The sequence below is a fragment of the Glaciimonas sp. OK215 genome (assembly GCF_057787885.1).
On sequence record NZ_CM173544.1, the window covers coordinates 1,784,097 to 1,841,767 of the forward strand.

Genomic DNA, 57,671 nt, shown 5'->3' on the forward strand with positions numbered 1-57,671 from the left:
CACCGCTTATGAGCTGCACAAGAAGGTCAACCGTACCAGTGACCTTGGAACATTTGACCCGAACGACATAGCGAACGAGAGCGCCGCAAAGATCGGCATCCAATACGCATTCCCGACCGGGACAACGATCAGCGCCATTTATGAAAGCATGAAACGGAATGTGCCCGGCTACCTGGATTTTCAAAACGAGCGCACTCGGAAGGGTACCTGGCTTGCAGTAAGCCAGGCACTGTCGGACAAAGACAGTCTGCATTTCGGCTGGGCCCATGCGTATAAATCGCCTGGCGATCCTGGCACGCATAACACCGACGGCGGCGCCAATCCCAATAATGCCGCCAACATGTACACGCTGGCCTGGAAACACCAGGTGGACAAGCAGTTCAGCATCTATGCAGATTATGCGATGACAGTTAACGGCGCCGATGCACACTACGATTTGGGTGCCGGCGGCCGGGGCGTCACTACCGATTGCCACGATGCGTCGAATCCCGACACTACCGGTTTCGATCCGAACGGGAATGGACCGCATTGCTGGGCCGGCGGCAGATTGCAAGGCGTCAGCGTGGGTATGAAGTACATATTCTGATTGTTTCCTGTCCCGCGTGGCCCGGACAGCAACGCTATCCGGGCCATATTTCATTGTGTGCCTTCTCATCATTCGATTAACAGGAAGTTCAATATGCGACGCCAACGTAACGCCAAAATAATCGCCACCCTCGGTCCGGCAAGTTCCAGCGCCGAGACGATCCAGGCCTTGTTTGAAGCCGGAGCCGATGTGTTCCGTTTTAATTTCAGTCACGGTTCGCACGCGGACCACCAGGCCCGTCATGAAATCGTGCGTGCGGTGGAGCGCAAACTTGGCCGCCCGATCGCAATCCTGGCGGACCTGCAGGGACCCAAGTTGCGCATCGGTGCCTTTGCCGTCAGTAAAATCATGCTGACGGCGGGGGACGAATTCGTGCTCGACCGCGATCCGTCGCCCGGCACGGTGCGGCGCGTGTGCCTGCCGCATCCGGAGCTGTTCGACGCCATCGCGCCCGGGCAGTCGCTGTTGCTGGACGACGGCAAGCTGCGCCTGCAAGTGCTGGCCAGCGACGGACAGCGGATTCGCACCCGCGTGATCACCGGCGGAGCGCTGTCCGATCGCAAGGGTGTCAACGTGCCCGACGCGGTGTTGCCGATTCCGGTGCTGACGGAGAAAGACCGGCGCGATCTGGCCTTCGCCTTGTCCTTGGGAGTCGAGTGGGTGGCCTTGTCGTTCGTGCAGCGTCCCGAAGATTTGCTGGAGGCGCGTGAACTGGTCGGCGGCCGCGCCAGCCTGATGACCAAGCTGGAAAAGCCGCAGGCACTCGATCAACTGGAAGAAATTGTACGTCTGTCGGATGCGGTCATGGTGGCGCGCGGCGATCTTGGCGTCGAGCTGCCGCCGGAGCGCGTGCCGGGCGCGCAAAGGCGCATCCTGCGGGCTTGCCGTCAGCACGGCAAACCGAGTATCGTCGCCACCCAAATGCTCGAATCGATGATAACCGCCCCGACGCCGACACGGGCCGAGGCATCCGACGTGGCCGGTGCGATCTACGACGGCGCCGACGCCGTCATGTTGTCGGCTGAATCCGCCAGCGGCAGCTATCCGGTAGCGGCGGTCTCGATGATGGATCGCATCATTATCGAAGTAGAGCAGGATCCGCTGTATCGCAACCTGATCGATGCGCAGCACGAATTGCCGATGCCGACGCGCGGCGATGCGATCTGCTCAGCCTTGCGCAATGTCACCAACATCATCGGCGCAGCGGCAACCGTGACGTACACCACTTCCGGACATACCAGCCTGCGCGCAGCCCGCGAGAGGCCTACGGCGCCGATTCTGAGCATCACGCCGAACCTGGCCACGGCACGGCGTCTGGCCCTGGTATGGGGCGTCCATTCCACGGTCAGTGCCAATGTACGCAACGTGGATGACATGGTGGAAACCGCCTCCCGTGTGGCGCGTGAAGAGGGATTTGCGCGCGTCGGCGACCAGATCGCCATCACCGCCGGCATGCCGTTCGGCCAACCGGGCAGCACCAACCTGTTACGGATTGCGGAAATCGCGGCCTGAGCCTTACTAATTCGTTAATAAATAGGGCAAAAATCGCCCGACAATAAGGATAAGGCGTCACAAATGCGCGCAAGGCTGCAGCCTTGCTGTGCTATGTTCCTTGTCTCGCGTCGATTTCGACCTATTTAATTCTTGAACGAATTAACAACTCAAGACACTAGCTTATGAAAATCATCGTATTGGGAGCCGGCATAGTCGGCACCGCTTCGGCCTGGTTCTTGCGCAAGGCCGGGCATGATGTCAGTGTCATCGAACGCCAGCCCGGTGCGGCGCAGGAAACCAGCTTTGCCAACGGTTGCCAGATTTCCGTCTCGCATGCGGTGCCGTGGGCCAATCCTTCCGCACCGATGAAGATATTCAAATGGCTGGGCCAGGAAGATGCACCTTTGCTGTACCGCTTCCGTCCCGAATGGCTGCAGTGGAAGTGGGGGCTGAATTTTCTGCGCGAATGCACGCCCGCACGTACCGCAAGCAATATTCGCCAGATCGTCGCCATCGCGGAATACAGCCGGCAAACGCTGCAAGCGCTACGGGCCGAAACCGGTATCGAATACGATTGCCTGACGCGCGGCATTCTGCATTTTTATACCGATCAGAAGGATTTCGACGCGTCCCTGCCGGCCGCCAGATTCATGCGCGATCTCGGCTGTCAGCGCGAATCGATCAGCGCCGATGAAGTCGTCAAAATCGAACCGGCGCTAGCCGATAGCCGCGCCAGAATTGTCGGCGGCGATTTCACTGCCACCGACGAATCCGGCGACATCTACAAATTCACGACGGGATTGGCTGCCAAGGCCGCGGAAGCGGGCGTCGATTTCCGCTTCAACACTACCATCACACGCTTGCTGAGCGCCGGTGCATCGGCGAAGATCAGCGGCGTCGAAATCATTGACGCGGAAGGACGCCACCAGGTGCTGCGCGCCGATGCGTTCGTGGTGGCGCTGGGGAGTTTTTCGGTGGCGCTGCTCAAGCCCTTGGGCATCGACCTGATGATCTATCCAGGCAAAGGCTATTCGGCCACTTTCCGCGTTACAGATCGGGACGCCGCACCATCGGTATCCCTGACCGACGACGCCTACAAGCTGGTGATGTCGCGCCTGGGCGATCGCCTGCGCGTGGCGGGAACCTGTGAGTTCAACGGCTATACGCGCGAACTGAACGCCACGCGCTGCGACATCATCACCCGCCGCACGCGCGAACTGTTTCCGCAGGCGTGCGACTACGGCAATCCGGTTTTCTGGGCCGGCCTGCGGCCATTGACCCCGTCCAACGTGCCTTACATCGGTGCGACCAGGTTCAGCAATCTGTTTCTGAACACCGGCCATGGCACGCTGGGCTGGACCATGGGTTGCGGCTCGGGCCGGGCGATTGCCGATATCGTCTCGGGCCGGACGCCGGAGGTCGACTTTGCATTTACCCGAATGCCGCATCGGGCGGATCGGTTGGTTGACGTTTCCGTGCAAAATTAAGAAAAATTTCAACTATCCGTTCGGACTGAGTAGCCGCGTAGCGGCGTATCGAAGGCGCACCGACGTATGTGTGCTTGCTTGGCTACGCCCTGAAGGGCTACTCAGCACGAACGGTTTTCCTTGTGCATTAACGGAACAGCATTGGGCTTTTACACCAGGTTTCAACGCAAAACAGTTGGTTCGAAAATGATCCAACCGTCCTTCCGATTTTCCGGTATCCCGCAGCCTGCATTTTTTTGCAGTCGATTTCAGCAAGAGAATATTCGAACGACACGCAATCGTCGTCACAGCGAAGTACGACCTCAATATCTACACCGGACAGCACCAGTACGGAGCCCTGGTGCGACGTATGCGTGCGGTGAAATTGCGTCATGATCCCTTGGTGGTGCGGATAAATGGAGTAAGAAAAAACTCAGCGCACAAAACTGCCGGCTTTGCCAAGCATCGTGATTTCCACGAACTGGCTGCCGCTATGGTTGCGCGGCCCATAGTTGACCGTCAATCCGCCCAGATCGGCGTGCTTCATCGATTCCAGCGCATGCACGAAATTTTCGCGGGTCAGATGGCGGCCGGCACGGCGCAGGCCTTCCACCAGCACCTTGGCGGACACGAAGCCCTCCATCGCCGCATACGACACGGTGGCAGCGTTTCCTTGTGCCGCGGCCTTGAACTCCCGGCCCAGGACACTGGACACCAGTTGGGGGGCGGGCGTGACCTGTGTCACGAGGATGCCAGTCGCTGCCGGACCCAGATCCCTGACGAATTCTTGCGACGAATTATTCGACAGCGTCATGATCTGCATGCTGCCGCCTTGCGCCCGCAGCTCCTTGATTATTTCAACCGTGTTCTGGCCGGAACTGACGATGATCAGTGCCGCGGGCCTGGCTGCGATCAGCCTGGCGGCAGTGGCTTTCATGTCCGGCTTCAGCCGTGGAAACAGCGCGACGATGGCCGGCGTCAATTGACGCGCCGCCATGCCTTTGTTAAATCCGGCCAGTCCGTCCTGGCCCAGGGGATCCTCTTTGTCATACGTCAGCAAGCCGATCTTCGTGATGCCGACGGTAGTGAAGTGCTCGATGGCCTTGAACACTTCATCCTGATATTTGGCGCGTACATTGAACAGCCAGGGGTTGACGGGCGTATGGAATATTTCTGCACCTGTGCTCGGTGCGACGAGTGGTATCTGGTGCTTTTCCAGTAGCGGCAGGATGGCCTCGGTTTGCGGTGTGCCCCGGCTCTGGAATAACGCGAACACATGGTCTTGCGAAATGAGTTTTTCCGCATTGGCTGCAGCCAGGGCAGGCAGGAACTTGTCGTCGACAATGCGCAATACAATCTTGCGGCCATTGACCCCGCCCTGCCGGTTGACGCCGGCAATATAGGCACGTGCGCCTTCGTTCATTTCTTTGACGGCGCTGGCAACCGTCCCGCTCAGCCCCACGGTCTGACCGATCAGAATACTATCCTCGGTGATGCCATCTTCGGCAAAGGCCGTCATCGCAATACTTGCCGCCAGGCCTGCGGTTATCCGTCTTTTCCAGCGCATATTCATCGATTTTTTCCGCAAAGGAGACTGATTGAAGTGCAATTTGAGCGTCGCTCACTGCGCACGGAATGAGGAGCGGAATGAGATGCAGACAGGCGCGGCAATCGCGACGTTCAGAAGCCCGTGCAGGCCCCCGAACGCCGCCGATACAAGACCGGTGTCTTAAACCGCCTGTGCCAAATGCAAAGCGGCCACCTGCTCCGGATTGTAGCCCAGGCTCGCCAGCACTTCGTCGGTATGCTCGCCCAGCAATGGCGAGCCGGTGATTTCGACCGTGGTATCCGAGAACTTGATCGGGCTGCCGACGGTCAGGTATTTGCCGCGGGCCTTGTGATCGACCTCGGTAATGGTCCCGCTGGCGCGCAGCGACGGATCGGCGGCGATTTCCTTCATCGACATCACCGGCGAGCAGGGAATGTCGAATTTGCGCAAGATATCCACCGCTTCGAACTTGGTTTTATCCTTGAGCCAGCGTTCGATCACCGCAAAGATATCGAAGATCTTGTCCTGCCGCGCCGCCGCCGTGTTGTAGGCCTTGTCCTCGATCCATTCTTCCTTTCCCAGCGCCTTGCAGATCGGCGCCCAGGCATGGCCCTGGATGGTGAAATAGATATACGCGTTCGGATCGGTTTCCCAGCCCTTGCACTTGAGCACCCAGCCCGGCTGGCCGCCGCCGCCGGCATTCCCGCCGCGCGGCACGACGTCGGTGAATTTGCCATGCGGATATTGCGGATACTCCTCCAGGTAACCGATCCGGTCCAGCCGTTGCTGGTCGCGCAACTTGACGCGGCACAGGTTCAGGACGCTGTCCTGCATCGAGACCGCCACCTTCTGGCCCTTGCCGGTTTTTTCCCGGCCGATCAAGGCCGTCAGAATGCCGATCGCCAGGTGCATGCCGGTATTGGTGTCGCCGAGCGCGGCGGCACTTACCGTCGGCGGACCATCCCAGAAACCGGTGGTGGACGCCGCGCCGCCGGCGCATTGCGCGACGTTTTCGTAGACCTTCAGGTCTTCGTAATGGTGGCCGTCGCTAAAACCCTTGACCGAGGCGACGATCATCTTCGGATTGAGTGCGTTGATGCGTTCCCAGGTGAAGCCCATGCGGTCCAATGCGCCCGGCCCGAAGTTCTCGACCAGGACGTCGGATTCCTTGATCAGCTTTTCCAGGACTTCCTTGCCCTCGGGCTTCTTGGTGTCCAGCGTCAGCGATTTTTTATTGCTGTTCAACATCGTGAAATACAGCGCATCGACATCCGGAATGTCACGCAACTGACTGCGCGTGACGTCGCCCGAGCCGGGGCGTTCGACCTTGATGACGTCGGCGCCGAACCAGGCCAGCAGCTGGGTGCAGGCGGGGCCGGCTTGCACGTGGGTGAAATCGATAATCTTGATTCCGTCTAGTGGCTTGCTCATGATGGATAATTTCCTTTATGACGTTAAATGGCTTATTTCTTGGTCGCGCTGCTTTGCGGATTCAGATTGGTCAGGCGGCCGCTCTCGGTGCCCGCTGCTTCGTCGATGACGGCGTTGATGAGCGCCGGTTTGCCTGCCGCGATCGCTGCGGTCAAGGCCTGCGTCATTTCAGCCGGCGTGGTGACGTGGTAACCGATGCCGCCGAAGGCTTCGATCATCTTGTCGTAGCGCGCGCCCTTGACGAACACGGTCGGGGCGACGTCTTTGCCGCCGGTCGGGTTGACGTCGGTGCCGCGGTAGACGCCGTTGTTGTTGAAGATCACGGAGACGATCGGCAGCTCGTAGCGGCAGATGGTCTCGAGTTCCATGCCGGAAAAGCCGAAGGCGCTGTCGCCTTCGATGGCCACCACCGGCAGGCCGCTGGTGACCGCCGCGCCGATGGCATAGCCCATGCCGATGCCCATGATGCCCCAGGTGCCGGAGTCGAAGCGTTTGCGCGGCTGGTACATGTCGATGATGCTGCGGGCGTAATCGAGGGTGTTGGCGCCTTCGTTGACGACGTTGATGTCCGGGCGGGTCTTGAGCACGTCGCGGATCGCGCGCAGGGCGCTGTGGAAGTTCATCGGCGACGGATTCTGGTCGAGGGTGGCCGCCATCTTCGCCAGGTTTTTCTGTTTGCGTTGGGCGATCGCGCCGGTCCATTCGACGCCGGGCTTGCTGAAACCGGCATCGATGCCGGCCAGCAGCGCCGCTACGCAGGAGCCGATGTCGCCGATCACGGGTGCTGCGATCGCCACGTTGCTGTCGATTTCGGTGGGCGAGATGTCGATCTGGATGAATTGTTTCGGTGCACCCCAGGTTTTACCCTTGCCGTGGGCCAGCAGCCAGTTCAGGCGGGCGCCGATCAGCACCACGACGTCGGCTTCGGCCAACACGAAGGAGCGGGCGGCGGCGGCCGATTGCGCATGCGTGTCGGGCAGCAGGCCTTTGGCCATCGACATCGGCAGATACGGGATGCCGGTTTGTTCGATCAACGCACGGATGTCGGCGTCGGCCTGGGCGTAGGCCGCGCCTTTGCCGAGCAGGATCAGCGGACGCTTGGCGCCTTTCAGCAGGTCGAGCGCACGCTGGACCGATTCCGGCGCCGGGAGTTGACGCGGTACCGGGTCGACCACGCGCACCAGCGATTGTTTGCCGCGTGCGGCGTCGAGCGACTGCGCCAGCAATTGCGCCGGCAGGTCCAGATAGACGCCGCCGGGACGGCCGGACACGGCCGCACGAATCGCGCGCGCAATGCCGATGCCGATATCTTCGGCCTTGTTGATGCGGTAGGCGGCTTTGGCGTACGGCTTGGCCGCATTCAGTTGATCCATTTCTTCGTAATCGCCTTGTTGCAGGTCGACGATTTCGCGTTCGCTGGAGCCGCTGATGAGGATCATCGGGAAGCAGTTGACGGTGGCATTGGCCAGCGCTGTCAGGCCGTTCAGGAAGCCGGGGGCGGACACGGTCAGGCAAATCCCCGGCTTTTGCGTCATGTAGCCGGCGATGGCCGCCGCATTGCCGGCGTGTTGTTCGTGCCGGAAGCCGATGAAGCGCATTCCTTCGGCCTGGGCCAGGCGCGCCAGGTCCGTGATCGGAATGCCGACCAGGCCGAAGATGGTGTCGATGTCGTTGTGTTTCAGGGCGTCGATGACCAGGTGGAAGCCGTCGGTCAGGGCGCCTGTGGGGGTCTGGAATTCTTCTGGTTGCAGGTCGTTTTTCATGATGAAATCTTTTTCTCCGTTTCAAGTGGAGCCATCATAGCGAGCCGCCCCTGCAGCGCTCATTGACCGCGGTCAATTTTCGACGCATTATGTTTGCCATCTTTCATCCAGCCGTTTTCCTCCCGGCGTTCTCTTCCCATGTCGTCAGTCGATCATCATCCCGAACGCAATGTCATCCGCGTCCAGCTCAAGCAGAATGTGGTTTTGAAAGGCTTGAACGAACGTGAAATCATGGAGTTGGAGCCGCACCTGACGGTGGTGGAGTGCCAGAAAGGCGACTTCCTGCTGCATCAGGGAGTGCACGAGATGGAGCAGTATTTCGTCCTCGATGGCATTTTGAAGCGGGTGGTGGCCAATCAGCAGGCCAAGGAGATGATCCTGCGTTTTTCGCATAGCCGCGACATGGAGACCAGTTATGCGGCCTGGCGCCTGAAGACGCCGACGCCGTACAGCATCGTGTGCGTGACCAAGGCGCGCGTGGTGAAACTGCCTCTGCCGCAGTGGGTGGCTTTCATCGAGACCCATACGCCGGTCAAACAGGCGTTCGAGTATGAGGTGATGCGCCTGATGAGTGAAATCATGGCGCATACGATTACGCTTCACTTGCTCGATGCGCCGGGGCGTGTGCATCGCTTCCAGAGGAAACATGCGGATCTGTTTGATCTCATTCCTAAAAAGGAACTCGCTTCTTATCTGAATATCTCGCCGGAGACGCTTTCCAGGTTGAAGCATCAAGGGAAAATTTGAGGGGCACAGTGTTCCGACCTATTAAAGTCGAAAACATGATCGTACATCTTCTATGTCGACGCTTCGCCAGCATGAGGGCGCTCGGTACATTTGTAGGCGTATAAAACAAGTCCGTTTTTCACGGTGCTTCCTTGTCGGCATCTTCACGAATGGCAGGTAGACGCTCCAACAACTGCGGCAAGGCCGTCTGCACGGTCTCCCACACCATATCGAGATTGATATCGAAGTACCCATGCGCGACGCGATTGCGCATTCCCTTCATGCTCCGCCACGGCAAGTCTGGGTGTTGTTCGAGGAAGTCACCGTAGTTCTGTAGCAGCTTCGTTGCAGCTTCGCCAATGATGACGATATTCAGGATCACGGCTTGCTGAGTACGCTTGTCCATAAGGAAATCATCCTTGCCAATACCCTCGATGTAGCTGCACGCCTGCCGTGCCGCTTCCAGCATGTGTTCGAGATAGTCGGGTAGGCGGTTCTCACTCATACAGGGAGGGCCTCTGCAAGCACCTGAGCACGGAACTTCGACGGCAAGTCGCCGGGTGTTAGCAAATCGACCGGTACGCCGAGGAGTTCTTCCAATTCGACTTGCAGGCCTCCAAGGTCAAATAGGGTTGCACCGGGCAAGGCGTCCACCAGCAAATCAAGGTCGCTGCCGTCTCGGTCATCGCCATGCAGGGCGGAGCCGAACACGCGAGGGTTGGCCGTGCGGAAGCGAGCGGCTGCTTCGCGCACCATGACACGCTTTGATTCAAGTGCCACAGATGGTTTCATTTCGGATTTCCTTGTGGAGCGATGACGTATGTATAGACCATATCTCAATTGTCCATAAACTTAAACTCTATGGAGTATTTCTTCAGAGTTAACGTCGGCACGACGCGGGCCGCAGCTTTCGCACGGCGATCAAAATCGTGGGCAACTAAGATGCCGCGCACTATTTTGCCACGGGCCTATCAATGCTTTCGACTTTCATGACCTGTTTTTGACTTTAATTGCGAGGAATATACAGCGAAAGTCATGCCTGTCTATTAATAATGCAAAATACCCTGCACCGGCAATCTCCCGGTCGTCCCTGCAACACTTTGCGCAAGGGTACACGGCGTAATCCAGTAGCCAGCCCGGATTACCTCGTCGACCATCTTTGCGACTGGCTGATTCGACTCTTTCTGAATGCCGAATCGGCCCGACTGTAAAAACTTCCCCCAGGTCCGTCATGGTATTCATATCGCCCATATCAGATATGGGAACTCCTGATTGGAAATGCACATCCTTTGCAGGTATATTGCGCTGCAACAAAGGAATTCTAATTGACTAGGAGTGCGTTTATGTTTGCAGCGACGAGAGCCATACTAACCGGAAACAAGGGCGGCCAAAATGCCCCGCAGCGCAAGCGTATTACGCTTGACTCGATCCTGGCTGTGTTGTTCGCAGTCAAGTTGCGCGAATCGCTTGACGCGAAGATCGCGGGCGACAAGTCAGACGCTGCCTGGACCTGGGGCCTGTAAGACAAGCAATGAGTAAGATTACGCCATAGATTTACAGGTAACGGATGAAGGGCGTAATCCTCTGTCTCAATGACTCAGCAGCACCACCTTTGGTGCAAACAGCAATATTTTGACGGGCCACGCAACGCCGCATCAGTTCAGGCTGAGAACACGGCATTCCAGATGGCTGGAGCAGGCTACGCTCCCATCAACGCCCGCATATGCGCAGCCGTCCCGCTCGCCAGGCCATCCAGACTATATCCGCCCTCAAGAATCGAGACAATGCGCCCGTCGCACGACGCATCGGCGATACGCATTAACCGTTCGGTAATCCAGTAAAAATCCTCATCCTCAAGATTCAATCCAGCCAGCGGGTCCAGGCGGTGGGCATCGAAGCCGGCCGAGATGATCAGGAGCTCGGGATTGAAGCGGCGTAGCGCCGGCAGCATTTCAGCTTCAATCCGGGATCGGAACAGTGCCGAATCGCAGCCGCGGGGCAATGGCAGGTTGACGATATTCCGGTTCACGCCGGTTTCCGATTCGGCACCGGTACCGGGATAAAAAGGCGCCTGGTGGCTGGATGCATAAAACAGTTCGGGCCGATTGTAAAAAGCCGCCTGGGTGCCGTTTCCATGATGCACGTCGAAGTCGACCACCGCCACGCGTTCCAGCCGGTAGGCATCGACCGCATAGGCTGCGGCGATCGCGGCCTGATTGAAAATGCAGAATCCCATCGCCCTGGCCGCTTCCGCATGATGACCACAGGGACGGGTGGCGCAGAAGACCTTGCGGATGTCCGCGTCGGCCGCGCTGTCCATCACCGCATCAACGCCCGCGCACGCTGCGCCGACACAGCGCAGCACGGCTTGCCACGAGCCCGGCGACATGACCGTATCGCCGCCGTCGAGCGCCACGTAGCCGTGTTGCGGAGCAAGCTGCGCGACCTCTTCGATATATGCCGGAGCGTGGATCAATTGCAGCTGGTCGCGGGTGCCCATCGGCGCATCGCGCCATTCCAGGGCCGCGAATTCGGGCGCATGCAGCGCGCGCAATACTGCCTTCAGACGGTCCGGCGATTCCGGATGACCTGGGCCGGGGCGATGTTCCAGGCATGCCGCATGAGAGTAGACCAGGGTCGTCATGGCGTTCAGTCCGCCCACCGTTTGCCGGTGTTCGCCCAATCCTCGCATCCGGCATCCTGGAAAGCGATGCCCGCCGATTCGGCGCCACAGGCCGGGGCCGCACAGTTCGCCTCGGTCATGGCCGTGACGAAGGCGCGCTTTGGTTCGAACCTGCGGCCGTCAAATAACTCTTCAAATAATTGCACATCGGTGCTGGACATGGGTTTCCTTTACGGTTGCTTTGCGTTTAATCCGGGGCTGCTCCATATGGACGCCAAGGAAATGCCGGCGCTATCCGGTATTCCGCAAGCCGGCCGCGATCCCATTGATGGTCAAATGGATGGCGCGATGTACGCGCTCATCGGTTCCGGCCAGCCGATGCCGCTTCAGCAATTCGACCTGCAAATGATTCAGCGGATCAAGATAAGCAAAGCGGCATTCTATCGATCGCGCCAGTCGCGGGTTGCCGGCCAAAGGCTGTTTGGCGCCGGTGACGAGTGCCAGGCATGCAAGGGTTGCCGCATGCTCGTCCGCGATGCGCTGGAATATGCGGCGGCGCAGCGGCCGGCTGGCGACCAGTTCCGCGTAGCGCGATGCGACCGCGAGATCGGTTTTGACCAGCACCATTTCCATATTTGAAATCAGCGTTGCAAAAAACGGCCATGCAGCAAGCATCGCACGCAAGGTCGCGATCTTTTCCTTTTTTTCTTTGGCGCCGCCCTCCTGCAACCAGGACGACAGCGCGCTGCCGAAGCCATACCAGCCAGGCAGCAGCAGACGGCACTGGCCCCATGAAAACCCCCATGGGATCGCGCGCAGGTCTTCGATGCGGCGCAGCGATTTGCGCGAAGCGGGACGTGAGCCGATATTCAGTTCGGCGATTTCCGCAATCGGTGTGGAGGAAAAAAAATAATCGGTGAAGCCCGGCGTTTCATAGACCAGTTCGCGGTATGCGCTGTAGGCACGTTCGGATAATTCTTCCATCACCTGTTCAAACATCGCCAGCTTTTTCGTGTGATGATCGCCGCCGGCTTGCGGAATCAGGCTTGCCTCCAATGTGGCGGCGACCAGCAGTTCCAGGTTGCGGCGGCCGATTTCCGGATTGGAAAATTTCGACGCGATGATCTCGCCTTGTTCGGTCAATCGAATCTGGCCGTTGACGGTGCCCGGCGGTTGCGCCAGGATCGCTTCATAGCTGGGGCCGCCGCCGCGTCCGACGGTGCCGCCGCGCCCGTGAAACAGGCGCAGCTTGACCCCGGCGCGGTCGAATACGTCGACCAGGCACGTTTCGGCTTTATACAATTCCCAGTTCGACGTGAGAAAACCGCCGTCCTTGTTGGAGTCCGAGTAACCCAGCATCACTTCCTGCACGTAGCCTTGCCGGCCGATCAGGCGGCGCACTTGCGGGATTGCCATCAGGCTTTCCATGATGCCTGCGGCACAGCGCAGATCCGGAATAGTCTCGAATAGCGGCACCACCATCAAGCTCATTTCCGCGTCCGTCGACTGTTCGGTCTGGTCATTCCACTGGATGCGCAGCAGGCCGGTTTCCCGTTGCAGCAACAGCACTTCCAGCAAATCGGACACGCTCTCGGTGTGCGAAATAATGTAGTTGCGGATGGCGCGCTCGCCGTAGCGCAGGCGGATTTCACTGGCGGCATGCAGGATCGCCAGTTCCGAATCGGTCTCATCCGAGTAGCTGAGATAAGGCGAATACAGCAGGCGCGGCTTACACAGTTCGTCCAGCAGCAATGCGACTTTTCCGCGCTCCGGCAAAGCGTCGTAGCGTTGCTCCACCCTGGCGCGGGCAAATAATTCGGTCAGCACCCGCTCGTGCACGTCGGAACTCTGACGCATGTCCAGCGTGGCGAGATGGAAACCGAAAATCTCGGAGGCGCGCTTGAGCATCGCCAGACGCGGTTTGATCAGCGCCGTCCCGTGATGCAGCTTGAGCGAGCTCACCAATATCTGCAGATCGCCGTTGAAATCCGCCGCACTGGCATACGGCGGCGCGGGACCGACTTCCCGGCGCAGGACGATGCTGCTACCCAAAGCGCGCGTCGTCGCCGCCAGCCGTGCATAGATGCCGATCAGCGCGCGCCGGTAAGGTTCCTCGGCGCGATGGACCGACAGGTCGGGCGAGATGTTGGCCAGGGCCTGCAGCTCCGGACTGACATTCACCAGCAAGCTCGATACCGATAATTCGGCGCCGAGCGCGTGCACTTCTTCCAGGTAGAAATCGAGGATGGTGCTCGATTGGCGCGCCAGCGCATGCCGCATCGTTGCCGCGTTGACGTTCGGATTGCCGTCGCGGTCGCCGCCTATCCAGCTCGACATCTGCAAGAACGGCGGCAGTTCGGCATGCACGACCGCTTGTTTCGGCTGCTGCGGAAAGCGCGCACTGATTTCCTCTTCAATATCATCGTAGAGCGCCGGCAGCTCACGCAGGAAGGTCTGGCGGTAATAGGATAGTGCGTTATCGATTTCGTCTTCGACCGCCAGCCTCGACGAGCGCAGCAGCCGGGTCTGCCACAAGCTGGCGACGCGGGCTTGCAGCAGCGCGCTATTGCGCTTGCGTTCGTTCGGTGTCAACGCCAAGTCGCGCTCGGCCAGCAGACGCGCGATGTCATGTTCGGCATCCAGGATGCTTTTGCGCTGGACCTCGGTCGGATGGGCGGTCAATACCGGAGAGATCAAGGCATTCTTGAGAAAACTCCGGACCGCAGCGCCTGCTATGCCGGCAGCGTCGAGTTGCGCCAACGCATGGCCGATGCTCCCCGGTTGCGCCACGGCGCCGGCCAGCAAGGCCGCGCGCCGCAGCCGGTTATGGTGCTGGTCTTCTGCAATATTCGACAATTGTGAGAAATACGAAAACGCGCGGACGACCGCAATGGTTTGTGCACGCGTCAATTTTTTCAGCAATTTGTTGAGCTCGCCGCCGGCCTGAACGTTCGACTCGCGCCGAAAGCGCACGGCAGTCTGCCGAATGGTTTCGACCACATCGAAAACCAGCTCGCCTTCCTGCTCGCGCAACACGTCGCCGAGGAGACGGCCCAGCATGCGGATATCTTCTTTCAACGGGGCGTCCTGGTCAGCGGCGTTGGCCGCTGCAACGCATTTACTCTTGCCCGCAGGCGCCACGGAAAGCCGGTTTTCCAACAGATCGAGGTTTTTCATGATGAGGACAATTCAATGTGATGAGCGATCTGTCGGGAAATTGCCGGCAGCTCAGATCACACGTTCTTCGCGCAACCCCGCAATCTGATCCTGGCTATAGCCAAGTTGCGCCATCACCTCGTCGGTGTGCTCGCCCAGCAGCGGCGAGCGCGTCACGTCGGTGCTGCTGTCGGACAGTTTGATCGGATTACCCACCGTCAGGTACTTGCCGCGCGTCGGATGATCGACCTCGACGATGGTGCCGGTTGCGCGCAGCGACGGCTCCTCGGCGATTTCCTTCATCGATAGAATCGGGCCGCACGGGATGTCGTACTTGTTGAGAATATCCATCGCCTCGAACTTGTCCTTGGTCATGGTCCATTGCTCAATGCGCGCGAAGATCGGCTTGAGGTGCAGCAGGCGCGCCGCCGGCGTGGCGTAAGCCTCGTCGGCGATCCAGCTTTCCTCTCCGATCACCTTGCACACCGCGGGCCAGACGGCGCCCTGCGTGATGAAATAAATGTAGGCGTTCGGGTCCGTCTCCCAGCCCTTGCACTTCAGGATCGAGCCGGGCTGGCCGCCACCGGAGGCATTCCCGGCGCGTGGCACGGCGTCGCCAAAATGCTGGTCGGGATACTGCGGATACTCCTTCATCACGCCGGTCTGTTCCAGCCGTTGCTGGTCGCGCAGCTTGACGCGGCACAGGTTGAGCACGCTGTCCTGCATCGCCGCCAGCACCTTCTGTCCGCGTCCGGTGCTGTTGCGCTGGTAGAGCGCCGCAATAATCCCCAGCGCAAGATGCAGGCCGGTGCCGCTGTCGCCGATCTGCGCGCCGGTCACCATCGGCGGACCATCGTCGAAGCCGGTGGTCGAGGCCGAACCCCCGGCGCATTGCGCGACGTTTTCGTACACCTTGCAGTCCTCGTAGGGTCCCGGACCGAAGCCTTTGACCGAGGCGACGATCATGCGCGGATTGAGTTCCTGAATCCGCTCCCAGGTGAAGCCCATGCGATCCAGCGCGCCGGGCGCAAAGTTCTCGACCAACACATCGCAGGTCTTGATCAGCTTTTCGAGCACCTCCTTCCCTTTCGGTTTCTTGGTGTCCAAAGTGACCGAACGCTTGTTGTGGTTAAGCATCGTGAAGTACAGGCTGTCCACGCCGGGGATGTCACGCAACTGGCCGCGTGTAGCGTCCCCTTCTCCGGCACGCTCGACCTTGATCACATCGGCCCCGAACCAGGCCAGCAACTGGGTACAGGTCGGTCCCGACTGCACATGCGTGAAATCGAGAATGCGGACACCGTCTAATGCTTTGCTCATACTTGTCTCCTGGAGTTCGTTATCTCTCTATGGCTTGGGAACGTGCGCTTGGGCGCAGCGTCGCCTCAGATGTCGCCATCATAGCGACCGGGTCGACCGGCCGGCATTGACCGCAGTCAATTTTCGTCGAATTTTGTGAAGTAATCGTCATTTTTGTATACCTTGACACCGTTGCATGTTAATCAATCAATCCTTTGATTTTTCTGGCTTTTTCAGCGCAGCCTTAAGTTCCGCATAGCATGCCTAAACAGCATGCCTAGATCGCAAGCATGATTTTTCCGATATGCGTGCTGGTTTCCATCAGCGCATGGGCCTGGGCCGCCTGCTCGAGCGGAAAGGTCCGGTAGATCACCGGGCTAATTTTTCGGGATGCGAGCAAAGGCCAGATACGCGCATGCAGTTGCGCCGCGATGGCGGCCTTGAACGCGACCGGACGCGGGCGCAAGGTCGAACCGGTAATCGTCAGACGCCGCAGCAGAATCTGCCCCAGATTGACGGTCGCCTTCCCGCCGCCGAGCAACGCGATGAATACCAGCCGTCCGTCATCGGCCAGGCAGTTGATCTCGCGCGCCACGTAATCGCCGCCGACCATATCAAGGATCACGTCGACACCTTTACCGGCGGTGGCCGACTTGACGATCTCGACAAAATCCTCGGTCCGGTAATTGATAGCGCGTTGCGCGCCAAGCTTTTCGCAGGCACGGCATTTCTCATCCGAACCGGCGGTGGCGAACACCCGGTGGCCGAGCGCAGTCGCGATCTGGATGGCAGTGACGCCAATGCCGGAGGTACCGCCTTGCACCAGCAAGGTCTCGCTGCCCGACAGTTTTACCCGATCGAATACATTGCTCCATACGGTAAAAAATGTTTCCGGCAACGACGCGGCCTCGACCATACTGAATCCCTGCGGCGACGGCAGACATTGCCCTATCGGTGCGACGCAATATTCAGCATAACCACCGCCTTGCACCAGCGCACAGATCGCATCGCCTTGCTTGAATCCGCTGCCGGTCAGATCACCGCCCACAATTTCCCCTGCCACTTCCAGCCCCGGAAGATCGGATGCGCCAGGAGGAACAGGATAATTTCCGCTGCGCTGCAAGACATCTGGCCGATTTACTCCGGCTGCATGAACTTTTATCAAGAGTTGGCCCGGTTCGGGCGTGGGGATGGGACGCTCGCAGAGTTGCAATACGTCTGGTGGGCCTGGCTGGGTGATTTCAATGGCACGCATGGGTTTCCCTTTTGATAAAAAATTGCCGTGGTTTCTGAGTTTAAGAGGGAATCCCTGATGCCGCATTGACTGCGGTCAATCTTGCTGAACAAGCCACGTCTTCCGTCGTGGCATTTTCGGCATTCGCGATCGAACACGTGCTGCCGGTTCCAATCGCGAACTGTAAACATCATTCAACCGCCTTCACCATATCCTCGATCACCTTCTTCGCATCCCCGAACACCATCATGGTCTTGTCCATGTAGAACAACTCATTGTCCAGCCCGGCATAGCCGGACGCCATCGAACGCTTGTTGACGATCACGGTCTTGGCTTTGTAGGCTTCCAGGATAGGCATGCCGGCAATCGACGACTTCGGATCCTTGGCGGCCGGATTCACCACGTCGTTCGCGCCCAGCACCAGCACCACATCGGCCTGGCCGAATTCGCTGTTGATGTCTTCCATCTCGAACACCTGGTCGTACGGCACTTCAGCCTCGGCCAGCAGGACGTTCATGTGGCCCGGCATGCGCCCCGCCACCGGGTGGATCGCAAACTTGACGGTAACGCCTTTGTGCGACAGCTTTTCGGCCAGTTCCATCAGCGCGTGCTGCGCCCGCGCCACGGCCAGGCCGTAGCCGGGCACGATGATGACGGTTTCGGCATTCCCCATCAGGAACGCGGCATCGTCGGCGGAGCCGGCTTTCACCGGGCGTTGGCCTTGCGCCGCGCCCGGTGTCGCGTCAGCGGGAGCGCCGCCGAAGCCGCCCAGGATCACGTTGAAGAACGAACGGTTCATCGCACGGCACATGATGTAGGACAGGATCGCACCGCTTGATCCGACCAGCGAACCGGCAATGATCAGCATCGCATTGTTCAGTGAAAACCCGATCCCGGCCGCGGCCCAGCCCGAATAGCTGTTCAGCATCGAGACCACCACCGGCATGTCCGCGCCGCCGATCGGGATGATGATCAGCACGCCCAAGACGAAGGCGATGATGGTCATCAGGATGAACGGCAGCCAGGATTGGGTCAGCACAAAGATAATGCCCAGACCGAGCATCGCCACCGCCAGCAGCAGGTTGATGAAATGCTGGCCCCGGAAGCTGACCGGCGCGCCCTGGAACAGGCGGAATTTATACTTGCCCGACAGCTTGCCGAACGCAATCACCGAACCGGAGAAGGTGATCGCACCGACGAAGGTGCCGATGAACAACTCGATGCGGTTGCCGACCGGCAACGCGTCGCCATGCGCCGCGATGCCGAAGGCCCACGGCTCGGAGACTGCTGCGACCGCGATACAGACGGCGGCCAGACCGATCAGCGAGTGCATCGCCGCGACCAGTTCCGGCATCTTGGTCATTTCGACTCTTTTAGCCAGGAAGGCACCGATGCCGCCGCCGACCACCAAGCCGATCAGCACCAGTCCGAAACCCAGGCCGGTACTGCCGGCTTGCGTCTTGAGTTTGATGATCAGCGCGATGGTGGTGATCGCGGCGATCGCCATGCCGCTCATGCCGAACACATTCCCGCGCCGTGCCGAGGATGGATGCGACAGACCCTTCAAGGCCTGGATGAAACACACCGAGGCGATCAGGTAGAACATCGTCACCAGGTTCATGCTTACGAATGCCATGCTCATGATTTGGCTCCCGCTAAGTCGGTTTTAGGGAGCGCCACTGCTTTCGGTTCTTTCTTCTTGAACATTTCCAGCATCCGCTGGGTGACCAGGAAACCGCCGAAGACATTCACGGCGGCCAAGGCCACCGCAAGTGTCCCGGCAACCTGGCCGACGATGCCTTCGGTCAGTCCGGCGGCCAGCATCGCGCCGATGATGATGATCGCGGAAATCGCGTTGGTGACCGCCATCAGCGGCGTATGCAAGGCCGGTGTGACGGTCCAGACCACGTGGTAACCGACGTAGATCGCCAGTACGAAGATGATCAGGTTGGTGATGGTGTGGGTGACTTCCATGATGGGTTTTCCTTTGTCCTTGTTTATGGTTTGCGCAGCACTTCGCTGCCGTGGCACAGCAAGGTGGCGGCAACGATATCGTCTTCAAGATTCATCATCAATCCGCCTTCCGGATTGACGATCAGCTTCAGGAAATCCAGCACATTGCGGGCATACAGCGCCGAGGCGTCGGCCGCCACCAATGCGGCCAGATTGCCTTCGCCGATGATGTGCACGCCATGTTTGATGACGGTCTTGCCCGCTTCGGACAACGGGCAATTGCCGCCCTGATCGACCGCCATGTCGAGGATCACCGAACCCGGCTTCATGGCCTTGACGGTCTCTTCGCTGATCAGGACCGGCGCCCTGCGGCCCGGAATCAGCGCCGTGGTGATGATGATGTCGGCCTGCCTGGCACGCTCATGCACCAGTTCGGCCTGACGCCGCATCCAGTCGGCCGGCATCTGGCGCGCGTAGCCGCCGACGCCTTGCGCGATTTCACGCTCTTCGTCGGTAATGAACGGCACGTCGAGGAATTTGGCGCCCAGCGATTCGATCTGCTCCTTGACCGCCGGCCGCACATCCGAGGCTTCGATCACCGCTCCCAGCCGCTTGGCCGTGGCGATCGCCTGCAACCCGGCAACACCGGCACCCATGATCAGCATCCGTGCCGCCTTGACGGTCCCGGCGGCGGTCATCAGCATCGGCATGAAGCGCTGGTAGGTATTCGCCGCCATCAGCACCGCCTTGTAACCGGCGATATTCGCTTGCGACGACAGCACGTCCATCGATTGCGCGCGCGAGGTGCGGGGCGCGGCTTCGAGGGCGAACGCGGTCAGCCCGTGACTTGCCATCAATGCAATATTCTCGGCATCGAAAGGATTCAGCATGCCGACCACGACCGTGCCGCTGCTGAGCAGCGCGTATTCTTCCGCGCCCGGTGCGCGCACTTTCAGGACCGTCGCCGCAGCGAAGGCGTCGGCGGCGGAACCGATCGTGGCACCTGCTGCCGCGTAGGCGTCGTCGGGAATACTCGATAAGATGCCGGCGCCAGCCTGCACCACGACCTGATGCTTTGCCGCCACCAGCTTTTTGACCGTTTCCGGAGTCGCCGCGACCCGGGTTTCTCCCGGCCGCGTTTCCAGCGTAATACCGATTCGCATTATATTTTTCCCGGATATTCATTTTTCTGAGTGCTACGGGCATGGTCGCTGCCATCCCGTATCTGCACCAGGAGCCTGTCGGACTTAGGGAATCGAAGCGAAAAAGTGGCTGAGCGCGGACAGATTTTGCGGAAGTGTGGACCGCTCAGGCGCTTTTGCAGCCGATTCTCCCTAAGTCCGACAGGCTCCTAGCTGAGGCACATCGTAGATTCAAAGAACTATCAGTGATAGTTAAAGTTTTTAATTATAATGATTACTCATTGCTTATACATACAACGACCCCCAACATGAAAAACGCCACGCTGCGCCAGTTAAAAGTGTTTGAAACGGTAGCCCGCCTGCTAAGCTTTTCACGCGCCGCAGAGGAATTGCATCTGACGCAGCCTGCGGTATCGACCCAAGTCAAGAAACTTGAAGACCATGCCGGGCTATCCTTGTTTGAGCAGCTAGGTAAAAAGATTTATCTGACACCGGCCGGCGCTGAACTGCTGGGCTACAGTCGCGTGATCATCCAGCAGTTCCAGTCGGCCGAGGAAGCGATGGCACAGTTCAAGGGTGTCTCGGGAGGCAAGTTGAACGTCGCCGTGATTAGCGCCGGCGATTATTTTTTCCCGCGGCTTCTGGTGCAATTTGCCAGCTGCCATGAAGGCGTCACGCTCAACTTTACGGTCCATAATCGCGAGGAACTGCTGCACCAGCTCGCGGAAAATATGACCGATCTGGCGATCATGGTACGTCCGCCGACCGACATGGATACGATCAATGAGGCATTCGCTCCTCACCCGTATGTCATCGTGGCTGCGCCCAGCCATCCTCTCGCGCAGAAAAAGCGCATCCCGATGAGCGTTCTGATGCGCGAACAATTTGTGGTGCGGGAAAAGGGCTCGGACACCTGGCATTCGATGGAAGACGGCTTTGGCGCCAATCTCGATCACCTCAACATCGCGATGGAAATCAAGAGCACGGAAACCATCAAACAGGCGGTTATTGCAGGCATGGGAATCAGCTTCCTGTCAGCCCACACCATCGGTCTGGAAGTGAAGGCGGGAAGCCTGGCGGTTCTCGACGTGCAGGATTTTCCGCTGATGCTGAGCTGGTATGTCGTCCATCGCAAAAACAAGCGCCTGCCGCCGGTAGCGGAGGCCTTCAAGAAATTCCTGATGAGCGACGGCGCGGCGTTGATTCAACAGATCGTCGGAATTGATCCGCAGCCGGAAAAGCGCGCGAAAGCCAGGAAATAATCCGGTGTATGGATCATCCTGAGCATTACATCTGCACGCTCAGGATAAGACTGGGCGGATGCCATTTCGCAACAAAGTAGCCTGCAAGCAACTCAGCGTGTTTACATGCCCCAGGTAAAGGCCGCGTCCGATTTATCGCCAGCGGTTGCCGCATCGAGCGATTCACGTAGATTGACGGCAAACAACACAGCAATGAGTGAAGCTACACGCAAAGTCAAAGGCGCTTTATCCGTATTCGTTTTGATTGAAGCATTTGTGGTCAATGTAGACATGGCGTGCACTCCTGATTAAATTAAATTGAATTTTTCCCTGAAAAAAGTATAGAAGTGCTGAGACAGCGACGTCTAATCATGATGTCTGATACGTGATATAGCGTTTGTGAATGGCGTCTGGCACTGACATTACGCTTGCACTGCCTGCCGCTCCATCTCCTGCACGCCCTGATACAGCAGAAATACACCCTTCCGGCGCCCGCCAACTTCAGATGCGGCGGTGATTTCACGCGCGTTCACCTTTCAAAATCACACAAAGATGACGTTACCTAAAACGTCGAAAATTGACCGCGGTCAATGAGCGCCGCAGGGGCGGCTCGCTATGATGGGTCCACTTGAATAGGAATGCATAAAAGCACATGCAGCAGATGTTGAAGGGGCGCTAAAAATCTACCGTAGGCCGCCGCCGGCGTCCGGTCCGATTCTGCCAGCCGCGTTGTACAACCTTTACCGAAATCAAACGGAGAAAAAGATTTCATCATGAAAAACGACCTGCAACCAGAAGAATTCCAGACCCCCACAGGCGCCCTGACCGACGGCTTCCACCTGGTCATCGACGCCCTGAAACACAACGACATCGACACCATCTTCGGCCTGGTCGGCATTCCGATCACGGACCTGGCGCGCCTGGCCCAGGCCGAAGGAATGCGCTTCATCGGCTTCCGGCACGAACAACACGCCGGCAATGCGGCGGCCATCGCCGGCTACATGACGCAAAAGCCGGGGATTTGCCTGACCGTGTCCGCCCCCGGCTTCCTGAACGGCCTGACAGCGCTGGCCAATGCCACCGTCAACTGCTTCCCGATGATCCTCATCAGCGGCTCCAGCGAACGCGAAATCGTCGACCTGCAACAAGGCGATTACGAAGAAATGGATCAACTGAATGCGGCCAAGCCGTACGCCAAAGCCGCCTACCGCATCAACAAGGCCGAAGATATCGGCATCGGCATTGCGCGCGCGATTCGTGCGGCCGTGTCCGGCCGTCCCGGCGGCGTCTATCTGGACCTGCCGGCGCAATTGCTGGCGCAGTCGCTCGACGCCGCACGCGGCAAACAATCGCTGGTGCGCGTGGTCGACCCGGTACCGCGTCAACTCCCGGCGCCGGAATCGGTCCAGCGTGCGCTCGACCTGCTGAAAGGCGCCAAGCGTCCGCTGATCCTGCTCGGCAAAGGCGCGGCCTACGCCCAGGCCGACGCCGACATCCGTGCGTTGATCGAACAAACCGGCATCCCGTATCTGCCGATGTCGATGGCCAAAGGCCTGCTGCCCGACACGCATGCGCAATCGGCCGCCGCCGCCCGCTCCTTCGTGTTGGCCGAAGCCGACGTCGTGGTGCTGATCGGCGCCCGCCTGAACTGGCTGCTGGCCCACGGCAAGGGTAAAACCTGGGGTGCACCGAAACAATTCATCCAGATCGACATCTCGCCCACCGAAATCGACAGCAACGTGGCGATCGCAGCACCCGTGATCGGCGACATCGGCTCCTGCGTAGCGGCGCTGCTGGCCGGCATCGATGCCGGTTTCAGCAAGCCCGGCGTCGAATGGACCGGCGCGATCGCCCAACGCAAACAGAAAAACCTGGCGAAGATGGCGGCCACCCTCGACCAGAATCCGTCGCCGATGAACTTCCACAGCGCCCTGCGCGCGATCCGCGACGTGCTCAAGACCCGCCCGGACATCAACGTCGTCAACGAAGGCGCCAACACCCTCGATTACGCCCGCAGCATCATCGACATGTACCAGCCGCGCAAACGCTTCGACTCCGGCACCTGGGGCATCATGGGCATCGGCATGGGCTATGCCATCGGCGCGGCGGTCACCAGCGGCCTGCCGGTGGTGGCCATCGAAGGCGACAGCGCCTTCGGCTTTTCCGGCATGGAACTCGAGACCATCTGCCGCTACGAGCTGCCGATCGTCTCCGTGATCTTCAACAACAACGGCGTCTACCGCGGCACCGACGTCAACCCGACCGGCGGCAAAGACGTCGCCCCGACCGTGTTCGTCAAGGGCGCGCGCTACGACAAGATGATCGAAGCCTTCGGCGGCATCGGTTACCACGTCACCACGCCGGCTGAAATGACGCAGGCCTTGACCGCAGCGATCGCGGCAGGCAAACCGGCGCTCATCAACGCCGTCATCGACGAAGCAGCGGGCACCGAGAGCGGCCGCCTGACCAATCTGAATCCGCAAAGCAGCGCGACCAAGAAATAAGCCATTTAACGTCATAAAGGAAATTATCCATCATGAGCAAGCCACTAGACGGAATCAAGATTATCGATTTCACCCACGTGCAAGCCGGCCCCGCCTGCACCCAGCTGCTGGCCTGGTTCGGCGCCGACGTCATCAAGGTCGAACGCCCCGGCTCGGGCGACGTCACGCGCAGTCAGTTGCGTGACATTCCGGATGTCGATGCGCTGTATTTCACGATGTTGAACAGCAATAAAAAATCGCTGACGCTGGACACCAAGAAGCCCGAGGGCAAGGAAGTCCTGGAAAAGCTGATCAAGGAATCCGACGTCCTGGTCGAGAACTTCGGGCCGGGCGCATTGGACCGCATGGGCTTCACCTGGGAACGCATCAACGCACTCAATCCGAAGATGATCGTCGCCTCGGTCAAGGGTTTTAGCGACGGCCACCATTACGAAGACCTGAAGGTCTACGAAAACGTCGCGCAATGCGCCGGCGGCGCGGCGTCCACCACCGGTTTCTGGGATGGTCCGCCGACGGTAAGTGCCGCCGCGCTCGGCGACACCAATACCGGCATGCACCTGGCGATCGGCATTCTGACGGCCTTGATCGGCCGGGAAAAAACCGGCAAGGGCCAGAAGGTGGCGGTCTCGATGCAGGACAGCGTCCTGAACCTGTGCCGCGTCAAGTTGCGCGACCAGCAACGGCTGGACCGGATCGGTTACCTGGAGGAGTATCCGCAATATCCGCATGGCAAATTCACCGACGTCGTGCCGCGCGGCGGGAATGCCGGCGGCGGCGGCCAGCCGGGCTGGGTGCTCAAGTGCAAGGGCTGGGAAACCGATCCGAACGCGTATATCTATTTCACCATCCAGGGCCATGCCTGGGCGCCGATCTGCAAGGCGCTGGGAAAGGAAGAATGGATCGAGGACAAGGCCTACAACACGGCGGCGGCGCGGCAGGACAAGATCTTCGATATCTTTGCGGTGATCGAACGCTGGCTCAAGGATAAAACCAAGTTCGAAGCGGTGGATATCTTGCGCAAATTCGACATTCCCTGCTCGCCGGTGATGTCGATGAAGGAAATCGCCGCCGATCCGTCGCTGCGCGCCAGCGGGACCATTACCGAGGTCGATCACAAGGCCCGCGGCAAATACCTGACCGTCGGCAGCCCGATCAAGTTCTCGGATACCACGGTCGAAATCACCGGCTCGCCATTGCTGGGCGAGCATACCGACGAAGTGCTGGCGAGCCTGGGCTACAATCCGGAGCAGGTGGCCGCTTTGCATTTGGCACAGGCGGTTTAAGACACCGGTCTTGTATCGGCGGCGTTCGGGGGCCTGCACGGGCTTCTGAACGTCGCTCCCCAGTCTTCAAGGATAAGGAGTAGGCCACATGCGCTCGGAAACTGATTTCAAGCAACTCGTAGAGGCAGTCGGCGATGCGATCGTCGTCTGTGACGCCGGCGGCGCCATCACGCTGTGGAACCCGGCGGCCGAGCGCATGTTCGGCTTTGCAGCAAGCGAGGCGCTGGGCCAGTCGCTCGATCTGATTATTCCGCAGCGCCAGCGTCAGCGCCACTGGGATGGCTATCACAAGACCATGCAGACCGGGCAGACCCGTTACGGTCACGATGTGTTGCGGGTGCCGGCGCTGCATAAGGAAGGGCACGCCTTGTCCATCGCGTTTACGGTGGCCATCCTGTATTCGGCAGAGCAAACGGTGACGGCGATTGTCGCGATTATTCGCGATGAAACCGCGCGTTTCTCCGAAGAACGCAACTTGCGCAAACGCCTGGCAGAACTGGAAGCCAGGGTTGTTTAAACAAGATTGCGCATTCGGTAATACCGGGGCTTCGGACGATTGCCGTTCTGCCAAGAATTTTCGGGGGAGGGTGGTCGCTGCCGTAAACGTTAGCGCGCGCACGATGGAAAAAATTCAATTCTCTTTAGTTAAGCATATGTAAATTTTCCCAATCTCCCTGGAACTTCGGTTACTTGCGTCTTTCAAAGAAATAGACTGCGAAAAAATCTTGTCAACCAGTATTTGTCGAGACCAATTTTGTGGTCTGAAAGAGCATGTTTTTCACAGAGTTAACAGCTGAAAAAGGAGACATATCATGCTACAACACAGTGAAATCAAGCGGCGCTTCGGCCTTATCGAACGCGATATCGAAGACGCCGCAACTGCCTGCCAGGCGGCCGACGCGCAACTGCCGCAAAATTTGAAAGATTGCGTCATGCTGTGGGAACAACACACGACCAAGGCCAAGCGGATTTTCAATTCGCGCGATGACAAGAGCATCCTTCGTTGCGTGGACGATCTTGAAAAAATCGGCGGGCGCGCCGAACTGGCGCTGCAAGGCGCCGTTGGGCTGAGCGCCAAGGTGAAAACCGCTGTAGAACATGCGCACAGCGAACTTGCCGACCTCAAAAGGCAATTGCATTAAAGCCGCTTATATGTTGATGTGAATGCCGGCATGGTTTTCATGCGGATATTAAGGCATCGATACAGAAAAACGCTCCCGTAAAAAGGAGCGCTTTTTTTGCTTCCGGGGGATTTTTTGCCACGCATGCCGATTTTTTTCCTCCCGGTTTTTCCAACTGCAACGACGTGCGCCGGTCAGGCGCGGCCGGCCCGTTCGACCAACTCCACGGCGCGGGTTGCGGCGATGCGGCCGGGTTCGATCAGCGCCTGATAGTGCTTGCAAGCATCATGAACGGTCGCACTTTCCAGCAGATGCCGGAGCTTGCGTTGCGCCGGATTCTGAGCGGTCAGGGTCTTCACGCTCGCGCCGCAGCCAAGCTGACGCAGGCGTTCGGCATTATCGAACTGATCGTAGGCAAACGGCACCACCAGTTGCGGAATGCCGGCGGCCAGCGCCTGCGCTGCGGTGCCGATGCCGCCGTGGTGCACCAGCGCCGCGCTGCGCGGCAGCAGCGTGCTCATCGGCGCATAGTCGCGGTAAAGAATCTGCGGCGGCAGATCGGCGGGAATCTGCTGCGCCGATTTGCTCAAGAACACGCCGCGTCGGCCGAGACGGTGCAATAGCTGCTGTGCGGCCGCGAAGAAAGCATGCGCATGCCGCATCCCCGTGCCTGCGGTAAACACCACCGGCGCCGGTCCGGAGGACAGGAATTCTTCGAGTACCGGATCGGTCGCGTGCGCGCCTTCGTCGAACAGTGGAAACCCGGTCAGCGTCAGCGCTGCCGGCCAGTCGCTTGGTCGTTGTACGAACCATTCGGGGAACAATCCGAGGGTGCCCTGCGGCGAGAAAAAACCACGGCGAAGATTCGATGCCGACGGCAGGCCGATCTCGCCACGAAACCGGTTCAGGTCCGGCGCCATGACGCTGTCGATCACCATGTCGAGGCCGCGCAGGACCGCCACCCGCGCCGGATATGGCAGCCAGGAGGGAATCGGCGAGCCCTTGGGAGGACGCTTCGCGGAAAACAGCACGGATGGCGCCAACACCGTGGTGACTAGCGGAATGTCATGCTTTTCCTGTACCGCTCTGGCGACGGCCGCAGTAAACGAACCGCAAAGAATCACCGTGTTGTCGTCCACCTCGCGCAGCAGGATGTTAAACAACGGGCGCAGGCGCGGCACGACAACGGTCTTCCACGCCATGACGCGCGCCTTTTTCGAATTCCACATGTTTGGATTGGAAACGATCGCCTCGTATTCCTGCGCCGTGCCGGTGGTGACGAAGCGGAAACCCAGCTTCTCGGCCGCCGTCCGATATACGTCATTCGTACAAAACACGATCGTGTGACCTCGCTCGGCCAACACGCGTCCCAAGCTGAAAAATGGATGCATGTCTCCCATTGTGCCGTCGTTGATGATAACGATATTCATAGCGTGACTTTAGCTCTTAAGGTAGGTGGGACGCGATTGCGCCGGACTCAGGATTGGCACGCCAGGTTACGCTTGACCGAGCCTGAAGATTAGACATTCCGCGCCTGACAGGCAGGCTGATCGGGCCGGTCGCAACGCGGTCCGGTTCGGAATAGCGGCGGATTATACACGCCGGAGAAATCGTCGATGTGTCGTTGTACGCAGCGTGAATCGGCGCGGCATCCGGCTGCCGCAGGGCGACCAACACATGGCCGAAACACCCGAGCGCCCGCGTTACGCGTTACGTAACATTCGCCTTCCCGGCGCGTAACAATTAGCCCTCCCTGAACCGGTTGGTTGCGGAAAACGCCTTAACAATCAGAGGCTTGAAGCGCGCGGAAGCCGCAGAGAATATCGGGCACACGTTTTGCTCTATGGAAAGTATCGGCCCGTGTGCCAACTACAGAGAGCAAAACCATGCCAACCATAAAACTGATCGTCCCGCTGCCGAACGGCCTCAAAATTTATGTCGAGCAGCAAATATTCGATGACGGCTTCGAGACCGTGATCCTCATCAACGGCGCGCTGGCGACCACCGCGTCGTTTGGTCCGACGATCAAATATCTGAGCGAGCGCTACAACACGATCTGCTTCGACCTGCCGTACGCGGGGCAGTCGAAGCCGCACAACGAACACGCGTTCATGCTGACCAAGGACGACGAAGTCGAGATACTGCTGCACCTGATCCGGATGTTCCGGCCGGCGCTTCTGTTGTCGGTTTCGTGGGGCGGGGTCGCGTCGCTACTCGCGCTGTCGCGCGAGCGGACCAGCATCCGGCGGGCGCTGATCGCATCGTTCTCGCCGTTCCTGAACGACGCGATGGTCGACTACGTCACGCAAGCGCGCGACTTCATCGCCGCGGGTGAAAACCTGAAGGCGGCACAGTTGCTCAACAGCACGGTGGGGAAGCACCTGCCGCGCATCATGAAATTCTGTAACTACCGGTATCTGACGACGCTGCCGCCGAAGGAACAGCATCAGGTCGCGTTCCACGTCGATCAGATCCTGGCGCTCAAGCCGGAAACCTATCTGAACCAGATGTCGCAGATCAGCTGTTCGCTGAAATTCATCAACGGCGAACTCGACGAGTACACGACCCCGTCGGATGTACGGAAGCTCGCCGCGTACGTTGCCAATACCGAATTCGCGACGATCCCGAACGCCGGCCACTTCCTCGATCTCGAAGGCCGCGAGCAGCTAAACCACGTGCGGACGGAAATCCTCGGCTTCTTCGGCCCGGCTGCCGTGGCGCGCCCGAACGACGTCACGTGCGTTGCGGCGCCGTCCGACGCGCTCTTCCAGACGATGTCCTGACACGAGGCAGCCCATGCGTATTTGCCCAACAAATCAATCAGGAAATCTGCCATGAACATTGTTTCAAGTCTCGCCATCGCTGCACCGTGGGTCGTCTGGAGCGCTTATTGGGCCGCCAAATCCAGGCAAGTGAAAAAGACGATGCGCGAAGAAGGATCGATCCCGCGCAGGTTTCAGATGATCTTGCTGTCCAGCGGATGTGCACTGCTGGTCCTGCCCACGCCGAGCGCCGCCGGACTCGCGTTCGACGCATCCGCGTTAGGGGCGCTTCAGTCGGCCGGGTTCGCGCTCATCGTCGCCGGGCTCGTCTTTTCGGCCTGGGCGCGGCGGTGCCTGGGCACGAACTGGAGCGTACCGGTCACGCTCAAGGAAGGGCACGAACTCGTGCGCAGCGGCCCGTACACGTTCGTGCGTCACCCGCTGTATTCGGGTTGCCTGCTGGCGATTGCCGGGTCGGCCATCATCAACGGCGAGTGGCGCGGCGCGCTCGGCTTCGCGCTGATCTTCGCCTCGCTGACATACAAGATACGCGTCGAGGAAACCTGGCTCACCGCGCATTTCGGCGAGCCGTATACGCGCTATCGGAGCGAGGTCGCCGCGCTGATTCCCGGCATCTACTGAGATGATGCACGCCATGATCGGCCCGGCCGACGACGGAATGGCTTATGGCATTTGGAGAGATTCTCAATAGAAGTCTGTTTTGTCGAATATTCCTCCGCTATTTCCGGATTTATCCGACATACATTCTTGCCGGCGATTTCTATGATGAAAATTTTTGTCGCGCCTTGCCATGACTGCGTCAGCGGATGCTTGTTCTGCGAGGCAGGGTTGGCTTAATTGGCGCTGGGGGCAGGTATGAAAGCAAGGAAACTGGTTGTGGCGTGCAGCGGGGTTTTCCTGGCTGGTGCTTTGGGCGGCGGATATGCAGCCAGCATTAACGGCGGCGTCATTGACTTGCGCAAAGCCGTCGTCATCGAACAAGGCCCGAAGCCTGCAGCCGTGAAAGCAGATGGCGGCGCCATGCCAAATTACTACGTGGGAATGGCGAAGGAGGAGCAGCACTATTGGGTTTGGAAAGTGCTGCAGTTCGATGCAATACACGGTCGACCATCAGTTAGTGAACCCGGGGCGCGTCGGCTACGGCATCGTACGGCGCGCACCTGATAAAGAACTTTCGGAAAATTCTGACATCCCGTCGCAAGAGGTACAGCTAAAGTAAAAGGCCTATTTCTCGTATGCATTGCCAAGGAAATTATTTCCATATGCCCACGATGCTCACTCCGGACGGCGCGTCCTGGAATGGTACGGGAGCCGTTCACCGGAAAATCCCGGATGAATAGGCAGTGAAACAGGACGAGCGCAGGACGAGCGATTGATACGGAAAATATTTTTTATATTAGGACTTACACAAAATTGTCCCGGCAACGAGTTTGTCAAAACCTGCCGACGAAGACAGTACGGATGGTGCGGCAAGGACGGCTAGGAGGCGTAATGCTGCTGGGGCGGTTTTGCGTAAGTCCTCCTTCACGATAAATGAATGACATGCGGAAATGCGGAGATATGGAATGAAACTTCGGGATGATCAATGGCAAAAACTGGAACCACTCCTGATCGGAAAACAGAGCGACCCTGGCGTCAGTGCCAAAAACAATCGGTTGTTTATCGAAGCAGTATTCTGGATTGTGTTGGATAACGGCTCGTGGTGCAATCTACCGGTTCAGTTCGGCAAATGGAATGCGGCCTACATGCGTTTCCGGCGCTGGAATGAATGCGATTTTTGGCGCCAACTGGCACAAAGCAAGTTTGAAGATCAGGAATTGCGGCTGATGCTGGAGCAGGTTGTAAGCTACGGCGATCTGTATACCCGACGTATCGAGCAAAGGTCGCTAAGGAAAGCCAAAAAGATGATTTATAACGCGACAATAAACGCGGCGAAAAGCCTCGAGTCCGTTAAGCGCTCGCCATTATCGTTGGATGAATCGACATTACATTGGGTCGGGTTGGTCATGCCGTAGTTTTAATGCACAAATAAAATGTAGCGCGCAATAGCTTGATTCCCCCGCAAAATCAGGACACTGGCTGACGATCAACATCGCTGGCCACGACACGTTCCGGGCAGTCGCCATCGTGCATCATTGCATCACTTTGACAATCATCCCGATCGCGACCAAGGCCGCGACGAGCCACAATCCCTGTTGCAGGCGGGGGCCGGACAAATGGTCGGCCCCCGCGTATGTCACTCCAACCAGCGCCACAGCTCAGTTTGCATGACCACTAACAGCGCTTGAATCCACGCCGGTGGCCGACCCGGGGCGGTCACGGCGAGCGCGGTGGCGACGCTGGTCGTCCTTCACGGCGGATAGCCACCAGCGGAGTATTCGACTGGGCTGCTCAAATAAGTCACTGCATGACCAACCGCAACATTCATCGTTGCTCGACCGCCGTATTTTGTGCGCGGGGCGAGAGTGTATTTCGGCTGCCGGGAAGAGGGATGTTCCCTGGCGTTACGTTACATGTAACGTGCGAATCACAATTTAACGAAATTTAACAAATGAATTTGGATCGATGTGGATGCCGTTAGTGCTTGATTTTTAAGGGGATTAATTGATTTTCTATCGGCGTTAAAAAAAGGGACATCACTTTTTTTGGGGTATTACCGCTTGGCATGTTCTTTGCGAAAGAAAGCCAGACCAAGTTGTTATTTACATTCCCTAAACCGAGTTACCCAAAAAAGGAAAATCACTATGAGCGCATTACAAAACAGAAATCTGGTCGCGGCATCGTTGTTGTTGACTGCATTGCTGACTGGTTGTGCCGGCGGCGGCGGTACGTTTGGCAGCAGGCTGGGTGGCGGCACCGGCGGTGCAACCGGCGTCGTTATTGCTGGTGCAGGTGGCGGTGCCGGCGGTGCAACAGGCGGTGCTACCGGTGGTGTTACCGGCGGTGCAACAGGTGGTGCAACAGGCGGTGCTACCGGTGGTGTTACCGGTGGTGTTACCGGCGGTGCAACAGGTGGTGTTACCGGCGGTGCTACCGGCGGTGCAACAGGTGGTGTTACCGGCGGCGCAACAGGCGGTACAACAGGTGGTGCAACAGGCGGCACTACTGGCGGTGTCGGGGGTGTAGCAGGCGATCTCGGTGGCCTGGTAACCAATGTCGATCAGGTGGTGGGCCAGGCCGGCAATGCAGTGCAGAGCGTCGGCCACCTGGTGACCGACTTGGGTAGTAGCGGGCCGCTTGCTGCGTTAGGACCGGTCACAGGCGTGGTCGGCGGTCTGGTGACGGGTCTCGGCAGCGACGTCACACAATTGGCTTCGGGCTTGACTGCCGGATTGACAACCGGGGCGATTTTGCCGATCACGCAAGCGGTTGGTGGCGCGGTCGCGCCGGTGGCCGGAGTGCTCGACAGCGCCTTGGCACCGGTCTTGACCCCGGTTTTGGCGCCTGTCGCAGGACTGGCCAGTGGTGTGTTGACGCCTGTGGCTAATGTTTTGGCGCCTGTGACTAAACCTTTGGACCCTGTTTTGGAACCTGTCGGCGCACTGGTCGGTGGTATTGCGGCGCCTGTGGCTGGCGCTTTGGCGCCTGTGACTAAAACTTTGGCGCCTGTTTTGACGCCGGTCGGGGGACTGCTCAATGGCGTCGAGGGAGCGCTCGCTCCTGCTTTACCTGTTCTGAAACCAATCATAGGCGCGGTCGATGCATTGCTGGGTGTCCCACCACCAAAATAAACAGCTGTTCCATGAGCAAAAAACCTTGGGTGTCGCCAAGGTTTTTTGCGTGAGAGCCACATCATCGCAACGGGAATTATGTCAGAGCCGTTATGGAATTCAACCGGCTATCCCTATCAACCGAGGATTCTCACCGCAGCGGTATTCGACCTCCGAAACAGAATACCCGCAAGACTTTGAGCTGCTGCCGTGACGCGCCTGGTGTGCCGTGCACAGCACGAATGACGCGCGGCGTTACACGCACAATTTGTCCCGTTTCTTGCGGTGAATGCTGCCAGAGTATTTTTAATTGAGGTACGTATTTTCATTTTAACGACAGGAAATTTCCTACATTCTTTTGGGATAGTTCCGATGCTTATCCAAGGCCAAGTATTGGATCATATGGACCGGACGCCAAAGGAAATTTATAGCGAAGCTTATTTGATGGTCATTTTCACGAGGAACGGACTATCGATCATTCCGACCCCGAAGAAGTTTCCGCCTGTGGCCGCCAGGTCAGCGGCCGCATTCTGCTTTGATGCAATCTGATCCCGGTCCTTGCAATGGCTTCAGGGGATTTCCGGACGGCAGGGCGACCAGGTTGCGAAAAGGCGCTTAAGTTAAATTTCTGTAGACAGATTTTTGGAGTACTGCATGGGTAAAGTTTTGATTGTCGATGACCATCCCGTCATCCGGCTGGCGGTGCGCACGTTGCTGGAGCGTGAGGGGCACGACGTGGTTGCCGAAACCAACAATGGCATTGATGCATTGAGTCTGGCCAGAAAACTGATGCCCAATTTGATCGTCCTGGATCTCACCCTTCCTCAACTTGACGGGATGGAGGTCATCGCACGTTTCAAGGCGCTCGACATTCCGATGCGTGTGCTGGTTCTTACCTCCCATAGCCCGCTCCATTTTGCCTTCCGCTGCAAGATGGCCGGTGCAGCCGGTTTTGTGTGGAAGCAAGGCGATCTGATGGAACTGATCGATGCTGCCAAGGCCGTCATGTCGGGCTACACCTATTTTCCCAACCTTGCTGTGCAGACTCCCCGATTCGGTCGCGGCGAGTTTAAAGAAACCGAACAACTGGCGAGCCTGTCCAACCGCGAAATAATGGTGCTTCAAAGCCTGGCGCAAGGGATGTTGAACAAGGACATCGCAGATCGCATGCTGATTAGTGAAAAAACGGTGAGTACCTATAAAACCCGGTTGTTGCTCAAGCTGAATATGAGTTCGCTGCTCGAATTGATCGAATTCGCCAAACGCAACGGGGTCGGCAACGAGAAATGATGTATTCCCTCTTCCGGTATTTAGGGTTGCTAGGGATACTGAGCTTGTTTGCGATCACTACCCGGGCGGAAGATGGTGATGGAAAGTCCCTGCAATTGCTTGGTCGCTCCACCATAGAACATCTTGATTTTCAGTTGTCTGGAAACGACTGGCGCTGGTTGGGGCGCAAACGCGCACTTGTACTCGGCGCGACAGCTCCCGATTATCCGCCCTTCGACATCAGCATCAGCGGCCGCGACTATGAAGGCATCACCGCAGACTATATGGCGATCCTGGCCAAAATGATGGGGGTCAAGGTCAGCGTGCGGCGTTTTGCAACACAACAGGCCGCGTTGAATGCTTTGGCGAATGGGCAAATCGATCTGTTAGGCACCTCGAGCAATGCCGATACCTACGATAACCGTTTCGTCCTTTCTTCTGCCTATACAACCGATCGTCCGGTACTGGTTACCCGCATTGATGAGCGGCGCGAGGTGGTACAAGGGGCCGGTCTGCGTTTGGCGATTGTTGCCAACTATCGCTCCCTGGACGCGGTCAATCAGTTTTATCCCGAGGCGCAGCTGAAAGTCTATCAAAGCTATCCGAAAGCCATTGCGGCAGTGGCATTTGGCCACGCCGATATATTTCTCGGTGATGCTGTCTCGGCAAATTACCTGATTGCCAAAAGCTACTTCAATAACCTTCAGTTGTCGAACTTCATCCCATTCGGAAGTAGCGGCTTCAGTTTTGTGATGCGCAGGCAGGATGCGCATTTGTTGCGGAGCATAAATACTGTGCTCGGCGCGATCCCGCAAGATGAAAGCCACCTGATTTTACGCCGCTGGAGTTTGGGCAGTGTGGCGTATCTGTCAGATACAAAACTGGATCTTACCCCGCGTGAACGGCATTGGCTGGAACAGCATCGCAAAATCCATGTTTTAGTCAACGGACTATATGCGCCAATTACCTTTTTCGATGACGAAGGCAGGTTTATGGGCATCACTGCGGACATATTGCGACTGATCCGGTTGCGTACCGGACTGGATTTCGAAGTGTCGCGCATCCATTCAGCCGAAGAGATTGTCACGCAGGTTCGGCAGGAAAAAGGGGATCTGGTCGGTGCGCTCAGCATCAGTGAGGAGCCTCAGGATGGGCTTGCTTTTACGCGCCCCTATCTGGTCAATTCCTTTGTTTTGGTGGCGCGCAATGGCAAAAACGCGCCTGCCAGCATGGAGGATATGAAAGATCGCTCGCTGGCGCTTCCACGAGACAATCAGCTGATATCCATGTTACGTCAGAAATATCCCCGTGTTCGCCTGGTACTCGTTGGCAATGCCGTTGATGGCCTCGAGAAACTGGTTCGGGGTAGCGTCGACGGTGCAATTGTTGCGCAGGTTGGCGCAAACTATTTCATTAATCGAAATTTTAGAAACGACCTGCACATTGCCGCTGTTGTGGGGGACGTACCTGCGCGTATTGCCTTTGGCGTGCGTCATGGCGCGCCGGAGTTGCTGTCGATTCTCGATAAAGCGCTGTTGAGCATCCCTCCGGAAGAACTGGCGATGCTGGCTAGCCGATGGCGCAGCAATGCAGATGTCACTGTCAATACGTGGAACACCTACCGCAGCCATATTTACCAGATTATCGGCGTGGCGCTGTTGCTTGTCATCGGGTTTGTCGTGTGGGTTGGCTATTTGCGCCGTCAGATATCACATCGCAAGCTCGCTGAACGCGCCTTGGGCGATCAATTGGAGTTCATGCACGCCTTGATTGACGGCACTCCCAATCCGATTTATGTGCGGGATAGCAATGGCAGACTCATCTTATGCAATCGCGCGTATCTGGATTTCTTTGGTGTGGAACGTCAGCAAGTGATGGACAAAACCTTGCAAGAAGCAGTCATCGGCACCAGCGAGTCCGAAGAAAAATACCATCGTCTGCATCAGGAAACGATGCAAACAGGCCGCAGGATTTTTCGGGATGACGAGATCCAGGCGCGCGGCAGCGTGTTTCGTATCTATCACTGGATCTTGCCTTACAAGGATTCCACGGGGAATCTGGTCGGGATTATCGGCGGCTGGCTTGACATCACGGAACGGGAGCGCCTGGTACAGGAATTGCAGCAATCCAAGGAGCTGGCCGATGAAGCCAGCCAGGCGAAGAGTACGTTCCTGGCAACCATGAGCCACGAAATACGGACTCCGATGAACGCCATTATCGGCATGCTCGAACTCGCGCTCAAATATGCCGATCAGGGGCGTTGGGAACGTTCATCGATTGAGGTCGCATATAGTTCGGCGCACGCTCTGCTGGACCTGATCGGCGATATTCTGGATATCGCCAAGATAGAGTCGGGCAAACTCGACCTGTTTCCACAACGCTCAAATATCCGCGAACTGATTGAGTCGGTGGTGCGCGTGTTTGACGGCCTGGCCCGGAAAAAGGGCTTGCAGTTACGCCTGCAAATCGATTCGCAGATTCAAGGCGAGGTACTGATCGACCCTCAGCGCTTCAAGCAGATCGCTTTTAATTTGATAGGAAACGCCATCAAATTTACCGATCAGGGACAGATCATCGTTCGGCTGGAGGGCGTCATGCTGGAGCCGGAACGCCTTCTCGTTCGATTCAGCGTCGAGGATAGCGGTATTGGCATCAGCCCGGCAAGCCAGGAAAAGCTTTTCTCCCCGTTTTCTCAAGCGCAGACAACTAAAAGCAATGCACGTTCGGGAACCGGATTGGGGCTGGTGATCAGTCGCAAGCTGGTGGAAATGATGGGCGGGCAATTACATCTTTCCAGCGAACTGGGATTGGGGACGCTGATTCTGGTGACGTTTTCGGTGTCGGTGCTGCACCCTGTCGCTGTGGTGGCAATCCCGGCGATTGCAGGATTTGACGACCTGAAGAATTTCAGGATGTTGCGTGTGCTGGTAGTGGACGATCACGCACCAAATCGCATGGTTATCACACAGCAACTGCAGTTCCTCGGGCATGAAGTCGCGGTTGCTCAGGATGGCGAAACGGCCTTGAAATTGTGGACTCCGGGCATTTTTGATTTGATTATCACCGATTGCAATATGCCGATTGTCAATGGCTACGAGTTGGCCCGGAAAATTCGCATAGCCGAACAAGCCAATCCGGAAATCGCGCAATCCACAATATTCGGTTTTACGGCCAACGCACAAGCCGAAGAGATTGTGCGTTGCCGGGAAGCCGGAATGAATGACTGTCTGTTTAAACCGATTGGCCTGGAGATGCTGCGCGATCGCCTGGCGCTGGTGGATACCAGCCGTGCGCCGGCGAGCGTTGACGGTGACGGGAAAATCCTGGCGCTGGCAACGGACGCCAAAATATTCGACAGGGAAACGCTGGACATGCTCACGGGTGGCAATGCGGCGATTGCCGAAGACCTGTTGCGAGAAATGATTAAATCCAATCAGCAGGATCTTTCCCAAATAAATCACCATTTGCAGGATGCCGAATGGGGCGGCATTCTGGATGTGGCGCACAGAGTGAAAGGTGGCGCGCGGATCACCAAGGCCGATTCACTTATCGCCGCGTGCACTGTGCTGGAAAGCGCTTGTCATGAACCGGTAAATGAGGTTGACGTAGTTGAGAAGGTAGAGGCGGTGTGTACGGAAATACGCAAGCTTGAAGCCGTACTCAGCGAGGAATTGTCACTGCTAGGAACGCTCCCGCAATAAGAAAGACGGCCGGCGCGCTCCGGCATACGGGGATTTTGCCGGAGCTGCGTGACGCGTCCCATGATTCGGCCTCATCGCCCATTTTGGCAGCCAAGATACATTCAGGCCAAAGCAGGAAAATTCTATGCATGTCATGGATATTCCGCATCGCTAACCAGATATTTCCGACATACATGGTAGGCACTTCCCCACAAAATTACCGGCATTGAAACTTGTTGAATGATGTGATGAAGACTATTGCCGATTTGCCGATTCTCGTTGTCGAAGATCATCCGCTGCAAAGAAAAGTTCTCTCCGATCTGCTGCGTCGATTGGGATGTCGCGCGGTCGTCGTTGCGAATGACGGCATCGAGGCGATGGTGCTGCTGGCACGCCAGCCTGTTGACGTGATTTTTTGCGACATCAACATGCCGTATATGGATGGCGCTCAGTTCGCCGTTGCGCAGGGTGCGTTGGCGCGCAGAACCGGGCAAACCTTACCGATACTCGTCTGGCTGAGTTCGCAGGACAAGGACGTGCTGGATACGCATGTATTGCTGGCGCATGCCGCAGGATTCCCGAGGGTTCATGCGTACAGCAAGTCGCTGACTACGGATGACGCTTCACAGCTATTGGCAAATGCCCTGGCTGTGGTCAATGGCATGGTGCGTGAATGAGTAGCGCGACCGTATTCGGCGGTAGCGTGGACGATGCCCTCGTCACATTCGTCGTTGCCCGACAGCGGTGTTTTTGTGCGCGGGATGAGGAAGTGTAATTCCGCTACCGAGAAGAGGGATGTTCTCTGGCGTTACGTTACATGTAACGTGCGAATCACAATTTGACGAATTTTAACAAATGAAATCGGGTCTATGCGGATTCCGTTAGTGCTTGATTCTAAAGAGAATTAATTGGTTTTCTAAAGACGTTAAAAATGCTGACGTCACTTTCTTTTTGCGTGTGCTGCATGGCATGTTCTTTGCTGAATGAATCCTGCCGGATAACGGTCGTTCACATTTATACAAAGGGATATGATCATGCGTTTTCAAAAAATTCTTCTTGCTGGCTTGATGGCGGCCGCGTCGGCCGGTTCCTTCGCCGCCGATACCGCTGAACTTAAAATCACCGGCACCATCACGCCGGCAGCTTGCGTACCAAATTTTGGCGGAGGGGGCGTTGTCGATTTCGGCAAAATCGCCTCGCAGAGCCTTTCTCTCACTGCGGTAACCGAGCTTCCCAGCAAGACGGTGGCATACACAATCACGTGTGACGCAGCAACGAAAACGGCTTTCATTTTCACGGACAATCGTGCCGGCACTGCCAGTAGCGCTGACGTAAATGTGTTCGGTCTGGGTAAATCGGGTGCCTCGAGCGACAAAAAAACCGGCTACTACAAACTCTATCAGGTTGCTGCGGACCTGCGAGGCGATGGGGCGGCCGTAGATAGTATCTGGAGCACAGACGGCGGATATGGGTGGGCCAGGCATGGCGATGGGCAAGTGGTCCTTGGCAAGCTAAATTCGTACTCGAAAACCGGAACCCTGGTCCCAGGGGCTTATATGACAGTCACCGGCGTCATCAAGGTGGTCGCAACTATCGCCGCCAGAAACACCCTCGACCTGACTGAGGATGTGAAGCTGGATGGCCTGACCACCATCACAATTAAATACGTTTAAGTACTCGTCAGCTTCTCATCGGACAACGCGGCTAGTGGCCGGTTGTCCTTATTCCCCTGGTCTCATTTTTTCGGTTGCGATGCAATTCGCTCGCGACATTCCCGATGCCCGCATGGGCTTTGATTTTTTCTTATTGATCTTTACTTATGGATGCCGCCATGTTCGCTTTTTCTAAAAAAACATCTGTTCTTCTTTTGTCAGCTGTAATGCTATTGAGTATTGCCGGTCACGCATTTTCGAGCGGCATGATCCCCGAAACGACGGTCGTCGTTGTCAACGAAGCCGATGGCGAAGCCAGCATCAAGGTCAAGAACACCGACGCCGGCCCGGCATTGCTCTATTCGTCGATCGAAAATCTGCCGGGAGACACTGAGTCGTTACTGGTGATCACCCCGCCGGTGGCCCGCGTCGAATCGGGCGAATCGCAATTGGTGCGGTTTATCCTTCAGTCCAAAGAGCCGCTCAAGGTGGAACGTCTGAAGCGCGTCAGTTTTGAAGGCATCCCGACCAAAAAAACCGGCGCCGACAACACCGTCGCCATCACTGTCCGTCAAGATTTGCCGGTCATCCTGCATCCGCGTGGACTGGCAAAGAATCGTACGCCGTGGACACTTCTCAAGTGGTCGATCGCGAATGGAAAACTCAGCGCAAAAAACGATAGCCCCTACGTAGTACGTTTTGATCAACAGGCCAGCTTGCAACCGGCCAAGACCAAGGTGGCGCTGCCACGTGCGTACATCCTGCCGGGCGAGGCGATCAGCATTGCATTGCCTGCGGACGTCAACGCGGCGGCGGTGCGGGCGATTCGGCTGCATCCGGCCACGGTCTACGGATTTTCCGTCGATGCTTACGATGCCCCTCTGGCGATGCGGAGGAAGTAATAGGGTTGGGCATGGGGTCCCCGCATGAAAAACAAGAACACATTCCATGCCCTGCGCCGGATGGCGTTGCTGATGGCGCTGACGATGGCCGGCCCGGGTCACGCCCAAACAGTGCCGGGTGCAGAGGTCGATGGATTGTCGTCTAAAGGCAGCATCCTTTTAGCGCTCGAATCCTTCGATCTCGATGTACTAAAACAACGCGGCATCGATCCTAAAGTCGCCGAATATTTTCGTGAAGCGCCGCGCTTCACCAGCGGTACACAGCCGGTTACCCTGTATGTGAATGGTGCCGGGCGCGGCCTGGTTGAGGCCAGTTTCGACGGCCAGGGTCAGCTGTGTTTTAACCGAGCGTTGATCGACAAAGCCGGTCTGGTGACGCCGGATAAACAATTTCTGCTGCCTGGTCTGTGTTACGACTTCAAGGCCGTGTTTGCGCAGACCGAAGTCGCGTTACGCCCTGGTCAGGCAGAAGTCGCCCTGGTGGTGCCGACGGCAGCACTGCGTGCGCCGGAAGCCGATTCTACGGAATACAGTGGCGGCGGCACTGCTGCTTTGTTGAACTACGACTTGTTGGCGGTGAATAGCCAGTTTGGCGGCAAGAGCAATGATTATTTGTCGGCGAATACCGAGCTCGGGGTAAACAGTCATGACTGGATTGTGCGCAGCCGCCAAAGCTACGCGGTGCATGACAATAAGACCAACTTCCAGTTGCTGTATACCTACGGGCAGCACACGTTCGTCGATTACAAAGCGATTTTGCAGGTCGGGCAGATCAATATCGGCAGCTCGGTAGTGGCTGGTTCGGCGGTTACCGGCATCCAGGTCATGCCGGAAGCGGCGCTCCGTAATCAAAACCAGGGCGGCGCCACCATTGAAGGGATTGCCCAGGCGCCGGCACGGGTCGAAGTACGTCAGAGCGGCGCGTTGATTTATTCGACCGTGGTGCCGGCCGGTCCTTTTTCGTTGACCAACATTCCTCTGTTGAATGGGAATACCGACCTGATCGTCAGCGTAATCGGGACATCCGGCGCCAGACGGACTTTTACGGTCCCCGCAGCATCGCTGGGAAGCGTGTCGCAGGTAGCGCCCGGGTATTCGTTTGCGCTTGGCAAGGTGCGGAGTTTCGGCACGGGCAGCGTTGACAGGCACAACGATCCTATGCTGGTCACCGGCAGTGGCGGCTGGGCGCTGAACGATGCCAACCAGCTTTCTGCCGGGGTAATGCTGGCGTCGGGTTACCAATCCGTTGGCTGGGGCCTTGACTCGGCAATCGCCAGAGGCAGTTCCCTGAGTGTGCGTAACGTCGTCTCTTCGGCCACACAGGAGTCGGTGCGTGGCGCGCAATTCAGTATGTCTGTCAGCAGTGCATTGTCAGATAAATTCAGCGCCGGTGCATCCGCTACCAGGCAGACCGTCGGTTACCGGGATTTACAGGAAACGACGTTGGTCCGCAATCCTGTCGGGACTACGCCGGACTTAAGCAGCCGGGCGCAAGCGCAATACAGCGCGTCATTAAGCTGGAGCGACCGGACCCTGGGGGGATTCAGTGTCTCGTATGCGAATGCGAAGAGTGGGGCAAGTAACGGGGCATCGAGCCAGCGTGTGGTCGGTTCCTGGAACAAAACGTTTAAGCAGGCAACGGTGTCGGTGAGTATCGAGCGCGACCTGAGCACGAACAAGGCTGGCGCCGATAACGCCGTGTATGTCAACCTCAGTATTCCGCTGGGTCGGCGTAGCGTGCGAACTTATTTGAATAATTCCGGCGGCAAGAGCCGGCTGGGGGCGTCGCTGAGCGAGCAAGTCAATGAGTATGTGAACTACACCGTTAGCACGGAACGGAAATCGCGGGAAGGCGAGGTCGATGTTTCCGCCACTGCGGGTTTGCTGCCGCGCTATGCGCAAGTCAACCTGGGTTATGCGCGTTCTGCTTCCGGCGGCAGCGCGTATAGCGGTCAGATGCGTGGCGGTGTTGCTTTGCATAAGGATGGGTTGACGCTGTCGCCGTACCGGATCGAGGATACGTTTGGCGTCTTGACGATGGGGGATGTTTCCGGCGTGCGCATCAATACGCAGAATGGGCCGGTCTGGACCGACGCCTGGGGACGTGCCGTTGTGCCGCAACTCTCCGCGTATCGCACCAGCCGCTTGGAAGTGGCGACCAAATCGTTGCCGCGCAATGTCGATATCCAGAATGGCTTCAAGAAAGTCGGTGCGGGTCGCGGTTCTGTCCATTACATCAAGTTTGGCGTCGTGAAGGTACGGCGGGTGTTGATGACGGCAACGACTGCCGATGGCATACCTTTGCCCAAAGGGGCATCGGTGGTCGGCAGTCAGGATGAATTCCTGACCACCGTCGTCGATGGCGGCAAGTTGTTTCTATCCAACGGTCAGCTGGCCGATGGTTTAAGAATCAACCTGCCCGACGGCAAACAGTGTGCTCTGGATTTTGCCTTGCCGGAAAAACCAAAGGTGAACGTCTATTTTGAGACGATAAATGCCGTCTGTCGCGCGCCAGGGCAGGGACCATAAATTGAAGGCCGGAACCACGGTCTGTTCGGATATGTTGTGTCGTCAAGTCATCTGAGGTAAACGAAATGCACAATCTGAAACCCGGTCGGCTGGGGCTGTTATTGCTCATACTCAATCTGTGGTCATGCCTGGCTGTCAATGCCTGCGCTGAGAATTGTCAGCTGCAACTGAACGAGACGACGCTGGATTACGGTAAGGTAACGCGCGCGGGCATGCTGGGCAACCCCGGCTCTGCTGCCGGTCTGTCGTTGGGCAGCCGTCAAATCACATTGAATGTACTGTGTCGGAAATCCACGGCCTTCGCGCTGATGGTCAAGGGACCGGCGGGGCTGGAGCGTTTCAAATTTGGCGATAGCGGTCAATTCACGATGCGCCTGTCCGGTGCCTTGTTGGATGGCCAGCCGGTCAATTTAGGATTGTCACAAGCGGGGAGCAAAATCGTCGCTGAATCAAGCGCAGCGGTATCCGTCACGCCTGGCAGCATGGTGGTCCCCGTCGTTGCCGGGCAGTCGGCTAAAGGGAAAAGCCTTTCTTTGCAGGCGCGTATCGATACGGCGATCAGCGAGGCCGCAACCCGCGTGCGGGACCGGACCACCTGGCAAGGCAATGCTACTTTTGAAGTGATCGAGCGTTAACGTTCTTGCGCAGTCTTTTGCTACGGGCGTTGTCACTTCCGATATGCGTTGAATGCACTGACGACAGGACTGGCGCTGAAGTGCTTGGCGATTGAGCAATTACTAAGTAATCGCGCATCTTTCACGTTGCCGCTGTGCTGTTTCCGACAAAATATTGGTAGATTAGTCGGTATATCTATTGATATGTATCGTGAATTGGTATATATCATGATACATATCGCTATTTTTGTTTCGGAGATGCCATGACAGATACCGCTAAACTTTTCACCACCGGTCGCAGCCAGGCTGTGCGATTGCCGATGGAATACCGTTTCGAGGGCAGCGAGGTTTTCATTCGGCGTGACCAACGCACTGGAGATGTTGTCTTGTCACGTCGCCCCGATTCGTGGGCCGACTTTTTTGCGCTCGATGCCACGACGGAGGTGCCGGACGACTTCATGACGGATGCCGACCGCAATCAGGGAGAGGATAGCCGTGATCCGTTTGAAGGCATGGACGCATGACGATCTACATGCTGGACACGAATATCGCCAGCCACGTCATCAAAGGTGATATTCCAATCGTCAGAAAGCGCCTTGCGGATGTGCCTATACGCAGTATCGCGGCGTCCGTCGTTACTGAGGCTGAGTTGTTGTACGGTGTCGCCAAACGTGGCCATCCGTCAGGTCTGTCAACCCGCGTGCAAGAGTTCTTAATTCGGGTTGATGTACTGCCCTGGACGCGGGATGTTGCTTTGGCCTACGCTAATCTAAGAGTTCTTTGCGAGACAGCGGGTGTGACGTTGGCAGCGCTGGACATGATGATTGCGGCGCATGCGAAAGCAACTGGCGCGATCTTGGTGACGAGGGACCGTGCCTTCAGTCGAATCCCTGATGGCTTGCTCTTGGAGGACTGGACGAAGGACGCTTGAAATATGGGCAACACAGGCGATCGAGCGACGGTGAACGCCTCAAGTGCAATCGAAACGTCTCAATTCATCTCTCTGTCAACATCGCAATGTTGGCTCGCCGGTTATGGCTAACCCAATAATGGCGAACGTCTCTTGGTGTAGGAGCTGGCCTGTTCATAGGCATAGGCGATTTGCAGCAGGGATAAATCCGCCTGTGCCTTGCCGATGATTTGCAAGCCCATCGGCAAGCCGGTTGGGCCGAAGCCTGCCGGTACGCTGATCGCCGGCAGACCGGCGAGGGTGGCTGGAATCGCCACTTCCATCCAGCGGTGATAGGTGTCCATGCGTTTTCCGGCAATGCTTTTCGGCCAATCGTGCCTGGCGTCGAACGGGAATACCTGGGCCGATGGCAAGACCAGAAAATCGACACGCTGGAACAGTGTGCGCAGCGACTGATACCAGGCACTACGCTCCATCGAGGCCGTGTAGATATCGGTTGCCGATAGTTTCAAGCCGCTTTCGATTTCCCAAATGGCTTCCGGCTTCATCAGCACGCGCAGTTTCGGATCTGCATACATGCCACCTGCAATGCCTGCAATGACAAATCCGCGTAGCGTCAGCCAGGTCTTCCATAAGCGCGCCATATCAAAATCGGTTTGTGCATTCTCCACCTTGGCACCGATGGTTTCAAAATTTTTCAGCGCGTCCTGACTTAGTCCCATGACACCAGCTTCCATAGGCAGGTAACCGTTGAAATCGCCCAGCCAGCCGATGCGCGCCCCCTTGAAATCATGTTGCAGGGCATGTCTGAAGATGGATGGATCGGCATGCATCGACAGCGGCGCACGGTCGTCGAAACCGGCCTGCACCGAAAGCAGCATGGCAAGGTCGGTGACGCTGCGCGCCATCGGTCCTTCATGGCCGAGCTGCTGATAAAACACGTCGGTGGCCGGCCCGAACGGCACCCGTCCGAGCGACGGACGAAAGCCGAACACATTGTTATAGGCGGCCGGATTGCGCAGCGAACCCATCATGTCGCTGCCATCGGCTACCGGCAGCATCCGGAGTGCCAGCGCTACCGCCGCACCGCCGCTGCTGCCGCCGGCGGTTTTGGTCTGGTCGTACGCGTTGTACGTGGTGCCGAACACGCTGTTGTAGGTATGCGATCCCAGGCCGAACTCCGGCGTGTTGGTTTTACCGATCAGGATGGCGCCGTTGCGCCGCACCCGCTCGACAATGATTGCATCGATCTTCGGAATATTATTTTTGAGAATCGGCGATCCCATCGTCGTCACGATCCCTGCTGTCGCGGACAAATCCTTGGGCGCTTGCGGAAAGCCATGCATCCAGCCCAGATACTGACCTTTGGCCAATTGGCTATCGCGCTCCTGCGCCTGGCGCAGCAGGCCACACCGGCCCTGCAGCGACACAATCGCATTCACCTTGGGATTGTAGAGATCGATCTGCGCCAGATACGCTTGCATGACCTCTTTGCAAGAAACCCGGCGCGCGCGAATCGCATCGGCAAGCTCGACTGCCTGCAGCTCGACCAGATCGCTCGCATTGCCTGTCGATACGCGAACCTGCTGTGCCCCCGGCTTGTGATCCTCCGGGTTGTCTGCTGAGTTTGGATGCATGGTGTGCTCTTTCATGGGGTGGGAGTCGAAGCGAAAAATGGCTGAGCGTGGACTGTGGCGTCAAACGGGGTGCCGCCGGGACTTGTACGGATACCTGAGGCGAGGCGTGTCCAGGGAAGGTCGGCGGGATCGGCGATAAACGGCCCAGGTGCTTTTGCGACCAGAATCGTTTCGGCAATCGGCTGAAAATCGGCACGGAAGTGGACCGAACTCTTGTTCACCAGAATTTTCATCTGTTCCGGCTGGACGCCGCCAAGGCGGTAGAGATTGCGATCCTGCATGGGTGCCTTGATCGCGCTGACAACGACGCGGATATCGTCGATTTTCAGGCATGCGACCAGCCCCAGTTCCATCTTCATGCCACGCATCATCGGACCGTCCAGTCGGCAACTGCCATGCGACAGGTGTTCGACGTAGAACGTCGCGTGCAGCGGTTCGTCTCCGGGCACGCCCGCCTGACCGCCGAGTGACAGGGTGATTTCACTGCCGACACCGGCTTCGTGTGCGCGCGCCGCCGCGCGCGGATCAACCATCAGGCCAAGCGCCGCGCCTTGTGCGCCGCAACGGATCAGCGCACGCAACATACCTGTCGTGTTGGAATTCCCGCCCGCACCGGGATTATCTTGCGTGTCGGCGATAATCACCGGACGTGTGGCGTTGGCCGCGATGCGCTGCGCTTCCTTGACTGCTGCGTCGGGTTGATAGAGTGCCACCGACCATTCGGTTTCACGGCTGAGCAATTCCTGGTACAAGATAGCGACTGCTCGTTCAAGATCGGCCTGGTTGTGCGCATACCCCCACAGCACCGGCCCGCATTCGGGAAAGTCGGCGGCCGGAAAGCCGGGGGCAAATGAGAGTGATGCGCCGGTGCGCCGTTCGAGCGTTGCGAGCTGCTGGTATACATCGCACGCGGGTGCCAGCAATGTACACATGGCATTGATGGGAATCAGGAAAGGCAGCCGGCGGGCCACACGATGCAACTTCCTGCCATCGCTGGCGAGTCCTGTCAGGAAGGCGGCGGCGCGTGCACCGGTCGCGGCCATATCGACGTGCGGGTAGGTGCGGTAGGCGATCAGGCCATCGGCATTCTGGAGCATCCGGGCGGTCACGTTGGCGTGTAAATCCAGGCTCGCAACGATCGCTACGCGCGGACCGACAACCTGCCGCAGCCGCTCAAGCAATTCACCCTCGCCGTCGTCCAGGTGTTCGGCGACCATGGCACCATGCAGATCCAGATAGATCGCGTCGCATGCCTGCGTGCGCGCCGCAGCCACGATTTCCCCGGCGATGCACTCGTACGCATCTTCGGTGACCTGTGCGGACGGACTGGCGCCCGCCCAGATCACCGGTATCAAATCGTGCTGTTGCATCGCATTGATAAAGCCGCCGATGGGAATATTCACGTCGCGCAGCGCGAACATATCGTTGCCGCGCGACAGAGCGGGGAAGCCTTCGCCGCGAATGAAATTTTCATACGCGGCCTTGGACGGCGCGAAGGTGTTGGTCTCGTGCTGAAATCCTGCAATCAGTATGCGCATAAACAATCCTTCGGGTTCAGTGCAGTGTAGTCTCGGGCGCTTTGCGGCTGCCGGAGGCCTCGGTTTGACGCCAGCCGGCGCGCTGTGGCAGCGCGACCGGTGCGGACATGCGATTGAGCACGATCGCAATGCCGCCCAGGACCAGCAATCCGACCATCACGAACAGGCCGGCGTTCATGCTGCCATAAGTTGTTTTAGCCCAGCCGATGATGAGTGGGCTCACAAAACCGCCGAGCAACCCGATACTATTGATGAGCGCGATCCCGCCTGCGGCCGCATCGCCTTTCAGATAATCGGATGGCATTGCCCAAAACACGGTATAGGAAGACCATACGAAGGCGGTTGCGAGGCTCATGCACACCAGGAACAGCACGAAATGATCGGCCGCCAGCGTTGCTATCCCGAGCGTCAGCGCGCTCAGAAAAGCCGGCACCGCACAGCACCAGCGCCGCTCGCGGTGACGGTCGGAGCTGCGGGCAAAGGCAACCATGCTGATGGCTGCCACGACGTAGGGGAGGGCCGAATACAGTCCGATTTGCATCACGTCCACCACGCCGACGCTTTTCAGCATCGTAGGCAACCAGAAGCTGATCGTGTAAATGCCGCTGATCAGGCAAAAGTAGCTGAACGCCATCGCATAGATGTGCCCATCCCTCAATACATGCCGGAACGAGGAGTGCGAGGACTGGGGTGGCGTAATATCGGCGGCCAGCAATGTCTTTTCATGCGCCGACAGCCAGTGTGCCTGCGCCGGCTTGTCATCCAGCAAGAAAAACGCGATGACGCCCAATATGACGCAGGGCAGCCCTTCGAACAAAAACATCCATTGCCATCCTTGCAGGCCTTGACTGCCTGCGAACGCGGTCATCAGCCAGGTGGACACGGGACCGCCCGCCATGCCGCCGATCGGCCCGGTAAGCAACAGGATCGACAGAGCGCCAGCCATGCGCGATGACGAGTACCAATAGGTAAAGTAGAAAACCACTCCCGGAAAGAAGCCGGCTTCGAAGACGCCGAGCAGGAAGCGCAACAGGTAGAAACTTTGCTCGTCATGAATGAACAGCATCGACGCCGAGGTCAAGCCCCACAACACCATGATCCGGCTGATCGTCTTGCGTGCGCCTATTCTGACGAGGAGCAGATTGCTGGGGATTTCAAACAACACGTAACCGAGGAAAAACACGCCCGCGGCCAGGCCATATACGGCATCGTCAATGCCGATGTCCTGTTGCATTTGTAATTTTGCAAAACCGATATTGATACGATCGAGATAGGCGAAGACGTAGCAAAGCAGGAGGAACGGGAGAATTCGCCAGTTGATCTTTCGGTAAATTGCCGCAAGCTCGGCGGCGGATGTGGTGGGTTGCGCTGTGGTCATAGTTTTGTGTCCTATGTGAAGAGCATGTTGTAATGCGAACTCGGACATGGATGATTGACGATCAGTTGCCGTTTGGCAATACTAGCGGCAGTAACTTGGCGTTGCCCGATGGGCAACGGTGTGCAAGGTCGAACAGGATGCGCAATGAACCAAATCAACCAGAGACGTATGCATTATTTCCATGCGGTGTTTGTGGCCGGGTCGATGCGCGGCGCCGCCGATCAACTGGATATCGCTCCATCGGTGATCGCCCGCCAGATCAGGCTGCTGGAACAAGAGCTTGCCGTCACGCTGTTCGAGCGCCGCGCACGCGGCGTCGTGCCAACCGAGGCTGCCGGCATCCTGCTCGAATACCACCGTGGATGTTGTTCGCAACAGGAACACCTCACAGCGCGCTTGCAGGAATTGCATGGCCTGCAACGCGGAAATGTCGATATCGTCACGACCGAGGGCTTTGCCGATGCATTGATGGATGAGGTCTTGAACGACTTCTGTCGTGAATACCCGCGCTTGAATGTCAGCGTCACCCAGGCCTCCGCCAGCGAAGTGGTGACCGCAGTCGTCGAGGACGCCGCGCATATCGGGCTGGCCTTCAACCCGCCCATCAATCCCGCCGTGCGCTGTCGTTTCACGATGGCGCAGCCGGTCTGCCTGCTGGTCAGCCGCAACCATCCGCTCGCGTCAGCGCGCGTACCGGTCACGCTGGCCGACGCCATGCGCTACCCCGTAGGGCTGATGACCGCATCCTTCGGTTTACGACAAATCCTCCAGCTGCTGGAATTCTCGGAAAGAATTCGCCTGATTCCCGCACTGACGACCAATTCGATTGTCGTGCTGAAGCGCTTTGTCGGCGGCGGTGACGGCGTCACGTTCATGCCGGCGTTCGCAACGCGGCGCGAAATCGATAGCGGCGAACTGGTCGCGCTTGACATCGCCAGTCCGATTCTTGCGTCTACGGAGGGCCGCGTGATTGTGCGCCTGGGGCGGCCGCTGCCGATTGCCAGCAATAAACTGCTGGGGCACATCGTCGCGAAATTATCTGCCTATGTTTGATGCCGCTGTGCAACGACGTCATTCATCGTTGCGCCCGCATCGCAGTCGCTTACCGATAACTCATTGTGACTGTCGCCTTCGCATTGGCGGAGCCCGCCGTGACTTTGGAGGCCGTCTGTACATAGCGTGCCGCCAGCGGAATGTCGAACGTCCCGTTTCCCGTCGTGCCGGCCTGCCACTGATTCACGTTGTCGGATGCATTCGAGTCGGGACCGTATTTCAGCACGGTGCTGTCGTGCAGCACCTGAATCGCGATTCCCGTCGCCGTCGAAGCGGGCGTCAGGGTTAACTGATCCGAACGGTTGCCCGGGGCGGTCTGGTCGGTAAGTGTAGCGAACACTGTGGTTGTCGCGTCCGGATCTCCGCCCTCACAGGACAGACCGATCTTGAACGACTGACTGGGCGAGCTTGTGCCGACGCCGGTGAAGCTGCTGGCCTTGATGGTTCCCAGCGGTACGGCAACAGACGGCGTGTTCAGCGAACATGTCGCTTTGGTAAACCTGATTGTTCCGTTAATCACCTGGTTCAGGTTCCGGCCCGGCGCAGCGTTCAGTGGCCCCCCGTCAAGTTGGAAAACACGATAGTTATTTAACGTGGCAACGCCGTTACCCGGGATTGCCCCCTTTTTTAATATGACGGTCGAATAGGTAAGGTTGAACGTTGTTTGCGCGCCATTGATATCGTGACCGGTGTAAATCAGGCCGCTTGTTTTCGTATCGGTAGTGCCCTTATAAACGATTCCAACCTCAATTCCTTGACCAAGAGCGACATGTTCAGGATTCACGACGAAAAAAATAGCTCCTCTTACTGAAGGATCCCAATCACTCCAACACAATACCCGGATGGTACGCTCGGGAGATCTCCACAGGACCGTTCCATCGGCGGCGTTCGCCGGAGCGCTTAGATTGCCCGGCAGGTTATCCGTCAACACTACGGCGTTCGTGCTTTCCTCCTTGCAGCCCAATGCGTGGCCTATGCTCGGAACGAGCAAGGTCGCCAGCAGCATGCAGACTGTTATGGATAGCCTCGCCAGTTTGATTGCCGGGATGCGGATTAGCTTGTTCATGATTTCAGTTCACCTATAAGGTTGCAGCAAAAGGCCGGATTGCGCGCACACTGTCCGGCGGATTCTGGAGAAAAAGGGTTTTTACGACGCCTGCCCCGGCGCAATCGGCAGGCACTGCGCCTCCAGTCGATCGACCGTTTCCTGACGGCCCTTGCCTTTCGGCGGCAGTGCATAAGAGATCGCACATTGCTGATCCGGCGCGCCGCCCCACTTGACGCTGAGGACGCCGGTATCGTCCATGCCGCGTGCAAACACGCGGCTGCCTTGCCCGACCGCGCCGACGCTATTGCCTTTGGCATCGAACACCGACGCTGCGAACGGCACCGGCTGGCCATTCGCCTGCAGGGTGTTGATCAGCATGGCGCGGCCGAACACGGTGTCGTACTGCAACATCACGACGGAGCCGGCGCGCGGCGCGACGTTTTGCGTGGTGGCCTTCAATTCGACGTCGGTCGGTATATCTTTCGGATCGAGGTCGACGGTATTGAGCTGATAGGGCGTCAGATACGGCACCACCGCATAGCCGCTGCCATTCACGCGCACCGCATTCCCGTTGGTGACGGCGGCGCCGGTCGCATCCGGTGCATGGACGATGCCGATGGTCTCGCCCAATGACTGCGCCAACAGCACGCCGCCCGCATGCGCCACGATGGCGCCGGCCGCGCCGAATGCGGTTTGCCGATAACCGGCGCCGACGCTGGCACTGGCGGACAGGTTCGCAATCGAGGTGTTGTACTGCAGGTTGGCATTGCCGGTGCTGCTGCCACTGTCGTTGCTCGTCCGACGGCTGGCCGATACGCCGTAACCGATTTGATTGTGGTCGCCGGCCGTGCCGGAGACGCCTGCCATCAGGTTGCTGCCGCTTTGCGGCGAGCGGCTGAAGCTGCTGTTGAACGTTGGCGCACGTGCGGCACGTCCCAGCGGCATCGACAGGCTGAAATTTATCGCGGTGTCGGAACGCCTGGTTTGCGTCGCGGCATGCGGCGACAGGTCGCGGACGCGCTGGACCGAGACGTTGTAGCTGATCTGCTTCCAGTTGTTGCTATAGCCGAGCGAAAAATTGCGTTGATCGCCGACCTTGTTCCAGTAACTGATCGCGGAACCGGTCGCGTAGAGCGCGCCGTAACCCTGGCCCAGGGTCTGGTTGACGTTCAGGTCCAGGCGGCTGCGTTGACGACCGATCGTGCCGCTGTCGCCGCCGCGTGCGGCGGCATCGCGCACCCGCACGGCATCCATCAGGCTCAGGTAGCCGCTGGTCGAATAACGATACGCCGCCAGCGAGAAATTGGTGCCGGTCCCGGTCACGTTCTTGCTGTAACCGAAGCGCACGCTTTGACCGCTGCTGTCGCCTTGCGCGTTGCGATTGCCGTGCATGGCAGGCATTGTGGTGCGTGCCGCTGTCAGGTCGGCTGAAAAAGCCCCGGCCGGGGTATTCGCGGCGCTCCCGACCAGCGCCGCCAGATAGCCGTCGGAAGCCACGCCGCCGGTATATGCGGTGAAGGTATTGTTGATGCCGTGCTGCAGTGTCGCCTGCACGATGCCCGGCTTGTTGCGCAGGCCCATTTCGCCGATCCGCCCGGCCGTGACGCTGTAGCGCGTGACACCCGGGCGCAGCAGCTGTACCGTCGCGGCAAATGGCACCGTAAAGGTTTTTTCCTGGCCATTGGCTTCGGTGACCGTCACGGTCAGATCGCCGCCATAGCCCGTAGGATAGAGATCGTTGATTTCGAACGGGCCGGGGGCGACCGTGGTTTCGTAGAGGACGAAACCGCGCTGTTTGATGGTGACCTTGGCATTGCTTTCCGCCGTGCCGCGCACCACCGGCGCATAGCCGCGTTGCGAATCCGGCAGCATGCGCTCATCGCTGGCCAGTTGCACGCCGCGAAAACGGATACTGTCGAACAGAGAGCCGCTGGTATAGCTGTCGCCGATCACCAGTTGCGCCTGGGCGGCGCTGATATCGCGCTGCAAATACGTCATGCTGCTCTGATAGCCCGAGCGGCCGCCGCCGGCAGCCCAACTCATCGAACCGCTATGCCGCAGGCGCCAGTCGCCGGCATTGATGCCGCCATTCAGACCGACATACGCCTGGGTCTGGCTGCGGCCATTGCTGGCGGTTTGATAGGTGTTGGCGGTATAGCTCAGCAGCGCTGCCGGTACGCCGCGGTCCCATTGATCCGGGCTGACCCAGCCGCGCGCCGAACGCTTCATATACAGCTGCGGCACGCTGATGTCGATCTTTTGCTCGGACATGTCGAAGCTGACTTGCGCGCCCGCTATGTATTGGTCCAGATCGCCGCAGAAAGCCGTGGCCGGAAAAGGCCGGGCCTGGCTGGCCGGAGTTTGATCTCCGCCGGCGGCTTTGTCCAGATCGACGCCCAGGCGGATCAGCATGGCGCGATCGAAGCAGGGCGCTGCGCTTTCCTTGCCCTCAACCGCGGCGAAAGTGAAATCCTCGCGGCCGCGCCACTGCCCATTCACGGTGAGATCCACCCGGTAGCTGCCGGGCAGAACAATATTGGCACGCTCAAAGCGCGATAGATCGACGGCGTCGGATTGGCCTGCCGGCGTGATGAAAGCCGGATCGAACGTTACTTGTGCCAAATCCGGCATTGATGCGGTGGCGCTCTGTACATCGGGCGCAGCCGACACCGACAACGGCGCAATGGCGAATGCCGCCAAAATGCATGCGTACCTTGCGTTCAAGCACCACGCTCGTGCGGAGGGCGCACTGGGTAAAACTGGAGATTCGGAGCGGTTAGCTAGCATAATCTTTCAATTCAAAAAAACAGCCGGTGCGCGCCACGAACCATGTCAACACTCCGTCAGGCGGGCGGGCTACGCGAGTTACTGCTCATCGGCGTTCGCCCTCGGGCATGGGAAAAAGGCAAAGGCATCCCCCTACGCCGACTCGGGCGTATAAAACAGGGAGAGGTAAAGGGATTTAGTCGCGGCGATCGCTATGATCGCTCACGATATTTCTACGCTGTTGTTACTGTGTGATGCGGGACTCGCCCGCAACCTGTCCACCGAAATCGTTGAGCCATTTATAGTGCGCCAGCACGGGGCCGGCAGGAGGCTCGCCCTCCAGTTCAAAAGTCGCCGAATCCATCGGACCCACCATGCCGCCGGAACCGACGGATTGAACAAGATGCTTGCCTGCCTTGACGCCAATCTGCGCATACGACACGAAATACGGTGTCGGGTTGGTCGCGACCAGCGACACCTTGCCATGCGCGGAAGTCAGCTTCCACTGTATTTTGTCAGCCGCTTCATTGACATCGCCTTCCAGTTTTTCCGGACGGAAAAATACTTTGATCCGGGTACGGAAAGCGAATTGCAATACATTGCTATCCCCGCCCGCTTTCGCCGGCACTTCCAGTACGTTGAACCAGAACAGTGTTTCCTTATCGCTGGCCAGCGGTTCCATGGTGTACACCATGCGAATCGCCTGGCCTTTACCGGCATCCATGCGGAACATCGGCGGCGACAGGATAAAGGGTACTTTGATGGTGTCGGGAGATGCCTGGGCATCTCCCGTATCCAGCCAGGTTTGCAATAGCGCGGGTTTGCTGCCGTCATTACTGAGCTTGACCGTCACCTCGCGATCCTGTGCGGCATATACCACACGGGTGCCGCTGATGACGACACCGGCCTGCACCGGCCCGGTGGCAACGGTCGCCGCCATGACACACAAGGCAGCCAGATATCGCGAAATGAAGGTCATGACGTTCCCTAACTAGACAAAAAAAGATGGATCAAAAAAACGCTGAGCGCTACCGATCAGTTGTAGGCAATCGAGTACTTCACAGTGCTGTTGGCAGCGCCTGCCTTGACAGCATCGGAGGTTGCGACGTATTGACCGGCATATTTCAGGACGGCAGTGTTGGACGCGATGGTGACTTTCTCTGTGTTGGTCGATGGGTCACGCAGATCCAGTACCTTGTTTTGTGCGTCCAGCACCTGGATTTCAACGCCTTCTGCGCCACCAGCCGTGACACTCAGGTTACCGGTAGCCGCGTTGATTTGCGGGCTGGTCGGTTCGAAGTAGACTTGTGCCAACACGCCGTTTGTGCAGCTGGCATCATCCGCGCCGCCCAAGGTAATGGTGAATGGCGTCGCGCCGGCAATTGCGCCGACTTTGCTCAGCGCAGATGTGCTGACGGTCGGCAACAACACATTCTTGTCGACCGAACCGTTGGCCGCGACACCTTCAATCTTGCAAGTCGTCGAAGAGATTGCGCCGGTGAAGTTGATGTTGCCGTCAGCGGCAGCAGCAGAAGAAGAGCCGACGAAGCCGGCGGAAGCCAAGAGAGCCAGAATGAGTACTTGTTTTTTCATGATGTAGATTCCTGAATGATGAGTGAAAGCTGCGATGTTTACTCAATGCGACAAACTGGTAATGCCTGTCGCGCCTTGTTATAGCTAAGCTACAACAGTGCCCATTCTAGAAATAACGAACTTATGTGTATGTCGGACAGTTCTTGGTATTAAGTAGGAAGATTTTCGGGTTCATTGAAAAGTGTTAAATCGCGCATGCGCCGCCGAGGTGTTAATAAGGCAACTTTTCGCTCGCCGACAAGGTCGCCATGCATTGCTTCGAATAAATACTTGATGTTGAATATGTTTAAGCTTAAACTATATTCACGCTGCTTGACCAGGCAGCACGCCACCCCGTAAATTGACTACCACTGACCGGAGCAGACATGACCGCAACAGCATACGTGGACACTTTTGCAAGCGACAACCTGCCGCCGCGTGAGCAGTGGCCGCAGTTTCTGTTCGATCTTCCCGAGCTGGAATACCCGGACCGGCTGAATTGCGTGACAGAGTTGCTCGATAACATGGTGCGGGCCGGATATGCCGACAAGCCTGCGATATATAACTATCAAGGCAGCTGGACTTATGCGGAGTTGCAAGAGAAGGTCGATCGCATTGCGCATGTGCTGCGCGACGAGTTGCAGCTGGTGCCGGGCAACCGCGTGTTGTTGCGTGGCGCGAATAATCCGATGATGGCGGCTTGTGTTCTGGCGGTGATGAAGGCCGGCTGCGTCGCCGTGCCGACGATGCCGCTGTTGCGCGCCAAGGAATTGACCGTGATGATCGATAAGGCACAGGTCAGTGCTGCACTGTGCGCGGCGGATTTGAAAATGGAAATGGAATTGGCGCGCGGCCAGTCCGCCACGCTGGAACGGGTCCTGTATTTCAACGATGCCGCGCTCGACGGTTTAGAGCAATTGATGGCGGCCAAGCCTGCCGCTTTCGCGGCGGTCGATACGTCCGCCGACGATGTGTGCATCATCGGTTTCACCTCCGGCACCACCGGCATGCCGAAAGGCACCATGCATTTTCACCGCGATGTGATGGCGATTTGCGACTGCTTTCCGCGCTCCACACTGCAATCTCGCGCAGACGACATCTTCATCGGCACGCCGCCGCTGGCCTTTACCTTCGGGTTGGGCGGAATGCTGTTGTTCCCGTTGCGGGTCGGGGCGGCCACCGTGTTGCTGGAAAAACTCACGCCGGAATCGCTATTGCAGGCGGTGCAGGATTTCCGCGCCACCACCTGCTTTACCGCACCCACTTTTTATCGCCAGATGGCGCCGCTGACATCGAAGTACGATCTGTCCAGTCTTCAAAAAACCGTTTCCGCAGGCGAGGCCTTGCCGGCGGCGACGCGGGAAAGCTGGCGCCAGGCCACGGGACTGGCCATGATCGATGGCATCGGTGCGACCGAGATGCTGCACATTTTTATTTCAGCCGCCGGTGACGAGATCCGGCCCGGCGCCACCGGCAAGCCGATTCCCGGTTACCAGGCCTGCGTGCTGGACGACGACGGCAATCAGGTGCCGCCCGGGGTGGTCGGACGGCTTGCCGTAAAAGGGCCGACCGGGTGCCGCTACCTGGCCGACCCACGGCAGCAAGATTACGTGTGCAACGGCTGGAACGTGACCGGCGACGCTTACAAGATGGATGCCGACGGCTATTTCTGGTACAGCGCGCGCACCGACGACATGATCATTTCGGCCGGTTACAACATTGCCGGGCCGGAAGTCGAAGATGCGCTGATGAAACATCCCGCAGTGGCCGAGTGCGGCGTGGTCGGCTACCCGGATGAAGAGCGCGGACAAGTGGTCAAGGCGTATGTGGTGTTGAAGCAGGGCGTCGAACAAACTGCGGCGACGATCAAGGAGTTGCAGGATTTCGTCAAACAAAGCATCGCGCCGTACAAATATCCGCGTTCGATTGAATTTCGCCCGTCGCTGCCGCGCACGGAAGCCGGAAAATTACAGCGCTACAAATTACGGAACAAGGAGTCGCAATGAAGATCGTCTGCATCGGCGGTGGTCCCGCCGGCCTGTATTTCAGCCTGTTGATG

At 58.1% G+C, this 57,671-nt stretch carries 49 protein-coding genes (2 of these 49 cut by a window edge); 27 read left to right on the forward strand and 22 right to left on the reverse strand.

Annotation, left to right across the window (positions count from 1 at the left end; all coding sequences use genetic code 11):
- From AC3CHX_RS08075 to AC3CHX_RS08085, 3 genes are all read left to right on the forward strand, one after another.
- A protein-coding gene (locus tag AC3CHX_RS08075; protein WP_488643529.1) for a porin crosses the window boundary here: on the forward strand, nucleotides 1-586 show its end. It extends 977 nt beyond the left edge of the window; only the last 586 of its 1,563 coding nucleotides appear in the window; the start codon falls outside the window, past its left edge; its stop codon occupies nucleotides 584-586.
- A 93-nt stretch (nucleotides 587-679) separates the two neighbouring features.
- Nucleotides 680-2,098 (forward strand): pyruvate kinase, encoded by a 1,419-nt coding sequence (gene pyk, locus AC3CHX_RS08080; RefSeq protein WP_488643530.1) that lies wholly within the window; start codon nucleotides 680-682, stop codon nucleotides 2,096-2,098.
- 164 nt (nucleotides 2,099-2,262) lie between these two features.
- Nucleotides 2,263-3,567, forward strand: a complete 1,305-nt coding sequence (locus AC3CHX_RS08085; protein WP_488643531.1) for a D-amino acid dehydrogenase — start codon at nucleotides 2,263-2,265, stop codon at nucleotides 3,565-3,567.
- 412 nt (nucleotides 3,568-3,979) lie between these two features.
- Here AC3CHX_RS08085 and AC3CHX_RS08090 read toward each other — a convergent pair whose 3' ends face one another.
- From AC3CHX_RS08090 to oxc (AC3CHX_RS08100), 3 genes are all read right to left on the reverse strand, one after another.
- On the reverse strand, nucleotides 3,980-5,119 hold the full coding sequence (locus AC3CHX_RS08090) for an ABC transporter substrate-binding protein (protein WP_488643532.1): 1,140 nt from the start codon (nucleotides 5,117-5,119) through the stop codon (nucleotides 3,980-3,982).
- Between the two features lie 156 nt (nucleotides 5,120-5,275).
- Nucleotides 5,276-6,526, reverse strand: a complete 1,251-nt coding sequence (gene frc / locus AC3CHX_RS08095) for a formyl-CoA transferase (RefSeq protein WP_488643533.1) — start codon at nucleotides 6,524-6,526, stop codon at nucleotides 5,276-5,278.
- Nucleotides 6,527-6,558: 32 nt separating this feature from the next.
- The gene (gene oxc / locus AC3CHX_RS08100) at nucleotides 6,559-8,289 is read right to left on the reverse strand and encodes an oxalyl-CoA decarboxylase (RefSeq protein ID WP_488643534.1); all 1,731 of its coding nucleotides are present in this window, start codon (nucleotides 8,287-8,289) and stop codon (nucleotides 6,559-6,561) included.
- Nucleotides 8,290-8,427: 138 nt separating this feature from the next.
- Here oxc (AC3CHX_RS08100) and AC3CHX_RS08105 point away from each other — a divergent pair, with 138 nt between their 5' ends.
- A complete protein-coding gene (locus AC3CHX_RS08105; protein WP_488643535.1) occupies nucleotides 8,428-9,036 on the forward strand; it encodes a Crp/Fnr family transcriptional regulator in 609 nt (202 codons plus the stop codon).
- Nucleotides 9,037-9,154: 118 nt separating this feature from the next.
- Here AC3CHX_RS08105 and AC3CHX_RS08110 read toward each other — a convergent pair whose 3' ends face one another.
- Nucleotides 9,155-9,520: a HepT-like ribonuclease domain-containing protein gene (locus AC3CHX_RS08110; RefSeq protein WP_488643536.1), complete on the reverse strand. Its 366-nt coding sequence runs from the start codon at nucleotides 9,518-9,520 to the stop codon at nucleotides 9,155-9,157.
- A complete protein-coding gene (locus tag AC3CHX_RS08115) occupies nucleotides 9,517-9,807 on the reverse strand; it encodes a nucleotidyltransferase family protein (protein WP_488643537.1) in 291 nt (96 codons plus the stop codon). The genes AC3CHX_RS08110 and AC3CHX_RS08115 overlap by 4 nt, the downstream gene beginning before the upstream one ends.
- Nucleotides 9,808-10,358: 551 nt before the next feature.
- Here AC3CHX_RS08115 and AC3CHX_RS08120 point away from each other — a divergent pair.
- Entirely contained in the window at nucleotides 10,359-10,538 is a 180-nt protein-coding gene (locus tag AC3CHX_RS08120; RefSeq protein WP_488643538.1) for a hypothetical protein, read from the forward strand.
- Between the two features lie 176 nt (nucleotides 10,539-10,714).
- On the opposite strand, the gene AC3CHX_RS08125 is transcribed toward AC3CHX_RS08120, so the two are convergent.
- The 8 genes from AC3CHX_RS08125 to AC3CHX_RS08160 form a co-directional block, all read right to left on the reverse strand.
- Nucleotides 10,715-11,659, reverse strand: a complete 945-nt coding sequence (locus tag AC3CHX_RS08125; RefSeq protein WP_488643539.1) for a histone deacetylase family protein — start codon at nucleotides 11,657-11,659, stop codon at nucleotides 10,715-10,717.
- 5 nt (nucleotides 11,660-11,664) lie between these two features.
- A complete protein-coding gene (locus AC3CHX_RS08130) occupies nucleotides 11,665-11,859 on the reverse strand; it encodes a tautomerase family protein (protein WP_488643540.1) in 195 nt (64 codons plus the stop codon).
- A 70-nt stretch (nucleotides 11,860-11,929) separates the two neighbouring features.
- Complete coding sequence (gene ppc, locus AC3CHX_RS08135) at nucleotides 11,930-14,815, reverse strand: phosphoenolpyruvate carboxylase (protein ID WP_488643541.1); 2,886 nt, start codon at nucleotides 14,813-14,815, stop codon at nucleotides 11,930-11,932.
- 51 nt (nucleotides 14,816-14,866) lie between these two features.
- Nucleotides 14,867-16,114 carry a formyl-CoA transferase gene (gene frc / locus AC3CHX_RS08140; RefSeq protein ID WP_488643542.1) on the reverse strand — a complete coding sequence of 416 codons (1,248 nt, stop codon included), beginning with the start codon at nucleotides 16,112-16,114 and terminating at the stop codon, nucleotides 14,867-14,869.
- 256 nt (nucleotides 16,115-16,370) lie between these two features.
- Nucleotides 16,371-17,348 carry an NAD(P)H-quinone oxidoreductase gene (locus tag AC3CHX_RS08145; protein ID WP_488643543.1) on the reverse strand — a complete coding sequence of 326 codons (978 nt, stop codon included), beginning with the start codon at nucleotides 17,346-17,348 and terminating at the stop codon, nucleotides 16,371-16,373.
- A 169-nt stretch (nucleotides 17,349-17,517) separates the two neighbouring features.
- The gene (locus AC3CHX_RS08150) at nucleotides 17,518-18,963 is read right to left on the reverse strand and encodes an NAD(P)(+) transhydrogenase (Re/Si-specific) subunit beta (protein WP_488644764.1); all 1,446 of its coding nucleotides are present in this window, start codon (nucleotides 18,961-18,963) and stop codon (nucleotides 17,518-17,520) included.
- Nucleotides 18,964-18,965: 2 nt separating this feature from the next.
- Complete coding sequence (locus AC3CHX_RS08155) at nucleotides 18,966-19,301, reverse strand: NAD(P) transhydrogenase subunit alpha part 2 (RefSeq protein WP_488629284.1); 336 nt, start codon at nucleotides 19,299-19,301, stop codon at nucleotides 18,966-18,968.
- Between the two features lie 23 nt (nucleotides 19,302-19,324).
- Complete coding sequence (locus AC3CHX_RS08160) at nucleotides 19,325-20,443, reverse strand: Re/Si-specific NAD(P)(+) transhydrogenase subunit alpha (protein ID WP_488643544.1); 1,119 nt, start codon at nucleotides 20,441-20,443, stop codon at nucleotides 19,325-19,327.
- A 287-nt stretch (nucleotides 20,444-20,730) separates the two neighbouring features.
- On the opposite strand from AC3CHX_RS08160, the gene AC3CHX_RS08165 reads away from it, so the two are divergent.
- Nucleotides 20,731-21,684, forward strand: a complete 954-nt coding sequence (locus tag AC3CHX_RS08165) for a LysR family transcriptional regulator (protein WP_488643545.1) — start codon at nucleotides 20,731-20,733, stop codon at nucleotides 21,682-21,684.
- 101 nt (nucleotides 21,685-21,785) lie between these two features.
- Here AC3CHX_RS08165 and AC3CHX_RS08170 read toward each other — a convergent pair whose 3' ends face one another.
- Nucleotides 21,786-21,956 carry a hypothetical protein gene (locus tag AC3CHX_RS08170; RefSeq protein ID WP_488643546.1) on the reverse strand — a complete coding sequence of 57 codons (171 nt, stop codon included), beginning with the start codon at nucleotides 21,954-21,956 and terminating at the stop codon, nucleotides 21,786-21,788.
- A gap of 480 nt (nucleotides 21,957-22,436) precedes the next feature.
- Here AC3CHX_RS08170 and oxc (AC3CHX_RS08175) point away from each other — a divergent pair, with 480 nt between their 5' ends.
- The 4 genes from oxc (AC3CHX_RS08175) (at nucleotide 22,437) to AC3CHX_RS08190 (ending at nucleotide 26,592) form a co-directional block, all read left to right on the forward strand.
- A complete protein-coding gene (oxc, locus tag AC3CHX_RS08175; RefSeq protein WP_488643534.1) occupies nucleotides 22,437-24,167 on the forward strand; it encodes an oxalyl-CoA decarboxylase in 1,731 nt (576 codons plus the stop codon).
- 32 nt (nucleotides 24,168-24,199) lie between these two features.
- Nucleotides 24,200-25,450, forward strand: coding sequence for a formyl-CoA transferase (gene frc / locus AC3CHX_RS08180; RefSeq protein WP_488643533.1), 1,251 nt, complete (start codon nucleotides 24,200-24,202; stop codon nucleotides 25,448-25,450).
- Between the two features lie 88 nt (nucleotides 25,451-25,538).
- Entirely contained in the window at nucleotides 25,539-25,967 is a 429-nt protein-coding gene (locus tag AC3CHX_RS08185; RefSeq protein WP_488643547.1) for a PAS domain S-box protein, read from the forward strand.
- A gap of 295 nt (nucleotides 25,968-26,262) precedes the next feature.
- Nucleotides 26,263-26,592 carry a hypothetical protein gene (locus tag AC3CHX_RS08190; RefSeq protein ID WP_488643548.1) on the forward strand — a complete coding sequence of 110 codons (330 nt, stop codon included), beginning with the start codon at nucleotides 26,263-26,265 and terminating at the stop codon, nucleotides 26,590-26,592.
- Between the two features lie 173 nt (nucleotides 26,593-26,765).
- Here the strand turns inward: AC3CHX_RS08190 and AC3CHX_RS08195 are convergent, their stop codons facing one another.
- Nucleotides 26,766-28,001, reverse strand: coding sequence for a glycosyltransferase (locus AC3CHX_RS08195; protein WP_488643549.1), 1,236 nt, complete (start codon nucleotides 27,999-28,001; stop codon nucleotides 26,766-26,768).
- A 456-nt stretch (nucleotides 28,002-28,457) separates the two neighbouring features.
- Between AC3CHX_RS08195 and AC3CHX_RS08200 the strand changes: the two genes are divergently transcribed.
- From AC3CHX_RS08200 to AC3CHX_RS08265, 14 genes are all read left to right on the forward strand, one after another.
- Nucleotides 28,458-29,354 carry an alpha/beta fold hydrolase gene (locus AC3CHX_RS08200; protein ID WP_488643550.1) on the forward strand — a complete coding sequence of 299 codons (897 nt, stop codon included), beginning with the start codon at nucleotides 28,458-28,460 and terminating at the stop codon, nucleotides 29,352-29,354.
- A 51-nt stretch (nucleotides 29,355-29,405) separates the two neighbouring features.
- Nucleotides 29,406-29,975 (forward strand): methyltransferase family protein, encoded by a 570-nt coding sequence (locus AC3CHX_RS08205; RefSeq protein ID WP_488643551.1) that lies wholly within the window; start codon nucleotides 29,406-29,408, stop codon nucleotides 29,973-29,975.
- A 234-nt stretch (nucleotides 29,976-30,209) separates the two neighbouring features.
- A complete protein-coding gene (locus AC3CHX_RS08210; RefSeq protein WP_488643552.1) occupies nucleotides 30,210-30,518 on the forward strand; it encodes a hypothetical protein in 309 nt (102 codons plus the stop codon).
- 401 nt (nucleotides 30,519-30,919) lie between these two features.
- Nucleotides 30,920-31,369 carry a transposase gene (locus AC3CHX_RS08215; protein ID WP_488643553.1) on the forward strand — a complete coding sequence of 150 codons (450 nt, stop codon included), beginning with the start codon at nucleotides 30,920-30,922 and terminating at the stop codon, nucleotides 31,367-31,369.
- A gap of 729 nt (nucleotides 31,370-32,098) precedes the next feature.
- Complete coding sequence (locus tag AC3CHX_RS08220; protein ID WP_488643554.1) at nucleotides 32,099-33,085, forward strand: collagen-like triple helix repeat-containing protein; 987 nt, start codon at nucleotides 32,099-32,101, stop codon at nucleotides 33,083-33,085.
- A 633-nt stretch (nucleotides 33,086-33,718) separates the two neighbouring features.
- Complete coding sequence (locus AC3CHX_RS08225; protein WP_488643555.1) at nucleotides 33,719-34,354, forward strand: response regulator; 636 nt, start codon at nucleotides 33,719-33,721, stop codon at nucleotides 34,352-34,354.
- On the forward strand, nucleotides 34,351-38,034 hold the full coding sequence (locus tag AC3CHX_RS08230; RefSeq protein WP_488643556.1) for a transporter substrate-binding domain-containing protein: 3,684 nt from the start codon (nucleotides 34,351-34,353) through the stop codon (nucleotides 38,032-38,034). Before AC3CHX_RS08225 ends, AC3CHX_RS08230 begins: the two co-directional genes overlap by 4 nt.
- 227 nt (nucleotides 38,035-38,261) lie before the next feature.
- Entirely contained in the window at nucleotides 38,262-38,690 is a 429-nt protein-coding gene (locus AC3CHX_RS08235; protein WP_488643557.1) for a response regulator, read from the forward strand.
- A 357-nt stretch (nucleotides 38,691-39,047) separates the two neighbouring features.
- Entirely contained in the window at nucleotides 39,048-39,686 is a 639-nt protein-coding gene (locus AC3CHX_RS08240; protein WP_488643558.1) for a DUF1120 domain-containing protein, read from the forward strand.
- 158 nt (nucleotides 39,687-39,844) lie between these two features.
- The gene (locus tag AC3CHX_RS08245) at nucleotides 39,845-40,567 is read left to right on the forward strand and encodes a fimbria/pilus chaperone family protein (RefSeq protein WP_488643559.1); all 723 of its coding nucleotides are present in this window, start codon (nucleotides 39,845-39,847) and stop codon (nucleotides 40,565-40,567) included.
- A 24-nt stretch (nucleotides 40,568-40,591) separates the two neighbouring features.
- Entirely contained in the window at nucleotides 40,592-43,096 is a 2,505-nt protein-coding gene (locus AC3CHX_RS08250; RefSeq protein WP_488643560.1) for a fimbria/pilus outer membrane usher protein, read from the forward strand.
- Between the two features lie 65 nt (nucleotides 43,097-43,161).
- Nucleotides 43,162-43,731 carry a DUF1120 domain-containing protein gene (locus tag AC3CHX_RS08255; protein WP_488643561.1) on the forward strand — a complete coding sequence of 190 codons (570 nt, stop codon included), beginning with the start codon at nucleotides 43,162-43,164 and terminating at the stop codon, nucleotides 43,729-43,731.
- 242 nt (nucleotides 43,732-43,973) lie between these two features.
- Nucleotides 43,974-44,234 (forward strand): antitoxin, encoded by a 261-nt coding sequence (locus tag AC3CHX_RS08260; protein ID WP_488643562.1) that lies wholly within the window; start codon nucleotides 43,974-43,976, stop codon nucleotides 44,232-44,234.
- Nucleotides 44,231-44,641: a PIN domain-containing protein gene (locus AC3CHX_RS08265; protein ID WP_488643563.1), complete on the forward strand. Its 411-nt coding sequence runs from the start codon at nucleotides 44,231-44,233 to the stop codon at nucleotides 44,639-44,641. Before AC3CHX_RS08260 ends, AC3CHX_RS08265 begins: the two co-directional genes overlap by 4 nt.
- A 107-nt stretch (nucleotides 44,642-44,748) precedes the next feature.
- On the opposite strand, the gene AC3CHX_RS08270 is transcribed toward AC3CHX_RS08265, so the two are convergent.
- Genes AC3CHX_RS08270 through AC3CHX_RS08280 form a run of 3 tightly spaced genes read right to left on the reverse strand, consistent with a single transcriptional unit; the run spans nucleotide 44,749 to nucleotide 49,173 of the window.
- On the reverse strand, nucleotides 44,749-46,257 hold the full coding sequence (locus AC3CHX_RS08270; protein WP_488643564.1) for an amidase: 1,509 nt from the start codon (nucleotides 46,255-46,257) through the stop codon (nucleotides 44,749-44,751).
- Between the two features lie 11 nt (nucleotides 46,258-46,268).
- Nucleotides 46,269-47,801 (reverse strand): M81 family metallopeptidase, encoded by a 1,533-nt coding sequence (locus AC3CHX_RS08275; protein WP_488643565.1) that lies wholly within the window; start codon nucleotides 47,799-47,801, stop codon nucleotides 46,269-46,271.
- A 10-nt stretch (nucleotides 47,802-47,811) separates the two neighbouring features.
- Entirely contained in the window at nucleotides 47,812-49,173 is a 1,362-nt protein-coding gene (locus AC3CHX_RS08280; protein ID WP_488643566.1) for an MFS transporter, read from the reverse strand.
- A gap of 144 nt (nucleotides 49,174-49,317) precedes the next feature.
- Between AC3CHX_RS08280 and AC3CHX_RS08285 the strand changes: the two genes are divergently transcribed.
- Nucleotides 49,318-50,226 carry a LysR family transcriptional regulator gene (locus AC3CHX_RS08285; RefSeq protein WP_488643567.1) on the forward strand — a complete coding sequence of 303 codons (909 nt, stop codon included), beginning with the start codon at nucleotides 49,318-49,320 and terminating at the stop codon, nucleotides 50,224-50,226.
- Between the two features lie 49 nt (nucleotides 50,227-50,275).
- Here the strand turns inward: AC3CHX_RS08285 and AC3CHX_RS08290 are convergent, their stop codons facing one another.
- The 4 genes from AC3CHX_RS08290 to AC3CHX_RS08305 form a co-directional block, all read right to left on the reverse strand.
- Nucleotides 50,276-51,292, reverse strand: a complete 1,017-nt coding sequence (locus tag AC3CHX_RS08290; RefSeq protein WP_488643568.1) for a fimbrial protein — start codon at nucleotides 51,290-51,292, stop codon at nucleotides 50,276-50,278.
- Nucleotides 51,293-51,373: 81 nt separating this feature from the next.
- Complete coding sequence (locus AC3CHX_RS08295; protein WP_488643569.1) at nucleotides 51,374-53,998, reverse strand: fimbria/pilus outer membrane usher protein; 2,625 nt, start codon at nucleotides 53,996-53,998, stop codon at nucleotides 51,374-51,376.
- 286 nt (nucleotides 53,999-54,284) lie between these two features.
- Entirely contained in the window at nucleotides 54,285-55,019 is a 735-nt protein-coding gene (locus AC3CHX_RS08300; RefSeq protein WP_488643570.1) for a fimbria/pilus periplasmic chaperone, read from the reverse strand.
- A gap of 56 nt (nucleotides 55,020-55,075) precedes the next feature.
- Nucleotides 55,076-55,633, reverse strand: a complete 558-nt coding sequence (locus tag AC3CHX_RS08305; RefSeq protein ID WP_488643571.1) for a fimbrial protein — start codon at nucleotides 55,631-55,633, stop codon at nucleotides 55,076-55,078.
- A 365-nt stretch (nucleotides 55,634-55,998) separates the two neighbouring features.
- Between AC3CHX_RS08305 and AC3CHX_RS08310 the strand changes: the two genes are divergently transcribed.
- Together AC3CHX_RS08310 and AC3CHX_RS08315 are read left to right on the forward strand one after the other, a co-directional pair.
- Nucleotides 55,999-57,618 carry a benzoate-CoA ligase family protein gene (locus tag AC3CHX_RS08310; RefSeq protein ID WP_488643572.1) on the forward strand — a complete coding sequence of 540 codons (1,620 nt, stop codon included), beginning with the start codon at nucleotides 55,999-56,001 and terminating at the stop codon, nucleotides 57,616-57,618.
- Nucleotides 57,615-57,671 carry the beginning of a bifunctional salicylyl-CoA 5-hydroxylase/oxidoreductase gene (locus tag AC3CHX_RS08315; protein ID WP_488643573.1) on the forward strand. 2,349 nt of this gene lie beyond the right edge of the window, so the window shows 57 of its 2,406 coding nt (coding positions 1-57); the start codon lies at nucleotides 57,615-57,617; its stop codon lies beyond the right edge, outside the window. Before AC3CHX_RS08310 ends, AC3CHX_RS08315 begins: the two co-directional genes overlap by 4 nt.

Excerpts from the sequence above, each read along its gene's own strand:
- AC3CHX_RS08115 (WP_488643537.1), bottom strand. The coding sequence starts at position 9,807 with ATGAAACCATCTGTGGCACTTGAATCAAAGCGTGTCATGGTGCGCGAA.
- AC3CHX_RS08265 (WP_488643563.1), top strand. The coding sequence starts at position 44,231 with ATGACGATCTACATGCTGGACACGAATATCGCCAGCCACGTCATCAAA.
- AC3CHX_RS08105 (WP_488643535.1), top strand. The coding sequence starts at position 8,428 with ATGTCGTCAGTCGATCATCATCCCGAACGCAATGTCATCCGCGTCCAG.
- AC3CHX_RS08165 (WP_488643545.1), top strand. The coding sequence starts at position 20,731 with ATGAAAAACGCCACGCTGCGCCAGTTAAAAGTGTTTGAAACGGTAGCC.
- AC3CHX_RS08250 (WP_488643560.1), top strand. The coding sequence starts at position 40,592 with ATGAAAAACAAGAACACATTCCATGCCCTGCGCCGGATGGCGTTGCTG.
- AC3CHX_RS08170 (WP_488643546.1), bottom strand. The coding sequence starts at position 21,956 with ATGTCTACATTGACCACAAATGCTTCAATCAAAACGAATACGGATAAA.
- AC3CHX_RS08205 (WP_488643551.1), top strand. The coding sequence starts at position 29,406 with ATGAACATTGTTTCAAGTCTCGCCATCGCTGCACCGTGGGTCGTCTGG.
- AC3CHX_RS08220 (WP_488643554.1), top strand. The coding sequence starts at position 32,099 with ATGAGCGCATTACAAAACAGAAATCTGGTCGCGGCATCGTTGTTGTTG.
- AC3CHX_RS08110 (WP_488643536.1), bottom strand. The coding sequence starts at position 9,520 with ATGAGTGAGAACCGCCTACCCGACTATCTCGAACACATGCTGGAAGCG.
- AC3CHX_RS08185 (WP_488643547.1), top strand. The coding sequence starts at position 25,539 with ATGCGCTCGGAAACTGATTTCAAGCAACTCGTAGAGGCAGTCGGCGAT.
- AC3CHX_RS08300 (WP_488643570.1), bottom strand. The coding sequence starts at position 55,019 with ATGACCTTCATTTCGCGATATCTGGCTGCCTTGTGTGTCATGGCGGCG.
- AC3CHX_RS08210 (WP_488643552.1), top strand. The coding sequence starts at position 30,210 with ATGAAAGCAAGGAAACTGGTTGTGGCGTGCAGCGGGGTTTTCCTGGCT.
- AC3CHX_RS08290 (WP_488643568.1), bottom strand. The coding sequence starts at position 51,292 with ATGAACAAGCTAATCCGCATCCCGGCAATCAAACTGGCGAGGCTATCC.
- AC3CHX_RS08285 (WP_488643567.1), top strand. The coding sequence starts at position 49,318 with ATGAACCAAATCAACCAGAGACGTATGCATTATTTCCATGCGGTGTTT.
- AC3CHX_RS08305 (WP_488643571.1), bottom strand. The coding sequence starts at position 55,633 with ATGAAAAAACAAGTACTCATTCTGGCTCTCTTGGCTTCCGCCGGCTTC.
- AC3CHX_RS08225 (WP_488643555.1), top strand. The coding sequence starts at position 33,719 with ATGGGTAAAGTTTTGATTGTCGATGACCATCCCGTCATCCGGCTGGCG.
- AC3CHX_RS08145 (WP_488643543.1), bottom strand. The coding sequence starts at position 17,348 with ATGCGTGCCATTGAAATCACCCAGCCAGGCCCACCAGACGTATTGCAA.
- AC3CHX_RS08130 (WP_488643540.1), bottom strand. The coding sequence starts at position 11,859 with ATGTCCAGCACCGATGTGCAATTATTTGAAGAGTTATTTGACGGCCGC.
- AC3CHX_RS08090 (WP_488643532.1), bottom strand. The coding sequence starts at position 5,119 with ATGAATATGCGCTGGAAAAGACGGATAACCGCAGGCCTGGCGGCAAGT.
- AC3CHX_RS08085 (WP_488643531.1), top strand. The coding sequence starts at position 2,263 with ATGAAAATCATCGTATTGGGAGCCGGCATAGTCGGCACCGCTTCGGCC.
- AC3CHX_RS08235 (WP_488643557.1), top strand. The coding sequence starts at position 38,262 with ATGAAGACTATTGCCGATTTGCCGATTCTCGTTGTCGAAGATCATCCG.
- frc (WP_488643533.1), top strand. The coding sequence starts at position 24,200 with ATGAGCAAGCCACTAGACGGAATCAAGATTATCGATTTCACCCACGTG.
- AC3CHX_RS08245 (WP_488643559.1), top strand. The coding sequence starts at position 39,845 with ATGTTCGCTTTTTCTAAAAAAACATCTGTTCTTCTTTTGTCAGCTGTA.
- frc (WP_488643533.1), bottom strand. The coding sequence starts at position 6,526 with ATGAGCAAGCCACTAGACGGAATCAAGATTATCGATTTCACCCACGTG.
- AC3CHX_RS08190 (WP_488643548.1), top strand. The coding sequence starts at position 26,263 with ATGCTACAACACAGTGAAATCAAGCGGCGCTTCGGCCTTATCGAACGC.
- AC3CHX_RS08270 (WP_488643564.1), bottom strand. The coding sequence starts at position 46,257 with ATGCATCCAAACTCAGCAGACAACCCGGAGGATCACAAGCCGGGGGCA.
- AC3CHX_RS08155 (WP_488629284.1), bottom strand. The coding sequence starts at position 19,301 with ATGGAAGTCACCCACACCATCACCAACCTGATCATCTTCGTACTGGCG.
- AC3CHX_RS08240 (WP_488643558.1), top strand. The coding sequence starts at position 39,048 with ATGCGTTTTCAAAAAATTCTTCTTGCTGGCTTGATGGCGGCCGCGTCG.
- AC3CHX_RS08160 (WP_488643544.1), bottom strand. The coding sequence starts at position 20,443 with ATGCGAATCGGTATTACGCTGGAAACGCGGCCGGGAGAAACCCGGGTC.
- AC3CHX_RS08195 (WP_488643549.1), bottom strand. The coding sequence starts at position 28,001 with ATGAATATCGTTATCATCAACGACGGCACAATGGGAGACATGCATCCA.
- ppc (WP_488643541.1), bottom strand. The coding sequence starts at position 14,815 with ATGAAAAACCTCGATCTGTTGGAAAACCGGCTTTCCGTGGCGCCTGCG.
- oxc (WP_488643534.1), top strand. The coding sequence starts at position 22,437 with ATGAAAAACGACCTGCAACCAGAAGAATTCCAGACCCCCACAGGCGCC.
- AC3CHX_RS08120 (WP_488643538.1), top strand. The coding sequence starts at position 10,359 with ATGTTTGCAGCGACGAGAGCCATACTAACCGGAAACAAGGGCGGCCAA.
- AC3CHX_RS08215 (WP_488643553.1), top strand. The coding sequence starts at position 30,920 with ATGAAACTTCGGGATGATCAATGGCAAAAACTGGAACCACTCCTGATC.
- AC3CHX_RS08260 (WP_488643562.1), top strand. The coding sequence starts at position 43,974 with ATGACAGATACCGCTAAACTTTTCACCACCGGTCGCAGCCAGGCTGTG.
- AC3CHX_RS08230 (WP_488643556.1), top strand. The coding sequence starts at position 34,351 with ATGATGTATTCCCTCTTCCGGTATTTAGGGTTGCTAGGGATACTGAGC.
- frc (WP_488643542.1), bottom strand. The coding sequence starts at position 16,114 with ATGAGCAAAGCATTAGACGGTGTCCGCATTCTCGATTTCACGCATGTG.
- AC3CHX_RS08125 (WP_488643539.1), bottom strand. The coding sequence starts at position 11,659 with ATGACGACCCTGGTCTACTCTCATGCGGCATGCCTGGAACATCGCCCC.
- AC3CHX_RS08150 (WP_488644764.1), bottom strand. The coding sequence starts at position 18,963 with ATGGCATTCGTAAGCATGAACCTGGTGACGATGTTCTACCTGATCGCC.
- AC3CHX_RS08310 (WP_488643572.1), top strand. The coding sequence starts at position 55,999 with ATGACCGCAACAGCATACGTGGACACTTTTGCAAGCGACAACCTGCCG.
- AC3CHX_RS08255 (WP_488643561.1), top strand. The coding sequence starts at position 43,162 with ATGCACAATCTGAAACCCGGTCGGCTGGGGCTGTTATTGCTCATACTC.
- AC3CHX_RS08280 (WP_488643566.1), bottom strand. The coding sequence starts at position 49,173 with ATGACCACAGCGCAACCCACCACATCCGCCGCCGAGCTTGCGGCAATT.
- AC3CHX_RS08200 (WP_488643550.1), top strand. The coding sequence starts at position 28,458 with ATGCCAACCATAAAACTGATCGTCCCGCTGCCGAACGGCCTCAAAATT.
- oxc (WP_488643534.1), bottom strand. The coding sequence starts at position 8,289 with ATGAAAAACGACCTGCAACCAGAAGAATTCCAGACCCCCACAGGCGCC.
- pyk (WP_488643530.1), top strand. The coding sequence starts at position 680 with ATGCGACGCCAACGTAACGCCAAAATAATCGCCACCCTCGGTCCGGCA.